Raw genomic sequence first — 55,632 nt, forward strand, 5'->3', positions numbered from 1 at the left:
AGCAATCCACCAGCTGGCATAGTAGCCAACGTCAATTGTGACTCGTTAAACTGAACGAGTCCAGTGGACGCCTGGATCGCACGTACACACGGTTTCATACTCGCCCCCAAGGTGGTAGATGGTGGGCAAGTCGACCCTTCCCAACCACGGTTTGACCCGGGATGGTGCATCTGTCGTCGTACCATATCCCATCGCCGTCCCACACTTAAGGGGCACGGTTCGGGGCAGGCACGTCGTATGGACCCACTGGGATTTGAACCCAGGGCTTCCTCCTTGCAAAGGAGGTGCTCTGCCGCTGAGCTATGGGCCCTGCAGATCCGCAGTTGTCAGCCCTGATAGTTCATAGGTGCCCGGTCGGCGAGATAGTCATCGAACACCCATAGGTGAGCTGGGGCAAAGCCCCAGTCTCGATCAGTAGGAGGTGATCCAGCCACAGATTCCTCTACGGCTACCTTGTTACGACTTAAGCCCCCTTGCGGAGCCCAGATTCGACCGTCGCATGACGGCCTCATCCGGACCCCACTCGGGTGCTTTGACGGGCGGTGTGTGCAAGGAGCAGGGACGTATTCACCGCGCGCTTATGACACGCGATTACTACCGAATCCAGCTTCATGCGGGCGAGTTTCAGCCCGCAATCCGAACTACGACTGCGTTTAGAGATTAGCTTCGCCTCTCGGCGTCGCATCCCTCTGTCACAGCCATTGTAGCCCGCGTGTTGCCCGGTCCATTCGGGGCATACTGACCTACCGTTGCCCGTTCCTTCCTCCGCTTTAGCAGCGGCAGTCCTCCTAGTGTACCCAACTACCTCAAGGGTATTGCTGGCAACTAGAAGTGCGGGTCTCGCTCGTTGCCTGACTTAACAGGACGCCTCACGGTACGAGCTGACGGCGGCCATGCACCTCCTCTCAGCAGCTCGAGTAAGGTCGTCAACCTGACTGTCGTTACTGCTGTCGGGACCGGTGAGATGTCCGGCGTTGAGTCCAATTAAACCGCAGGCTCCTCCGGTTGTGGTGCTCCCCCGCCAATTCCTTTAAGTTTCATCCTTGCGGACGTACTTCCCAGGCGGCTCGCTTCTCGGCTTCCCTAGGGCGCAGCGCAGGCTCGTAGCCTACGGCACACCTAGCGAGCATCGTTTACAGCTAGGACTACCCGGGTATCTAATCCGGTTCGAGACCCTAGCTTTCGTCCCTCACTGTCGGGTCCATCCTCCTGAGGTGGTTTCCCCATTGGTGGTCCGTCCAGGATTACAGGATTTCACTCCTACCCCGGACGTACCCCCCAGGTCTTCTGGCCCCAAGCCAAACAGTTTCCGCCGGACGCCGACGCGTTGAGCGCGTCGATTTCCCAACGGACTTGTCTGGCCAGCTACGGACGCTTTAGGCCCAATAATATCGGTCATCACTCGTGCTGCCGGTATTACCGCGGCGGCTGGCACCGGTCTTGCCCAGCACTTGTTCCTGTACCTCCCTACGGTACAGAAAAGCGAGGACTATATGCCCTCGCACTCGGAGTCCCCTTATCGCACTGTCGTGCAGTGTAAAGGTTTCGCGCCTGCTGCGCCCCGTAGGGCCCGGTATCTTGTCTCAGATACCGTCTCTAGGCTCTTGCTCTCACAACCTATACCGATTATTGGCATGGTGGGCCGTTACCCCACCATCTACCTAATCGGCCGCAGCCACATCCTATGGCGCCGGGGCGTTTCCAGCTCTCGGCACTCCAGCGTGAGAGCTGTATCAGGGATTAGCCTCAGTTTCCCGAGGTTGTCCCTGTCCATAGGGTAGTTTGGCCACGTGTTACTGAGCTATATGCCGCGGGTCTAAACCCGCGCGACTAGCATGGCTAAATCGGACTCCAATAGCAATGACCTCCGGCAGGATCAACCGGAATGTATCCCGGCACAAGGCCGGGGGGTTAGGCGGGTCACACTCCAGATGGAGTGTGGTCGCTATCGAAGGGTGTTCGAGGACACTCGCCGACCGAGTGTCACCGAACTATCAGGGCTAACATCAGATCCCATCTTGACGGCGGACCGCAGGGGTGGAATCCTCATTTCTTCGGACCTGCATGTTGTCCCGAAGCCATCTTAAAGGCTTCGAGTTCCGATGGCGAGTTACCTCGCCGCAGTGTGTTGGCCGGGTCGTCTCGGCCCCGGCCAGGCCTCGTTCGCGTTCAACCCGAGTACCCTGTTACACTTAAGGGCATCGGACCGCGCTTACCTCGAACCGCACGACGCAAGCGACCTTCGCGTTCCATCCGAACGCCCTGTTACACTTAAGGGCGTCGTTTGGGTCGCGGCCTGACCGGGGAGCGTCGCCCCGTGCCATCTTCGCATCTCAGTCGATGGGAGTGTCACACTTAACCCCGTCGGACCGAGCCCGCTTCGTCAGGCGATTACACGGGTTAGTGAGTCCCATGCGCCAGACATCGACACGGCCAGTGGAACGGACACGAAACAGACGGGGGAACAACTGGTCCGTACTCGTGAGTATCGCGCGCTCGCGCGCGGATGGAAGTCCGGCCGTCAATGTCGAACGCGCCGACTCCCCCGAGTCGTGTAGACTCGCGACCTCGCGTGTACCGTAGACTCGGCACCGGGGACATCGACCGACAAAAAGTTCGCGCTGACAGGGGACTAGATGTCGTCTAGGTGTTCGACACCCTCTTTCGAGACGTTCCCTTTCGTGATGTCACCCGGCATCCAGTCCGGTTTGTCGTCGGGAGCTGTTTCGACCCAGGCCCACGCCTCGTAGATGTGGACTTTGTGGGTTCCTTTCTCCCGGAGCCGAATCTCCTGTCGATCGGCCTCGTCTTCGCTGTCGGCTGGGTCGAGCCGCCGTGCGGCCTTCAACGCAGCCTGTCGGGGGGTCCCGCCTGAGAAGACGCTCGATTCGTCACCATCCTCACGAAGCGCAAAGTTGCGCTTGTCGCTGTCGCGTGCCATGGTTTTCTCCGCTCCATGTCAATTCAAAACATGCCACATAATAAATATACCCCCCGATTCGGCCTCCGTACCGCGGTACGTTTATATAATAGGAGGGGGCAGGCACTGTATTCGGCCCGAATCCGGGCGAGACTGCCGCGCTGAGACCGCGCGCGCACCGCCGTCCTGCGACGCGCCGCACGGTAGACTTAAGTGTATCCTACGGCGATGCACGGAATAGGATAGCGCGATGGTGCGAAAGAAGAAGCTCAGCCCGAGTGGCGCCAAAGATGAGGACGGCGAGTACCACAACGTACATATCAACATCCATGAAGACGAGCTGGCCGTTGCGGGCATGGAGATCGGCGATGAGGTGTTCGTTCGGGTACGCGACAACAAAATCATCATACAAAAAGCCGACCCAGACGAGGTCGAACACGATTTCTGACGTGCTGTTGCGAGCCCCCGACGCTTGTCGGGGGACGATTCGAAGGCCCCAATGAGACTATACGATATCGCCAAACCGGTTCTGTTCTCGCTCCCGGCCGAGACGGCCCACGGGGGCATCCACGCGTTGCTCGAGGCCGCTCAGGGGACGCCAGTAGCGAGGGCCATGGCCCGACAGTACACCGTCGACGACGAGCGACTCGCCGTCTCGGCGCTCGGACACTCCTTCGACAACCCCGTCGGCGTCGCCGCGGGGTTCGACAAGAACGCGACCGTCCCGTCGGCGCTGGCCTCGCTCGGCTTCGGCTTCGCCGAGGTCGGCGGCGTCACGGCCGTTCCCCAGACGGGGAACGCACGCCCGAGGATGTTCCGCCTGCGTGAGGACGGCGGCATCATCAACCGGATGGGACTGAACAACGAGGGCGCGGCCGCCGTGGGCGACCGGCTGGCGGCCACCGACGCCCCGTTCCCGCTCGGCGTCAACATCGCCAAGAGCGAGCACGTCGGCACCGAGGGAGCGCCGGCGGACTACCGCGAGACCTACGAGCACGTCGCCGACGGCGGCGACTTCTTCGTCGTCAACGTCTCCTGCCCCAACTCGGAGGGGTTCGAGGAACTCCAGAACCGCGACGCGATGGAAGCCATCCTCACCGAACTCCAGGACGCGGGCGCGGCGCCACTGCTCGTGAAGCTCTCGCCGGACCTCCCCGACCCCGCCGTCGAGGACGCGCTGGACCTCGTCACCGAACTCGACCTCGACGGGGTCGTCGCGACCAACACCACGACCGAGCGACCCGACGGCTTACGCTCGCCCAACGCGAGCGAGACCGGTGGGCTCTCGGGCAACCCTATCGAGAGACAGTCGACCAGTATGGTCCGGTTCGTCGCCGAGCGCGTCGACGTGCCCGTCGTCGGCGTCGGCGGCGTCGCCTCGGCCGACGGTGCCTACCGGAAGATCCGGGCCGGCGCGTCGCTCGTGCAACTGTACACCGGCCTCGTCTACGAGGGACCGTCGCTCGCCCGCGACATCAACGAGGGGCTGCTCGACCTGCTCGAAGCGGACGGGTTCGACAGCGTCGAGGACGCCGTGGGCGCGGACCTGTAGCCGCTATCGGCACTCTTCTATCGGAATCGCGGCCTCGATAGCGACGGATAGCCACTCCGTCCGCGGGCCGTCCGAGACGACTGTGAGACGCGCGGGCGCGTTCGGGTCGTCGACAAGCCAGTCGAGCGTGAACCACGGATACGTCTCACAGGCCGGGTTGCCGTAGTGGTCCGGGTCGCCACAGTCGGAGTGCCTGTCGGTGACAGCCATTGTCCCTCTGTTTGGCACTACGTGACAGTAACCCAAAAACACCCGGTAACGGACCAGTAATCCGGTTACAGGACGGTTACGTGAAAAAGTGCAACCGCGAACGGCCGCCCCGTCCGCGCGCTACTCCAGTGCGTCCAGTCGGAACTCGAACGCCGCCACCGGCAGTTCCAGGTCGTGTTCGACGAGTACCTTCGGGTGAATCTCGCCGACGACGCCGACCGACTCGCCGTCCAGCACGACGTCTGCTGCACGGCCCTCGATGAACGTGGGGTGGCTCGTCGCCGGCGTCTCCAGTTCCTTGCCGAAGGCCTCGGCGATGGCCTGCAGGCGGGCCTTGGCGTCCTCGTAGGAGGCGTCAGTGCGGGCGAGCGCGCCGGCGACGGTCCGGTGCTCGGTGACGCCGGTGTTCCGGCTGTCGTCCAGTCCCGCGGCGAGGCCGATCTCGGCGAGGTCCTGCGGGTAGCGGCGATGGGTATTGTTCTCGAACACCATCATGAGGGACGGGAGCGCCCACGTGCGGAGGATGGTGTAGTCCTCGCTGTAGGGTTCCTGGATGGTCACCGGGTCCGCGAGGCCGACGAACGAGCCGTCGCTCTCGCCGGGCTCGGGGAGGTTCATCCTGCCGAAGTTCTCGTCCTCGTTGGTCATGTGGAAGTTCAACAGGTCCTCGAAACCCAGGCCGACGAGGGTGTCTCGGGCCGCGTCCTCCAGACGGGAGCGCTCGTGGCGCCCGCCGACAGTCGAGACGTCGGGGTAGGTCGGTTCGAGGCTGTTGAACCCGAGCGCGCGGCCGATGTCGTCGACGATGTCCAGCGGGTGGATGACGTCGACGCGGTAGGGCGGAATCTCCACGTCGAAGACGCTGCCCTCGTCGACGGTCCGCTCGGTCGCAGTGAGCCCGGCGCGTTCGGCGTAGTCGACGACGTCGCGCGGGTGGAGGTCCACGCCGAGCAGACGCTCGATGCGGTCCAGCGTAACCGTCTTCGTCCGGGTCTCGAAATCGGGGCGCTCCAGCGTGTTACCGGCGTACTCGCCCGCAGCGTCGTCGGCGTACTCGACGTTCACGCGTTCGATGGTGCCGCCGCGGGCCTCCAGCGCGTAGCAGACGATGTTACACATGTGGTCGATGGTCCACTGGTCGGTGCCGGTCAGCTCGATGAAGAGGTCACGGGAGTCCTCGGCGACCTCGGTCCGGCGGCCGTTGATGACCGGCGGGAACGAGAACAGCCCGATGGCGTCGTAGATGGCGGGCACGCGGTCGAAGTCGGCCACGAGGTCGCCGTAGGCCTGGCCCGTGTCGTGGTTGGCGATAACGTCGTTCGGCGTCATCTCGGCGTCGGATTCCAGCGGGACGAAGGTGGCCTCGTCCGGGTCGGCGCTCGTGTAGGTAATGGCGTTGCCGCCGGCGGGTTCGACGGCCGCGTCGCCGACCATCTCGTCCTGGGGTTCCTCGCTGGCTTCGGTCGGACCCTGTCCGCCCGAGAGGTCCAGACTGCTCGACTGCTCGTCGGTCGGACGGAGGTCCGTCCCTTTCAGCATCGTCAGGTCGTGGACGCCGATGGCGCCCTTGGCGCGCTTGCGACCCATCGTCGCGTGGAGCTTCTCCTGCAGTTGAATCAGGGATTCGAGCGCCCCCTCGCTCATGTCGAGCCCGCGGACGACCGCGCCGGTGACGTAGGGGCGGCCCTCGGGCTGGTCCTCGACTTCGATGGTCCAGTCGGCGCCGTTCGTGTTGGGGACGTAGACGCCCCGGTCGTCGCCGTAGTGGTAGCGCAGCGAGCGGGCCACGCCTTCGACCGAGAGCCGGTCGAGCCGGTCCGGGGCGAACTCCAGCTGGAACTCGTCGTCCTCGGTCCACCCCTCGAACTCCAGCCCGAGGTTGAACAGGTCGGACTTCAGTTCGTCGTCGTCCTTCTCGTCGTGGCCGGTCAGGTAGCGAAGCTCGTCGGGATCGACGTCGACGACAGGCATCAGTGAAGCACCTCCGTGGTCCGCAGCAGCTCCAGGTCACACAGCGTCCCGTGGACGTCGCGGATGTCCTCGAAGCCGTACATCAGCATCAGCAGTCGTTCCAGCGAGAGCCCCCACGCCATCACGTCGCAGTCGACGCCCAGCGGCGAGAGCACCTCCTCGCGGAAGATGCCGGAGTTCCCGACCTCGACGACGTCGCCGGTCTCCGGATGGGTCCCGAACAGCTCGAAACTGGGCTCAGTGTAGGGGTTGTAGTGGGGTTTGAACTCCAGGTCGGTGATACCGAACTGCTCGTAGAACTCCGTGAACGTGCCCATCAGGTCACGCACCGAGAGGTCCTCGGCCATGACCCACCCCTCTATCTGGAAGAACTCCAAGAGGTGTGTCGGGTCCAGCGTGTCGTTCCGATAGACCTTCTCGACGCTGAAGAAGCGCTTTGGCGGTTCGAGTTCGCCGATTTCCTCGCCCGAGAGATATCGCATAGAGAGCGACGTGGTGTGGCCCCGCAGGTCCAGCCCGCGAGCCACATCCTCGGCCCACGGGGAGTGGTACCCTTCGCCGTCGGGACCGACGCCCTCGCGATGGGCGGATTCGACCCGCTCGACGAGGTCCGCCGGGAGCTCCTTGATTTCGTCGGGCCGTTCCAGCGCGAACTGGTCCCAGTGGGTGCGCGCGGGGTGGTCCTGGGGCATGAACAGACAGTCGTTGATCCAGAACTGGGCGTCGACGTGGGGCCCCTGCATCTCCTGGAAGCCCATGCCGACGAGCGTGTCTTTCACGCGATTGGCGGTCTGGCGGAGGATGTGTTCCTTGCCGTGGCTCACGTCCTCGGCGTCGGCCTCGACGTTGTACTCGGTGAACTCCACGTCCGCCCACTCGCCGCTGGTGAGCATCTCGGCGGTGAGCTGGTCGACGGTCTCGGCCGCCTCGACGCCGGCGTCGAGAGCGGCCACGCCCTCGTCGGTCAGCAGGACCGAGCGGACGGTCTCCTCGCTGACCGAGAGCAGGCCGCGCCGTTCGAGCTGGTCGAGTGCGTCAGCGTCGGCCTCGTCGAGGCGGTCGTCGGCGACCGCTTCGAGCGCGTACATCTCCGGGTCCGACCCGGGCTTTGCGTCGGGGTCGGCGGTTATCTCGCCGCTGTCGATAGCGCCGTACCCCTTGCGGGCGTAGTTCGACAGCGCGATGTCCACAGCGGGGCCTTCGAGGCCGGAGGCGCCGATGACCTGCCCCATCTGGACCGGCTCCTCGTCGGCCCCGGAATCGACGGCGGCCTCGTAGAGGTCCTGCTCGGGGAGACTCTCGAAGACGTACTGGGTCCCCTCGTCGGTCAGCGCGTAGTGTTCGACGGTCTCCTCGGTGACGGCGAGCAGCCCGTCCGCTTCGAGTTCGAAGGCGGCTCGCGTCGCCGCCTCTGGCTTGAGGTCGGCCGCCTCGGCCACCTCGTCGATACGTCTCGGTTCGTCGGAGTCGGCGGCCTGCAGGACGGCCACCTGTGCCTGTGGTCGTTTCATAGGGGTGTGTCGGTCGTTGTCGGCATAACCGCGGGTCGCTCAGTTAACGGTTCTTACTTGCTGCGACGGCCTCGCCTCCGAGCGGTTTCGTCCGGGCCACCGCGGCCCCGACTCCACCGCCCGTCAGAACGCGAAAAAGAACCCGAACCCGGAACTGACGGCTGGCTGGCGAGCGACGCCGGCACGGGTGGATTCGGGTGCCATGTGCGAGCGATTGGCGCGGGTGCGCAAAAGGATTACGAAGGGGGGGCCAGGTGAGTCCGGAGAGCTGCACGGTCGCCGGAATCAGCTGTCGAGGCGCTGCCGTGTGGCGGTGACCACGCCAGCCAGCGAGACGACCAGCCCGGCGACCAGCGGCAGGAACGAGTTCGTCCGCCAGTTACAGCCGTCGTACCACTCGACGGTGCCGTCGGCGAGGTCGATACCGGTTATCGCGACGCCGCCGGGGTGAACCCCGAACGTGTCGTAGACTGGACCGCCGAGTTCCGGACAGGCAAGTGCTGTCGAGCCGCCGAACCACGGCGAGAGCAGCGCGATACCGACGCCGGCGGTGACGAGCAGGTGCCCCAGTCGGGTGCGAGAGACCACGTTGGTAAACGTCCCGTGGACGACGCCGAAAACACACCGGTCGGTGAAACCGCGGTTTGAGCCAAAGCGGACCGGATAGTGAGCTGTGGCGGCAGGGTAAAAAAGCGATTCAGGCCCGAAAGGCGACCTCACGCCCGCTTTCGGTGCGAGTCGAGGTCGATGTCGAGTTCGTCCAGCTTGTCCTCCCACTCGGCGCGTTTCTCCTGGTGGTCTTCGAGGAACTCGGCCATCAGCTCCGCCGCTTGCTCCTTGCAGCCGCCACAGAGTCGCTCGCCGCCGACGCACTCGTCGTACACTTCCTCGGCGAACTCGTCGTCGTCGCCCGAGAGGAGGTAGGCGTACAGTTCGTAGACGGGACACTCGTCGGCCCGGCCGCCCTTCTCGCGCTGTTCCTCGGCGGTGGCCCGGCCCCCGGTCGTGGCGGATTTCACCTTGTCGAAGCCGTCGCTGGGGTCGTCGAGCAAGGAGATGTGGGAGGCCGGAATCGAGGATGACATCTTCCCGCCGGTGAGGCCGGTCATGAACCGGTGGTAGATCGAGGACGGCGGCAGGAAGCCGTAGCCGCCGGTGTCGAGTTCGACCTCGCGGGCCAGTTCGTCCGCGTCGGCGCGGTCGAGGTCGAAGGCGTCGACGTGTTCGTCGTAGACGCGCTTCTCGCCGGAGACGGCCTCGATGAGCGCCTCGAAGGCCGCGTCGGTGGCGTTGCGGTCGAAGATGCGGGTCCGCGGCCGAATCGGCTCCTTGCCGGCGTTGTCGAGCTTCTCGGTAACGGACTCGCGAGCGTCCGCGGGCGCTGGCTCGTGCTCGCGAAGATAGTCGGCGGCCTCGACACAGCGGGGCGTCTCCGGGTCCTCGGCGTACGCCTCGCGGGCGTCGTAGGCCTGTCGCAGGAGCGTCCGCTCGACGGGGTCGGCCTCGAAGCTGGCGAACGCTTCGGTGACGCCGAAGTAGCGCATCCGCGCCGCGAGGTCCCGCACCAGCCGCATGTGGGGGTCCTGGTCGGGGCCCACGGGAATCACGGTCGGCTTCGGTTCGTCCAGTTGCGGGGAGAGGATGTCGGCCATCTGGGTGACGACCGACTGCATGTGGGAGACGTCGGTCTCGCCGTCGAAGTCGTAGATGGCCTGCAGCTCCGAGAAGTTCGTCTCGGCGCCCAGCTCGAAGGCGAGGTCCTGGACCTCGCGGTTGTCGGACTGGCGATACAGCGCTCCGTCCTCGGGGTCAAAGCCCAGCGCGAGCAGGGAGAGGATGTAGCTCCTCGCGTGTTCGTCGATCTCGCTCCAGGAGAGCTCGCGGGCGGCGTGGGCTTCGAGGTCGGCGATGAGCGCATAGGCGTCGGCGCCCCGCTGCTGGTGCCAGATTATCTCGTCGAACACCATCTTGTGGCCGATGTGAGGGTCGCCGGTGGGCATGAACCCCGACAGCGCGGCGAACGGCTCGTCGTTGCGCATGGCCTCGGCCACGGGGCCGTAGTCCCGGTGGCCGAAGATGACCCCTCGCCGCATCAGGTAGTGAGGGTCCGGGACGCCCGGGAGCACGTCGTCGAAGCTCTCGATGCCGAACTGCTCGAACAGCTTGCGGTAGTCCTCGACGGTCGAGGAGCCCCACGGGTCGAGCTGGGTCTCGTCGGCGCCGGCGGCGTCAGCACCTCCGTCAGTCCGGAGGTCCGACGAGCCTCGCCTCGCGTCGCTCGGCTCACCGCCGTCCGTTCGCGTCTGCTCGTCTGCCGGTTCGTCGTCGGTGTGTGAATATCGCGTCATGTGTCGTGTGTCGTGTCGGTGTGCGGTCGAGGCCACGGCGGAGAAAGCGGAGGGAGCATCGTCGGCCTCGCCGGCGGGTTACGCCCGCCGGACGGGGACCGCGAAACTGTCCACTCTCCGGACGTGCCAGCGCCAGCCGTCGGCGGGAGTGGACACCATGTGGGGGACATGCGCGAACACGGTCTTATGCCTTCCGGGTCTCGAACCGGTCACGGCGTCAGCCGCTCCACTTGCACCCACTCGATACCGTCGCCGACGAGCGCGAACACCATCGTCTTTCGCACCCCGTGGGCGAGGCGAACGTCCAGTGCGAGGTCCCGCGGCTCGAAGTCGTGGTCGGCGGGCAGCGCCCGGACCAGCAGTTCGGAGTGGCCCAGATTATCGACGCTCTCGACGTCGGCGTAGGTCCGGAAGTCCGCGCCGAACTTGAAGCCGGTCTTGGGGACCACGCCGGAGTCCCGCAACGCGGCGTACACTCCCAATCGGCGGTCGAAGCGCTCGCCCTCCACGTCGCGGCCTCGGTCGACGATAGCGTCCGTGCCCCCGTCGACGTCTAGCAGTCCCTCGCGGGCCAGATAGGCCGCCTCCACGAGCGAGAGTTGGACGGCGTCCTCGTCCAGTTGCTGTCCGTAGAAGGCCTGCTGATAGAGCGCCGCCGGCGGGTCCCAGCACAGTACCCGCTCGGCCAGCAGTTCGCCCCGGACCTCGGGCACGTCGGCCGCGCTCGTCCCCGCGACGGACCGCTCGCTCGTGTCGAGATACGTCAGTTCGCTCTCCTCGTCGACCACGGCGAGCACGCAGTCGCCGAGCGAGCCCGCGGGCACGTCGTCGCGCTCGCCGACGACCCGGACGCGATAGGCGACGGCGTCGTCCCACGGCCCCTTCCCCCGCGGGTAGACCACGAAGTCAGCGCCGACGGGGTCGTCGACCCACCCCTCCCGGGCCGGCGTGAGGTAGAACCCGCGGTCGCGCAGGTCCTTGTACACCAGGAAATCGACGGCCGAGACGGCCCCGGAGGCGAGGAGCTCCCGGACGTCCATCCCGTCGACGGCGTCGATGTCGCCCCGATAGCAGAGATGAGCGGCCTCCACGGGCGCGAGGTCGAGGTCGCCGTCGCGGACGCGGCCGTAGCCACGCGAGTCGTAGAACCGCTCGCGAGCGCGGTTCCCGGCCCGGACCACGTCGCCGTCGAGCGTGAGTTGCATACCGGTCGGTGGGCCACGGAGGGTCAAATCCCCTGCGGGTTGGGGCGAGGAGAATCTATACTAGAGACCGCAATTGAACGCGAGAACTCGATGCTGAACAGCCGGAAAGCCCCCGTGCTCTCAGCTCCCGCGACTCGTTGCGCGCTTTACTCGCTTTGCTCGTTGCAGTGCTTACTTCGCCGGGGTTCGCTGAGAGCACGGCCCCTTTCAGTCCCGCCCGTAGCCGGTTGGGCAGCCGGCATGGGTGGGACTCGAAGGGGCGGCCAGCTACGCTCGGGGCTTTCTGGCTCTTCTCATTGCCATTGGGCGAAATACTGCCGTACAGTTTCACCCGGTTTCCCCACACCCGCTGTCCAGACAGCGCCGGCCGCCCGCCGTCTCGAACACTGGCAGACCACAGCCACAGTCGCCGGTGACGACCCCCGACGGGAGCGCGTAGCCGGTGTCACACTCCGGATAGTTCTCGCAGCCGGCCAGCAGGCCGCCCCGTCGCAGAATCCGGAGGTCGCCCCCGCAGTGCTTGCACTCCCACTCGCGGTCGAACAGCGCTACGACCCGGTCGTCGAGTGACTCACAGTCCCGGTCGATGCAACACTCGATGGCTTCGCCGCGTTCGACCCGCATCGTCGGCAGCGCGCAGTCCCCACAGCGACTGCCGGTGACGGCGGCGTCGGTCGGCAGCCCGTAGCGTTCGCCACAGCCGGTACAGGTCACGGCGCCGCCCGCACGCACCAGCGTCCCCGGGCACCCCGGGCAGTCGCCGACCGGAACGCCGGCCTGTGAGGCCGGGAACCGGGCGCTCCCGTGTTCCTCGTGGGCGACGACCCGGAGGAACTGCTCGCCCTCGCGAGCGGTGACAGTGCCGTCCTCGACCGTGACGCTGTCGGCCCTGGTGAGCCACGCAACCGGCTGATACCCTTCGGCGTCGTGGACCAGCACCGTGTTGTCGGGCTTGACCACGACCAGCACGTCGCCGCGCTGTTCGCGCTCGCGGGACCCCTCGAAGACAGTCGTACACTCACCGGCCATCACGCGCGTTCCGTCGTGCATAGCGGCGGTGGGCCCGTCCCGGTATCTAAACCCTCGGTCGTCACGGCCGGCGACGGGGTTTTCCGCCCACCGGGTGAGAGGTGAGTATGGAACCGACGAGACGGGCGGTACTGGGCACGGTCGGCGGACTCGGTGTCACCGCGGGCTGTACCGGCGGTGGCAGCGAGACGCCGACCGCCCGAGCGGGCATCAGCTACAGCGTCGTGAACCGCGACGCCGGCCCGCACGACGTGTTGCTGGCGGCGACGCCCAACGGGGTCACCGGCTACGAGTTCACGTACGCCGACGGGGAGACACGGCGCGTCGAGGCGACGGACCTCGGGGAACTGCCGGCCGAGGCGTTCGACGGCGCGATCCGGCTCACGCCGGTTGGCGAGGGTGTCGACCGACGGGAGCTGTCGCTCGCTGCAGGTGAGCAACGGCGGGGTTCCTTCGACGGGCTGCCCGCAGACACGCAGGTGTTTACTGCCATCGCCCCCGGCGGCGAGCAGATACGGTCGTACGGGTTCTCGTGGTGTGACGTGGGGCGTATGGAGCTGGACATCCAGCTCAGGACCGGCGAGAGCTACGAGGAGAGCGTCCGCTGTCTGGACGCCGCGTCCTCGGGCTAGACAGAGTGCAACCGGTCGAGCGCAAGGGGCAAACCGTTCGGGCGAGTGAGGGGAACCAATGAGTGACGCACCGACCGCAATCTGTTTCGACATGGACGGCGTCCTCGTCCAGTCCGAGGACCACTGGGTCAGTATCCAGCGCGAGCATATCCTGCCGACGGTCGCGCCCGACGACGACATCCCGCTGTCGGCCATCACCGGCCGGGACTACACCGAGGTGTACCCCGACCTCGACGGCGAGTACGACCTCGCGGTCACGCGCGAGGAGTACGAGCGGCTGTTCGAGGAGGCCGGCAAGGAGATATACGGTGACCACGCCACGATGCTCGACGGCGTCGACGACCTGCTCGCGGACCTCCGGGAGGCCGGCACCCAGCTGGCGCTGACCACCTCGGCGCCGTGGGACTGGATCGACGTCATCGAGGAGCGCTTTGGCCTGTTGCACCACTTCGACGCCGCCGTCAGCGCACAGGACGTCGACGGCCCGGGCAAGCCCGAGCCACACATCTACGAGCGCGGTGCGTCGGAACTCGCCGTCGACCCGGCGAACTGCTGGGCCGTCGAGGACTCCTACGCCGGCGCGAGCGCGGCAGTGGCCGCGGGGATGACGACCGTCGGCTTCCACGGCGACGGCGCGGCGACGGACCTCCCGATGGTCCACTACGAGGCGAGCGACGCGGCGGAGCTTCGCGCGGTGCTACTCGGACAGCGCCGCCAGTAAAGGGGAGTCGAAGACCGCATAGCGCCCGAGGGGGAGTCAGGCGCTGGCACGGTACCCCCGGCCAATGACGAGGCCGAGGACGTTGGCGAAGAACACACCGGTAAGCAGGAGGAGGCGGCTCCGTCCGTCCAGTGAACTCATGAGAAGCACGGCATACGCGAGCGGTGCCACGACGGCAGTCCAGAACCCGAGGAACTGGACCGGCCGAACAGCCAGCCGTCGGAAGTCGATGCTTCCGCTGGTGAGTGCATCAGTCGGCGACCGAAAGGGCGGAGCACTGGACATTGGGTTCCTCCTCACTCCCTCGTAGAACACATACCCCCATATAAACGACAGACGGTTGTATCCAATTCGCACCAGTACGTTTCGTTTGATTGATTTTATCCGGTTTCACAGCGACGGTCGGAACGAGCGAGACGCTTTTAGCGAGCGGGATAAATTTTATTCCGCAATCTGCGGCAGTTATCTGATGACGGGAGATCCGGCGTCTGTCACCGCACCGCGACTGTCCGAGAGACGGTGACGGGGTCGAGCGGTCGGTTCGGGAACGTCACCTCGACGGTGAATGTCAGTTCGTCGGCGTCGGCCCCGAAGACGGCGACGGGGAGCGTCGTCTGGCCGAGATACGACGGTTTGGCCGTCATCTCGCGGCCGTTGACCGTCACCCGGAGGCCGGCCCGTGCGCCGCCGCCGTTGTTCGCGACGGTCACCTCGCGCATATCGTGGTCGCCGGTGGCGATAGTCTCGGGGAACTCGCCCCAGTCGACGACGACCACGGGGAGGTCACGGGCGTTCGAGACGACCTGTTCCGCGACGCCCTCCGAGAGGCCGGCGGCGACGAGTCCCGAGACCCCCGCCCGGACCACGTCGGCCGGGCTGGAGAGCCCCTCGGCGGCGAGTTTGCCGGCCCGACCGGAGCCGACGCCGTCGATGGCGGTCAACCCCACCGCGTCCTCGCTGATACCGTGTTCGACGCGGGCCTCGACGCGGCAGGCGAGGTTCGCGAAGCGGGCGGGCGCGAGGTTGTCGAGGAACTCCCGCAGCGCGGCCAGCAGCCGCAGCGCGTTCTGGCGGATGACCCACGCGTCGCTTTTCAACTCGGTCGGCGTGGTGCCGGTCATCCCCGAGTGCAAGATTGCGAGCACCTTCCGCTGGCCGGCGTCGAGTTCCTCGGGGGCGCCACTACCCACCACCGCGCTCACTGCGTCCTGCTCGTCCGAGCGGGCGCTGACGCTGTCGAACTCCGTCGCGCCGGCGACCGTCGCGAGCAGGTCCTCGGCGTCTATCGACTCGGCCGCGTCCCCGTCGCCGGCCACCGCCGCACAGCGCTCGGCGAGGTCGGCGAAGCGACGCGCGGTGTCGAGCCGGAGGTAGAACTTCGAGGCGAGCTGTCCGAGCCGGGTGGCCTCGATGCGGAGCCCGTCGCGCTCGACGAAGCCGTCGGCGACGAGCTGGGAGAGCTCGTTCGACACCCGCTCGCGGAGGTCGCTGCCCGCGTCGTAGGCGTCGGGCGAGGACTTGGCGCGGGCGTAGTAGAACGTCGTCTCCAGCCAGCTCATCACGTCGTCGATGTCCCGAATCGTGCCCAGCGCGATTTCGGCGTTGAGGTGGGCGTCGAGCTCGCCGGCCAGCCGGGACTCTATCTCCTTGCCGTCCCGCAGCAGGCGGCGGTACTTGTCGGCGTCGGACCGGTCACAGACGACCCAGGCGTACCCCATGTCGTCGTAGCCCGGCCGGCCCGCGCGGCCGAGCATCTGGAGCACGTCGAGTGGACTCATGTCCACCTCGCCCTCCAGGGGGTCGTGGAGCTTCGTGTCGCGGATGACGACACAGCGGGCGGGGAGGTTCACGCCCCAGGCGAGCGTCGAAGTCGAGAAGAGAAGCTGGATTTTCCCCTCCTTGAACCACTGCTCGACGCGGTTCTTGTCCTCGCGGGAGAGCCCGGCGTGGTGAAAGCCCACACCGTCGAGCACCGACTGGCGCAGCGTGTCGTTGCTCAGGTCGGCGGCGTCGTTATGGAAATCGTAATCCCCGCGAGCCCCCATCGGGATGTCCCGCTCGACGAGCTCGTCGCGGGCCTTCTTTGCCGCCTGCACGGTGTCCTGTCGCGAGGAGACGAAGACGAGCGCCTGCCCCTCCTCGCGGATGTGCGGTTCGGCGAGGTCCAGCGCCCGGTAGAGCCGCCGGTACTTGTCGGCGAAGGCGTTCTCGCCGTGGGTGTAGGTCTTCACGTCGGCGTTCAGCGGCACCGGTCGGTAGGCCTCGTCGAAGGCGAAGGTCGTCTCCGAGGGGGCGTCCAGCCAGTCGGCCACGTCGTCGATGTTGGGCATCGTCGCCGAGAGCGCGACGACGCGGGGGTCACAGAGTCTGCGGAGCCGCGAGACAGTGACTTCGAGCACCGCGCCCCGGCGCTCCGAGTCCAGCAGGTGGACCTCGTCGATGACACAGCAGTCCACGTCCATGATAAAGGAGTAGCGGGCCGTCTCGTGTTTCCGTGTGGCCGAATCGGCCTTCTCGGGAGTCATCACGAGGATGTCGGCCCGTTCGGCCCGACGCGGGCTGAGGTCGCGCTCGCCGGTGACGACGTACACCGAGTAGCCCAGGTCCTCGAAGCGCTCCCACTCGCTTTCCTTCTCGTTGGTGAGCGCGCGCAGCGGGGCGAGAAAGAGCGCGGTGCCCCCCTCGGCCAGCGTCTTGCAGATGGCCAGCTCCGCCAGCGCGGTCTTGCCGCTGGCGGTCGGCGCGCTGACGACGACGTTGTCCTCGCGGTCGAGCAGGGCGGGCAGGGCCGCCGACTGCATCTCGTTGAACCGCTCGAAGGGGAAGGCGTCGGCGAACTCCGGCAACACCTCGTCGACTGCCACCGTCGGCTCACTGTCGGCTCGGCGTGACACGTGGGATGGGCGGCACCGCGAGGCCAAAGGCGTTTCTATGGCGCGGAGGCCGGCGGCGGCGCGATGTCTCGACCCGACGCCGGCGAACTGGCGGCGCCCAGCGGGCGCAGTCCAGCGCGAGTCCGGCAGCACCGCCATCGCGGACGGTGGGCTGGCTGGCGGTCGTCCGGAGACCGACGCGACGTTCCGAGGTCAGGGAAACGTTTTATTAACACTCCATCTAATTGATAATATATCATGCGAACGGTACTCGTCACCGGTGCGACCGGCACGCAGGGAGGCGCGGTCGTCGACCACTTGCTCGCGTCCGACCGGCCGTGGGCGGTCCGCGGCCTGACTCGCGACGCCACGAGCGAGGCGGCGCGTGCGCTCGACGAGCGCGGCGTCACGGTGGTCGAGGGGGATATGACCGACGCCGAACGGATGGAGACGCTGCTTGCCGACGTCGACGCCGTCTACTGTGTCACGGCGTACGCGAACGGCGGCCGGGAGGGCGACATCGCCCAGGGCGTGACGGTGGCCGAAGCCGCTGCCGCCGCCGACGTCGACCAGTTCGTCTACAGCTCCGTCGGGAACGCCGGGGACGCCGTGGGGGTCAACATCTTCGAGGCGAAACACGCCGTCGAACAGCGCATCGCCGAGCTCGGACTGCCGGCGACCGTCGTCCGCCCCACGTTCTTCCTGCAGAACTTCGCGGGGCCGGGGATGCGCGAGGACATCCTCGACGGACAGCTCGCGCTCCCGCTCGCGGATGGCGTCTCGCTGGCCGCCGTCGACACGGACGACATCGGGCAGGCGGGCGCGGCGGCGCTCGCCGACCCCGACCGCTTCGTCGGTGAGACCGTCACGCTCGCCGGCGACGAACTGACTCTGGCGGAGTTCGCCGCGGCGTTCAGCGACTACCTCGGGAGAGACGTCGAGCCGGTCTCCGTCGACATGGCGGCGTTCCGCGAGGCGATGGGTGACGACTACGCCGACATGTACGAGTGGTTCAACGAGGGCGGCTACGACGTGGACATCGAGGGGCTCGCCGAACGGCACGGTATCCAGCCGACCTCATTCCGGGAGTATCTGGAGCGAAGTGACGCGTGGCGACCGGCCTCTGCGCCGGCGGAGTGAGCGCGGCGCCCGGCCGGAACGCAACCCCTTTTGAGCGACGGACCGAAGCGCCGGTATGAGTCGTTCGCGCAAGCCCGACTGGCTGAAGATGCGGCCGCCGTCGGGCGAGCGGTTCACGGATATCAAGCAGAGCCTCCGTGAGCGGGACCTCCACACCGTCTGCGAGGAGGCTAACTGCCCGAACATGGGCGAATGCTGGTCAGGGGGCGCGAACGCGTCCCCGAACGAGGAGGCGGCGGATGCCGCCGACAGCGGCCCCGGCACGGCGACGTTCATGCTGCTGGGCGACCGCTGCTCGCGCGGGTGTAACTTCTGTGACGTGGAGACGGGCGGGATGGAGCCGCTCGACCCCGACGAGCCCGCGAACGTCGCCGACGCCGTCGCCGACATCGGCCTCGATTACGTGGTCCTGACGAGCGTCGACCGCGACGACCTCCCCGACCAGGGCGCGGGCCACTTCGCCGAGACCATCCGCGCTATCAAACGGCGCGATTCGTCGATTCTGGTCGAGTGTCTGATTCCGGACTTCCAGGGCGAACCGGACCTCGTCCGGCAGATTATCGACGCCGAACCGGACGTACTGGCCCACAACATCGAGACCGTCGACCGCCTCCAGTGGCCGGTGCGTGACCGCCGGGCAGGCTACGAGCAGTCGCTGTCGGTGCTCCGGCAAGCGAACAGGGAGAGCGACGTCTTCACCAAGACCAGCCTGATGCTGGGCGTCGGCGAGTACGCCCACGAGGTGTACCAGACGCTCTCCGATTTGCGGCAGGTCGGGACCGACATCGTCACCTTCGGGCAGTATCTCCAGCCCTCGCGGTCCCATCTGGAGGTGAGCGACTACGTCCACCCCGACGTCTTCGACACCTGGCAGCGCGTCGCCGAGGAGGAGTTCGAGTTTCAGTACTGCGCCTCGGGGCCGATGGTCCGGTCGTCGTACCGGGCCGGCGAACTGTTCGTCGAGAGCGTGCTCGCTGGCGGCGACGCCGAAACGGCTCGCGAGCGAGCACGTCAGTGAACGGCGCGAGTGAGCGTGCTCCGCGAGGGCGAGAGCGTCGCGGACTCGTCAGCTAGCGGGTGGCTGAGGAGAAGCCGTATATAACAGTTTCTACGGTCTGCAGCCGACTGCCGAGCGCCAGCCCCGTTTAAGCTACGTGCCGAGAACGTACCAGATAGATGTCGCCCCCACCCGACACCCGACTCTCCCGCCGGGCGGCGCTGCGCGCCGGTGCCGCGTCACTGACCGCCGGCGTCACGGCGCTAACCGGCTGTAGCGGCCTGCCACCGCTGGGGTCGAAAGTCAAGTACGGCACCGTGCAGGCCCCCGACGCTGGGGCCCCGAAATACCGCGAGTGGCTCCCCGCGCCGGATGCCTTCCCCGACACCGCGGACGCCGACGGCGGCTACGACGTCCACGCCTACGAGCCCCCGCCCGAAGACGCGCCGGCCTGGACCAGAGGGAGCGTCGCGCGGACCCTCGTCGCCACGCAGTCCGACTACGTCGGCGTCCACGTCGACGACGTCGATACGGCGGTCGGCATCAGCAGCCTCCTCGAATCGAGCAGTGCGGTGGTGCTGGCCGGCGACATCGACCGAGGCGCCGTCACCGAGACGATTCCGGAGACGAGCTACGAGCCCGCGGGTACCGAGAACGGATACGAGATCTACGTGCGGCCGGACGACGACCGCGTGATGGGCGTCTCGGCGGACGGGCTGGTGTTCGGCAGCGGCCCGGGTGCCCGGGATATCGTGGCGACTATCGCGGCCGCCCGTCGCGGCGACGGCGAGCGGTACCACGAGGTCGCGGCGGACTTCGAGGCGCTGTCCGCCGGCGCGGGCAGTCGCCGGTGGACGTGGCTCCTGCCGGGGACGGTACGGAGCGGCGACCAGCAGGCGACCGACACGGTGTTCTGGGATATTGTGGGTCGGGCGTACGCGTTCAGCCACGACGACGACGCAGTCTACAGCGTCCGAACGTGGCTGTTCCCCGAGGGTGACGAGCCGACGGTGGGCGAGGTGAAGACGGCGCTCGAACGCCGCGCCCGCCTGCGGGACGCCGACGCGGTCGAGGTCACCGTCGAGGGGCGGGTCGCGACGATGGAACTCGCCGAGCCCGTAGAGCAGTTCCGCGGCGACACCCGTACGCTGGTGGTCCCCCACGTGTCGTGGCGGGTCACCGACGACGCGGCCGCCGAGACGGTGGAGTTCCGGCACGAGGCCGGCGACACGGTCGAGACCGAACGCCTCGTCGTGAAGGCGACGAACAGCGACGAGGTCACCGACTTCAGCGTGGACGACGACGCCACCGACTTCGACGTGGGCGACACCGTCGAACCGGGCGAGGTGCTGACCGTCTCTACCGCCGACATCGAGTCCGGCGCGACCGTCCGCCTGGTGTACCGGAGCGCGGACCGCAACGCGACCGCGACACTGGCGTTCCGGGAGGCGCCATGAGACACTCCCACCGAACGGGTCGGCTGACCCCGAGCCAAACGACACCGACAACTATGACACCAGCACGCGACGGCCCTGACGTGTCCGGTGACCCGACGCTCGAAGCGGTCGTCGCGCTCCTCGACGACGACCACGCACGGGCCATCCTCACCGCGACGAGCGACGGCGCCCTGAGCGCGAAGGAACTGAGCGAGCGCTGTGACATCTCGCAGGCGACGGTGTACCGCCGCGTCGAGCGACTGACCGACGCGGGACTGCTCGTCGAACGCACGCGCCCGCGGGCAGACGGTCACCACGACACCGTCTACGCGGCCACGCTCGACGAGCTGACCATCCGGCTGCGCGACGGGGAGCTACAGTTCGAACTCGACCGGGTGGGCGACGACGTCGCCGACCGGCTCACGCGGCTCTGGGAGGAGTTCTGAGATGGTGCTGGACCAGTTCACGCCGCTCGGCCTCGTGGAACTGGCCGTGACCGCGGTCACGTCGCTGGTGGGGCTGTACATCGGCTATCAGGCCTACCGCGGGCTCCGGCGCAACGACAGCCCGCCGATGCGATACCTCTCGGTCGGGCTCATCCTCCTCTTTGGCGTGACCTACGTCGCCGCCTTCACCGGCAACGCGCTGTTCCGGACCGGCACGGTGCCGCTGTGGTATCAGGGCTACTTCCGCATCGCCGTCCGACTGATCCAGCTCGCGGGCGTGGGCTGTATCGCCTACTCGCTGTATCTCACCCGTAGCGCGGAGCCGATCGGCACGTAGGACCCGGGAGAGAAGCGGCATCTTTCGCCGCGAAAACCCTAAGCGTGGTGCGTGCCAACGTTTGGCGTATGTATCGCGCAGGGAGCGTCCTCCAGCGGGACCCCAGCGACCGGGTACAGATACTCGACGAAGACGGGCAGGTCGTCGACGGCGCGACTGTCCCCGACCTGAGCGACGACCGACTCGTCGAGATGTACCGCTACCTCAAACTGAGCCGGCAGTTCGACAAGCGGGCGGTGAGCCTGCAACGACAGGGGCGCATGGGCACGTACCCGCCGATGGCCGGACAGGAGGCCTCCCAGGTCGGGAGCGCGATGGCCCTGTCGGAGGGGGACTGGACGTTCCCGAGCTACCGCGAGCATCTCGCGCTCGCGGTTCGGGGCTGGTCGCTCTCGGACGACCTGCTGTACTGGATGGGCAACGAGCGGGGCAACGCCCCGCCCGAGGACGTGCAGGTGTTCTCGATGGCGGTGCCCATCGCCACCCAGATACCCCACGCGACCGGCGCGGCGTGGGCGGCGAAACTCCGCGGTGACGACGCCGTCGTCCTGGCGTACTTCGGCGACGGGGCGACCAGCGAGGGCGACTTCCACGAGGGGCTGAACTTCGCGGGCGTCTTCGACGTGCCCGCCGTCTTCTTCTGTAACAACAACCAGTGGGCCATCTCGCTACCGCGGGAGCGCCAGACCGCCAGCCAGACACTGGCCGGCAAGGCCGCGGCCTACGGCTTCGACGGCGTCCAGGTCGACGGGATGGACCCGCTCGCGGTGTATCAGGTGACAAAGGAGGCCGTCGCGAAGGCCCGCGACCCGTCCGAGGGGGACCTGCGACCGACGCTCATCGAGGCCGTGCAGTACCGCTTTGGCGCCCACACGACCGCGGACGACCCGTCGGTGTACCGGGACGACGACGAGGTCGAGCGCTGGAAGCGCAAGGACCCGATTCCGCGGCTGGAGACGTTCCTGCGCGAGCGGGGGCTGCTCTCCGAGGAGCGCGTCGACGATATCGAAGCGTCGGTGGCCGACGAGGTGGCCGACGCCATCGAGACAGCGGAGGCGACCGAACGGCCGAGCCCCGAGGAGCTGTTCGCCCACGTCTACGCCGAGATGCCCGAACGGCTCGAACAGCAACTCGACTACCTGCGCGACCTGCGCGAACGCCACGGCGACGAGGAGATATTCCAGTGAGCACCACACAGAACCTGACGCTCGTCCAGGCCGTTCGCGACGGCCTCTACGGCGAACTGGAACGTGACGACGACGTGCTCGTCATGGGCGAGGACGTGGGGCGCAACGGCGGCGTCTTCCGGGCGACACAGGGCCTCTACGAGGAGTTCGGCGCGGACCGCGTCGTCGACACGCCGCTGGCCGAGTCGGGCATCGTCGGCTGTGCCATCGGGATGGCGGCCTACGGCCTACGGCCGGTCCCCGAACTGCAGTTCTCCGGGTTCATGTACCCCGGCTTCGACCAGATAGTGAGCCACGCCGCCCGGCTGCGCACGCGGAGCCGCGGGCGATACAGCTGCCCGATGACGATTCGGGCGCCCTACGGCGGCGGCATCCGCGCGCCCGAACACCACTCCGAGTCCAAGGAGGCCTTCTACACCCACGAGCCGGGGCTGAAGGTCGTCGTCCCCTCGACGCCCGCCGACGCGAAGGGGTTGCTCGCGGCCGCTGTCCGCGACCCCGACCCCGTCGTCTTCCTCGAACCGAAGCTCATCTACCGCTCGTTCCGGGAGGCCGTGCCCGAGGACCCGTACACGAGAGAGCTGGGGACCGCGAGCGTCCGCCGCGAGGGCGAGGACGTCTCGGTGTTCACCTGGGGCGCGATGACTCGCCCGACGATAGACGCCGCCGAAGAACTGGCCGACGAGGGCGTCGACGTGGAGGTCGTCGACCTCCGGACGCTCAAGCCGCTCGACACCGAGACCGTCCTCGCGTCCTTCCGGAAGACCGGCCGCGCGGCCGTGGTCCACGAGGCGCCGAAAACGGGCGGGCTGGCGGGCGAGATTATCGCCACCGTTCAGGAGGAGGCGCTGCTGTACCAGGAGGCCCCGATCACGCGAATCACTGGCTTCGACGTGCCGTTCCCGCTGTACGCCCTGGAGGATTACTACCTCCCCGAGACCGGCCGTATCAAAGACGGTATCACCGAGGCCGTCGACTTCTGACCATGTTCGAGTTCGAGCTGCCCGACCTGGGCGAGGGGGTCGCCGAGGGCGAGGTGCTGGCCTGGCACGTCGCCGTCGGCGAGGCAGTCCACGAGGACCAGACGCTCGCCGAGGTCGAGACCGACAAGGCCGCCGTCGACGTGCCGTCACCGGTCGCCGGCGTCGTCCGGGAGTTACACGCCGAGGTGGGCGACATCGTCGCCACGGGCGAGGTGCTGGTCACCATCGAGGAAGGGGCCGACGGTCCGGAGAGCACCGAAAGCGCGGCCCCGCCCGAGAACGGCGCGGCCGTCGACGACCGCGTCTTCGCCCCGCCGAGCGTGCGTCGGCTCGCCCGCGAGCGGGGCGTCGACATCGCGACCGTCGAGGGCACCGGCCCGAGCGGCCGTATCACCGAGGCCGACGTGGCGGCCGCCGCGAGCGAGCGGGAAGACGACGAGGGACCCACCCCGGTCGTCTCGAAAGTGGACGACGACGAGCGCGAGGACGACGGTCCAACCTCGGTTATCTCGAAGGTCAGCGACGACGGGCCGGACACAGAGAGCGACGGGACGGAGCCGGCTGTCAAGTCCGCCGTCCGGAAGGTCGCGTCGACCATGACCGAGCGGCGCGACCGCACGCTTGCGACGCCGGCCACGCGACGGCTCGCCCGCGAGCTGGGCGTCGACATCGACGCCGTCCCGACCGACGAGACCCGCGACGGCGAGCCCTACGTCGACGCGGCGGCGGTGCGAGCCGTCGCGGAACGCGAGTCGGACGCCGGCGAAATCACCGACGAGGACGTGCGCGAGGTCGCCGAGCGAGTGGTCTCGGAGCTCCGCGAGGCAGCCACGGAGACCGGCGTCGAGGCGACGCCGGTCGAGGCGACCGACGCGGACCGCCGGGAGCCGTACCGCGGGGTCCGCCGGACCATCGGCGAGCAGATGGCTCGGTCCCGACGCGAGGTGCCCCACGCGACCCACCACGACAAAGTGGCCGTCCCCGGACTGGTCGAGGCCCGCGAGCGGCTCCAGCCGCTCGCGGAGGAGCGGGGCGTCCACCTGACGTACACGCCGCTGGTGCTGCAGTGCGTCGCCGCCGCGCTGGACGACCACCCGATTCTCGCGACGCAGCTTGACACCGAGCGCGAGGAGATAGTCTACCGGAGCGACCGCGATATCGGCGTGGCGACGGCGACGGACCACGGGCTCGTCGTCCCCGTGGTCGAGGACGTCGACGAGACGGGGCTGCTGGAACTGGCTGCCGACGTGAATCAGCTCGTCGAGCGGGCCCGAAACCGCGACATCGCTCGCGAGGAGCTGCAGGGCGGCGTCTTCACGGTCACGAACTTCGGCGCTATCGGCGGGGAGTACGCCGACCCCATCATCAACGTCCCCGAGACGGCGATTCTGGGCGTCGGCGCGCTGAGAGAGCGACCCGTCGCGGAAGACGGCGAGGTGGTGGCAAAGCCAACCCTGACGCTGTCACTGGCCATCGACCACCGGGTCGTCGACGGGGCCGACGCGGCCCGGTTCGTCGACACCCTCAAATCCTATCTGGCGGACCCGACGCGGCTGCTGCTGGAGTAGGCCGTCGGGCGACGAGGGTCGTCGCGAGCGCCACCGCGACCGATATCGACCCGGCCGCGAGGAGTAGCGGCGTGTAGCCCAGCCCGGCGGTCACGGCGAGACCGGCGAAGGTGACTGGGCCGGCAAAGCGCCCGGAGAACGTGGCGCTGTTGCGCAGACTGAACGTCCCGGCCCGGTGTGCCTCCGTCGTTCGCTCGCTCAGCGACGCGTCGATGCTGGGCAGGAGCAGGCCGATGCCGGCCCCGGCGAAGACGACCCCGGCCACGGTGGTCCCCAGCCAGCCGAACAGGCCGATGAGGAAGAACCCGACGCCGTAGCAGGCGAAGCCGAGGCCGACCAGCTGGACGGAGCTGAACCGGCGGGCGAGGCGGCCGGTCGCCGTCGCGGCGACCATCGAGACGGCCTCCGCCGAGAGGATGACCGCGCCGACGAGCACCGGTGCCAGGACCGGTTCCAGCAGGAACGGGAGCGTCGTGAAGACGACCCCGAAGGCGAGGAACTCTGTCAGGAAGGTCACGCCGAAGAGCGCGAGCACGGCCGGCGTGGCGACGCTGGAGAGCGCCGACCGGAGGTGTGCGACGCCCCGGGTCTGGGCCCCCGTCGCCGGCTCCTCCAGCAGCAGGGCGACCGCGACCGCCAGCGGCACCGCCGCGAAGTAGGTGAGGAACGGTGCGTTCCACGAGATACCCACGAGGTAACCCCCGAGCACGGGAAAGAGGGCGGCCGTCAGGGAGAGGACGGCCACGTTGACCCCGAGGACAGCGGTCCGCTGGGCGTCCTCGAAGGTGTCGCCGATAATCGTGACCGTCGTGATGAAGATGGCGGCGGCGCCGGTGCCCTGCAGCACCCGCAGGAGCAACACCGCCTCGAACGAGGGGGCGAAGGCCATCGCGCCGCCCAGAACCCCGAAGGTCGCGAGGCCGCCGACGAGGACGCGCTTGCGGCCGAGCCGGTCCGCGAGCAGGCCGACGAACGGCGAGAGGAGGATGCCGACGACGAAGTAGCCACTCACGAGGAGGCTCGCCTGGGCCTCCGTCACCCCGAAGGCGTCCCGGAACACCGGCAGCGTGGGGCTGACGAGCGGGACGCCCAGCGGCGCCAGCGCGGTCGAAAGCAGGACGAGCTGGACGGTCCGCGAGCGCCACGGCACGCCCGCCTCGGCCGGGTCAGTACGCGAATCGGCCACGGCGTCGTCAGCCATGCGAGCCGTCCATCAGTCCGTCCCTCGCGGCGCGATGTTCTGGTTCAGCCGAAACAGGTTCTCGGGGTCATACTCGGTCTTGACCTCGACCAGCCGGTCGTAGTTCTCGCCGAACAGCAGGTGCGCGGGGTCCCCGGCAAAGCCCGGGAAGTTACCGTAGCGACCGCCCGAGACAGCCAGTTCCTCGGCGGCGGCAAACCCCTCCCGGACCCACTGGACGTTGTCGTCGTCCCGGTCCGGGTCCTCCCAGTTAGCCTCGAAGTTGAGCATGAACGGCTTGTCCCGGTGCCAGAACGCGGTCGCGTCCTGTGGCACGTCCGCGACCTGTCCACCGAGCCACCAGAGGTCGACCGTCGAGAGGTCGGAGGGAGCGCTGTCGTTGTATCGCACCATCACGTCGACGACCTCGTCGGTCAGCTCCGTCAGGTAGAGCGACTTCCAGTAGTAGCGCAGCCCGTCGGGGTAATCCTCGTCCAGCAGCGCCTGTAGCGCCTCGAAGCGGGTCCGCTCGCTGAGGTCGACGATGGGGTCGCCCGCGGTCAGCGGCCCCACGGTCTCCTCGAACGCCGCAGGGTCACCGCGGACACAGCCGAAGAAGGCGAGCGCCGGTTCGCCCCACGACGCCTCGGGGAACGGCTCTTCTGCGGGGACGTGCGCGAGGAAGGGGAGGACGGCCGCGGTCCGGGGCGCCGACTCGGTCCACTCGCGGAAGGCCGCCAGCCGGTCGGCGGCCTCGTCGGCGTGGTACCAGACGAACAGCTGGGACACCTCGGGGCCGACCTCGTGGAGGTCGTATTCGAGCGACGTGACGACGCCGAAGTTGCCGCCGCCGCCCCGGACGGCCCAGAACAGGTCAGCGTGCCGGTCCTCGCTGGCCGTCCGGACCTGCCCGTCGGCGGTGACGATGTCCACTTCGCGGAGGTTGTCCGCCGCCAGCCCGTACTCCCGCGAGAGGTGCCCGTAGCCGCCGTTGAGCGTGAGCCCGGCGATACCGGTCTCGCTCACGACGCCGAGCGGCGCCGCGAGACCGAACAGCTGGGTCTCGTGGTCGACGTCGCCCAGAAGCGCGCCGCCCCCGGCCCGGACCGTTCCGGCCTCGGGGTCGACGTGGACGCCGTTCATCGGCGAGAGGTCTATCATCAGGCCGCCGTCGGCGACGGCGCTGCCCGAGACGTTGTGGCCGCCGCCGTGTATCGACACCTCGCTGCCCGTCTCCCGGGCGAACTCGACGGCCGCGACGACGTCGGCCGTTCCGGTACACTGGACGACGAGCGCGGGGTGGCGGTCTATCATCCCGTTCCAGACCGTCCGGGCCTCGTCGTAGCCGTCGTCGTCCGGTTCGAGGAGGTCGCCGCGCAGACCGGACCGGAGGTCGTCTATCGCCTGCTGTGAGAGGTCGGAGACCCGCCGGTCACCGGCCGATGTACCTGACGCTGTCATACCGGAGCTGTTGGCGCCGCGCGAGCAAAGCTATAGAGAGCCATCCGGCGGATAGGGTGGCGCTGCCGGCGACACACGCACGTTACCGACTGAGAAATAGGCGTCTTATGGCGGTCGACGGGCACGCATCCGGCCGGTACCGGGTTCATACCGGCCGTTGGCACGCATCCGGCCGGTACCGGGCCTGCACCGGTCTCCGGGTCACTCCGTCAGGTCCGAAATCCAGCTCCGGGCGGCCATCGCCTGCGGGAATCCCAGCGTCGGAATCGACAGCACCGCGACGTGCTGGAGCTGTTCGGCGGTCAGCCCCTCGTCGAGGCCGCGCCGGACGTGGGAGTGGACCGCGCCCTCCGACTCGGCGCCGATGGCCAGCGCGAGTTTGACGAGTCGCCGGGTCTCGTCGTCGAGCGGTCCGGCCGCCGAGCAGGCCCGCCCCAGGTCGCTGTAGGCCGCCCAGACGTCGGGTTCGGTCTCGGCGAAGGTGCCGGCGGTCGCTGGCAGGTCGTCGGTGTCGTCGATGTCGTCGGACATACCGTCACCTTCGGCGGCGCCGGTACAATAGTTTGGGAGCGAACGGTTCGTTTATGCCGGGCCCGCGCTACCCCAGACACATGAGTGAGGCCGACGCCGAGTCGCGGGCGGGACGGGAGGAAGTGTGGATAGAGAAGTACCGCCCCGAATCGCTCGACGACGTGATGGGTCACGAGGACATCGTCGGGCGACTGCAGAGCTACGTCGACCGCAACGACCTGAGCCACATGCTGTTCTCCGGGCCGGCCGGTACCGGGAAGACGACCAGCGCCTGCGCCATCGCCCGCGAGCTGTACGGCGAGGACTGGCAGGAGAACTTCCTCGAACTGAACGCCTCCGACGAGCGCGGTATCGACGTGGTCCGGGACCGCATCAAGAACTTCGCGCGCACGAGCTTCGGCGGCCACGAGTACCGCATCATCTTCCTCGACGAGGCGGACGCTCTCACGAGCGACGCCCAGTCGGCGCTCCGCCGAACGATGGAGCAGTTCTCGAACAACGTCCGCTTCATCCTCTCGTGTAACTACTCCAGTCAGATTATCGACCCCATCCAGTCCCGGTGTGCGGTCTTTCGCTTCTCGCCGCTGTCGGACGACGCCGTCGAGGCCGAAATCCGCCACATCGCGGCCGAGGAGGACATCGAACTCACCGACGACGGGCTGGCGGCGTTGGTGTACGCCGCCGGGGGCGACATGCGCAAGGCTATCAACGGGCTGCAGGCCGCCTCGGTCAGCGGCGACGTGGTCGACGAGTCGGCGGTGTACGCCATCACCTCCACGGCCCGTCCCGAGGAGATACACGGGATGGTCCAGTCGGCGCTCGACGGCGACTTCACCGCGGCGCGCGCGACACTCGACCGCCTGCTCACAGAGGAGGGTATCGCCGGCGGCGACATCATCGACCAGCTCCACCGCTCCATCTGGGAGTTCGAGGTCGACGACCGGGCGGCGGTCCGCATCCTCGAACGGGTGGGCGAGACCGACTATCGAATCACACAGGGGGCCAACGAGCGCGTGCAACTCGAAGCGATGCTCGCCTCGCTGGCGAACCCCGAATAGGCCGTATTACCCCGCTGTAGCTCGTTTTCACCGTCGATAATTGCTCACGCAGCTTTATACAGGAGCAGTAGAGAAACTATCAGTAACTGAAATGTACAGCTTGAACGACCAAGCTCCAGACGACCGCGGGCAGGTCGGTATCGGCACGCTCATCGTGTTCATCGCGATGGTGCTCGTGGCCGCCATCGCCGCGGGCGTGCTCATCAACACGGCCGGGTTCCTGCAGAGCTCCTCGCAGGCGACCGGCGAGGGCGCGAGCGACGCGACCTCGAACCGACTGCAGGTAGTCAGCGCGACGGGGACCGACCTCGACGACAACTCGGTCGGCGTCGTGAGCCTCATCGTAAAGCGGGGACCGGGCGCGGGCAACGTCGACCTCGCCACGACGACGATTCAGTGGGTCGGCCCGACCGGGTCGTTCTACCAGCTCGCCGCCGACCAGACCTCCGGCAACCCCGACGGCCGCTTCACCGTCTCGACCGTCCAGGACGAGGACGGCTCGAACCCCGTCCTGAACGACCAGCAGGACCGACTGAAGATACAGCTCGAACTCGGAGAGGGCGACGGGGAGAACATCCTCAGCGGCGGGGATTCGTTCGGCAGCGAGCTCGGCGAGGGCGAGACCGCGACCATCCGCATCACGACCGCCTCGGGCGCGTCGACGAGCCAGCGTATCATCGTCCCGAAGACGATATCGGGCACCTCCGCGGTGCAGCTGTGACCCCCGTCGGCTGCTGACCCCTTCGGAACTGTTTTACCCGCTGCTGGGCCAACACTACGCCAATGAGCGACCTCGACGAGGCCTACCAACTCGACTATTTCGACGAGGCGGGATTCCACCGTCAGGAGTGTGCGGAGTGTGGCGATATGTTCTGGTCGCGGGCCGACCGGGACACCTGCGGCGAGCCCCCGTGTGCGGAGTACGGGTTCATCGACAGTCCGGGGTTCGACGAGGAGTACGCCCTCGCGGAGATGCGCGAGGCGTTCCTCTCCTTCTTCGAGGCGCGCGACCACGAACGCGTCGACCCCTACCCGGTCGCGGCCAACCGCTGGCGCGACGACGTGTTGCTGACACAGGCGTCTATCTACGACTTCCAGCCGCTCGTGACGAGCGGGACGACGCCGCCGCCGGCGAACCCGCTCTGTATCAGCCAGCCGTGTATCCGCATGCAGGACATCGACAACGTGGGCAAGACCGGCCGGCACACGATGGCATTCGAGATGATGGCCCACCACGCGTTCAACGCGAAGACTGACATCGAGGACCCCGAGGAGTACGCCTACGAGGGCGAGGTGTACTGGAAGGAAGAGACCGTCGAGTACTGCGTCGAGCTGTTCGAGGAACTGGGCGCGGACGTCGACGAGCTCACCCTCATCGAGGACCCGTGGGTCGGGGGCGGCAACGCCGGCCCCGCCTTCGAGGTCATCTACCAGGGCGCCGAGCTGGCGACGCTCGTGTTCATGTCGCTGGAACAGGACCCCGACGGCGAGTACGAGATGAAAGACGGGAACCGCTACTCCGAGATGGACACCTACGTCGTCGACACCGGATACGGGCTCGAACGCTGGACGTGGGTCTCCCAGGGCACGCCGACGGTGTACGAGGCCGTCTACCCCGAGATGATAGCCTTCCTGAAGGACAACGCCGGCATCGAGCTCTCCGACGAGGAGGCCGCCATCGTCCACAACGCCGCCAAGCTCGCGGGCCGGATGGACATCGACGAGGCCGAGGACATCGAGGCCGAACGGGACACCATCGCCGAGCAGGTCGGCGTCGAGGTCGACGAGCTTCGGGCCCTCGTGGCGCCGCTGGAGGAGATTTACGCCATCGCCGACCACTCGCGCACGCTGGCGTACATGCTCGGCGACGGCATCGTCCCGTCGAACGTCGGGACGGGCTATCTCGCCCGGATGGTCCTGCGGCGCACCAAACGGCTGGTCGACAGCGTCGGCGTGGACGCGCCGCTGGACGAACTGGTCGACATGCAGGCCGACCGGCTGGGCTACGAGAACCGCGACACCATCAGGGATATCGTCCGCACCGAGGTCGAGAAGTACCGCGAGACCCTCGACAGGGGCGGCCGCCGCGTGCGCCAGCTCGCCGACGACTACGCCGAGTCGGGCGACCCCATCCCGACCGACGAGCTGGTCGAGCTGTACGACTCCCACGGCATCCAGCCCGACATGGTCGAGGAGATAGCCGACGAGCGGGGCGTCGCGGTCGACGTGCCCGACGACTTCTACGCCGTCGTCGCGGACCGCCACGGCGGGGAGACGGCCGCCGGGGACGGCGACGAGGGGGTCCCCTACGCCGACCGGCTCGCCGAACTGCCCGACACCGACCGGCTCTACTACGAGGACCAGCAGCGCATGGAGTTCGAGGCGGTCGTGCTGGAGGTGTTCGAGCGCGACGACGACGGCTTCGACGTGGTGCTCGACCAGACGATGTTCTACCCCGAGGGCGGTGGCCAGCCGCCGGACCACGGCCATCTAGCGACCGACGACGTCACCGTCGAGGTCGAGGACGTCCAGCGCTACGACGGCGTCATCCTCCACACCGTCGACGAGGACCCGGGCAAGGGCGAGTTCGTCCGCGGTCAGGTCGACGCGACCCGTCGCAAGCGGCTGATGCAACACCACACCGCGACCCACATCGTCGTCCACGCGGCCCGGCAAGTGCTGGGCGAACACGTCCGCCAGGCCGGCGCTCAGAAGGGCGTCGACTCCTCGCGCATCGACGTGCGCCACTACGACTCCGTCTCCCGCGAGCAGGTCAAGGAAATCGAGTCCATGGCCAACGACCTCGTCCAGGACAACGTCCCCGTGACACAGGAGTGGCCCGACCGCAACGAGGCCGAGGCGAAACACGGCTTCGACCTCTACCAGGGCGGCATCCCCGCCGGCGAGCAGATCCGGCTCATTCAGGTCGCCGACGACATCCAGGCCTGCGGTGGCACCCACGTCGCCCGCACCGGTGACATCGGGACCATCAAACTGCTCGGCACGGAGCGCGTTCAGGACGGCGTCATCCGGCTCACCTTCGCGGCGGGCGACGCGGCCATCGAGGCCACCCACCGCACCGAGGACGCCCTCTACGAGGCCGCGGAGATACTCGACGTGGCCCCCGACGCCGTCCCCGAGACGGCCGAGCGGTTCTTCCACGAGTGGAAGGGCCGCGGCAAGGAGATAGAGGACCTCAAAGAACAGCTCGCACAGGCCCGCGCGGCCGGCGGCGCCGACACCGAGGAGTTCGAGGTGGCCGGCACCACGGCCGTCGTCCAGCGCATCGACGCCGACATGGACGAGCTCCGGGCGCAGGCCAACGCGGTCGTCGAGCAGGGGAAGATCGCGGTGCTTGGCTCCGGACAGGAGGGCGCCCAGTTCGTCGTCGCTGTCCCCGGGGACGTCGACGTGGACGCCGGCGACGTGGTCGGCGAACTCGCCGGCCGCGTGGGCGGCGGCGGTGGCGGCCCCTCGGACTTCGCTCAGGGCGGCGGCCCCGACGGGGACGCGCTGGACGACGCGCTCGGCGACGCCGAGGAGATTCTGCAGTCCGTCGCGAACGTCTAGCAAAGACGGCGACTGTTTTCTTGCCGTCAGCTGAACGCTGACAACCAGAGAGTCCACCCGTAGCCGGTGTATCGGCCGTCTGGGTGGGCTCTCTGGCTGTGTTCGAGTCAGTTGGCAGCAACCGCGAATCCATCGGCTAGTCCGCGAACCGAAACACCCACCGGTACACCAGCAGTAGCGAGTATAGATGCCGATCACGACCAACGACGGCGTCAGCCTGCACTACGAGACCACTGGCGACGGCCCCACGGTCGTCTTCGTCGGCGACGTCGGCTACGGCGCGTGGCAGTGGGGCTGGCACCACGACGCCGTCGCCGGCCCCTACGAGGCGGTCGTCTGGGACCTGCGGGGGACCGGTGACTCCGACGCGCCGGCGGGCCCCTACGACGTGGCGACCCTCGCCGCGGACCTCGACGCCGTCCTCGGCGACCACGGCGTCCGGAGCGCCCACCTCGTCGGCGCGGGGCTCGGTGGCATGATAGCCCTGCAGTACGCCCACGAGTACAGCAGAGCGCGGACGCTGACACTGTACAACACGGCCTCGTCGGGCGACGCTGTCGACGCCGAGGCGCTCGACGCGCTCGGACTCGACCGCGGACCGAAGCAGTCGCTTTCGGGCGCGTTCTCCCCGCGGTTCCGCGAGGACGCCACCGACCTCGTCGAACGCATCACCGGGTGGCGCGAGGCCGAGGACGCCACCGGCGACGCGTTCGCCGCGCAGGCGACGGCGATGACGGCCTTTTCCGCCCCGCCGCTGTACGAGGTGACCCAGCCCGCCGAACTGTACTACGGCGTCGACGACCCCGTCGTGCCGAGCGACGCGGCCGAGTCGCTGGCGGCGGACCTGCCGCGGGGGACGAGCGAGGCCGTCGAGGGTCGGCACTGCTCGTTCGTCGAGCACGCACAACCGGTGACCGACCGCCTGACCGCGTTCCTCGACCAGCACACCGAAGACCAGCACTGAGACGACGGCACCCGTGGCAGTTCCTGCCGCGGAAAGGTGGTCTTTTACTCCTCGAACTGCTGGATACACCCAATGAGTCTGCGTATCGCCCTGCTGAACGCGGCCCACGACGGCGAGGACAACCGCCGGAACTTCCGGCGGGAGGTCGACGCCGACCTCGTGGAGTACGACGTCACCGAGCGCGAACTGCCCGACTCCTTCGCGTTCGACGGCTGTCTCGTCACCGGCTCGCGGGCCTCCGTCTACTGGGACGAGCCGTGGATAGCCGACCTCGAGTCGTGGGTCGGCGACGCCATCGACGAGGGGCTGCCGTTCCTCGGGGTGTGTTTCGGCCACCAGCTGCTCGCCCACGCGCTGGGTGGCTCGGTCGAGCCGATGGACGACTACGAAATCGGCTACCGGACCGTCGAACACGACGGCGCGAACCCGCTGCTCTCGGGCGTCGACGACACCTTCACCGTCTTTACCACCCACTCCGACCACGTCGCGGAACTGCCGCCGGGCGCGACCCAGTTCGCACAGAACGACTACGGCGTCCACGGCTTCCGGAAGGAGGACGTCTTCGCGGTCCAGTTCCACCCCGAGTACGACCCCGAGACCGCGGCGGACGTCGCCTCGGGCAAGGACCTCCCGGACGAGCGCATCGAGCGCGTCCTCGACGGCATCACCGAGGAGAACTACCGGGCGGCCTGTGAGGCCAAACAGCTGTTCGACAACTTCACCGACTACGTGCGGGCCCGGCAGCCGGCCGCCGGCGACCCCGAGCAGGTCGCCAGCGACGACTAGCCGAGCCGGGTCAGGAGCGCCTGTTCTACGACCAGCACCAGCACGGCAAGCAGCATAATCACGCCCTGCAGCGGCGCCGAGAGGATGCCCAGCCCGACGATGAGCGTCGTCGCACAGGCGGGGGCGTGGCCGGTGTCGGTGAGTGACATCCCCGCGGTCGTCAGCGCGACGGCGACGACGCCGCTCGCGGCCAGTCGGAGCCCGGCCATCGAGGCGGCGCCCATCGAGGCCGTGATGACGATGTCGCCGGCGACGGCGTGGTAGGCGACCAGTCCCGCGACGACGCCGATGGCGTGCCCGCCGAGCACCCGGCGGGCCGAGGACTGCCGGGCCGACGGCTGTGTCGCGAAGAGATACGCCGTGGGGCCCAGACTCGGGAAGAGGAAGGGGAGGCCACTGAGCCAGACGACAGCGCCGAGCGCCGCCAGTAACGCGCCGGCGTGGCTCGCCTGCCGCGGCCAGGAACTATCGGACACTGTGGCCGACCGTTCACCTCGGGCGGTAAAATCCTGCTGTTCGACGCCGGACAGTTCGAGGGGGATAGAGTGGGCGTATGGACCGAATTCGAGGTATATGTGGACGCGCGTTCGCTATTCTCGCCGGTCGATGTCGAGTTCTTCGTCGAGGTCCTCGAGCCAGTCGGCGTTTTCCAGTTCGGCCATCTGCTCGCGGAAGTGTGTCTTGCAAACGCCGACCTTGACCCCGTCGCTGTCGACAGCGATGTCCGCGTCACGGTCGCAGTAGTGACACTGCATAGCCGTGGGTTGTACCCGTGGGGCATTGAACCCTCGGATTCCGTCTGCCGTTCGTCAGACGGGGTGGTAGCTGTGACCCGTCGATAGGCGGACCGACTGCCGGTGGTCCGCCTCAGACGAGGGCGTTCCCGACCCGGTCCCAGGCGGACCCGTCGAGCCCCGCGACGCCGAGTCGGTCGTCGTGGGCGTCGCTGCCGCCCGTCGGGACCAGCCCGTACTGGTCGATAGCGGCGTCGAGCGCCTCGGTGTCGACGGGGCGGCCGTACGGGTACCACCGTTCGACGGCGTCGAGGTCGGCACAGCGGGCCAGCGCCGCCGTCGTGTCCCGGTAGCGAAACGGGTGTGCCAGCCCGACGAGCCCGCAGGCGTCGGCCAGTAGGGCTCGGCCGCGGTCGAAATCGGGAACCTCACGGGCCACGAAGCACGGGCAGTCGTCGCCGATGAGATGGTCGAACGCCCCCTGCACGCTGTAGTCGGTCACCTCGGCGATGGCCCGGGCAATGTGGGGCCGGCCCAGCCCGGCGCGGGGTTCGACCGGCAGCGAGACGCCGAGGCGGTCCTCGACGCAGTCGATGATCTGGCGCCCTCGCTCGCTGCGGTCACGCTGGATGCGGGCACACTCGGCGCGGAGCGCGTCGGTCGGCTCGACGCCGTAGCCGAGCAGGTCCAGACGCTGCTCGCCCGCGTCGACGCGCAGTTCGATGCCGTGGACCAGCGTGGTCCCCTCGCGGGTCGTCACCGGCCCCTCGAGGTCGGGCTGGACCCGGTCGTGGTCGGTGATAGCGACCACGTCGACTTCACAGCTCGCGGCCGCGGCCGGGACCGACGAGAGCGGGAGCGAGCCGTCCGAGCGCGTCGTGTGTACGTGGAGGTCCGCGACGACCATACAGGAGAGCGAGTGGCCAGCGACAAGCCAGTTTCCCGTCGACGTGTCACCGGTTGACGCATGCCCCTTAATGCAATTAAGGAATATTATCATTATAAAACATGAGGTTTATTACCGGTCGTTCGCTCTCACGCGATATGGGAATGCTAACAGAGGCGGAGGCGGCGTTCGACGCACAGCAGTATCCGATCACGACCGAGGAGCTCATCGAGGCGGAGGGCGACCTCACCCTCGAACTCCCCAACGGCACGGAGACGCTGGCCGACGCGCTGAGTCGGTCGGCACCGGAGACGTTCGAGACGGCCGAGGACGCACGCCTGACGGCGTATGCGGGCGTCTCCGGCAAGGCCATCGGCCGGAAGGGCTACTCGGACCGGGACCCGGTCTGCATGGGCGAGGACGGCCCCGAAGAAGTCTCGTTCTGAACTCCGGCGGCCCCAGCTACACTTTTATCGACGCGACCGACGAGCGGTAGTTAGAACCCGTAGTCGTCGTCCATCTGTGCCGGGTCCTGCTGCTCGGCCGCGGTCTGACCGAACATATCGTCGTCGACCGGCGACTCCGTCTCGTCGGTGGTGACGTTGTACGCGGAGATGCCGCGTTTCAGCAGGTCCTCGACGGCCTGGTCGCGGTTGAGGAACTCCCCCTGTTCGACGAGACGCTGGATGTCGGAATCGACCTGGTCGGGCAGCGACAGTTTGATTCGGCTCATATGGGCCGGCTTATCTTGTCGAGTATATAGACCTGTTGCCGACGGGGTGAGTCACGACGGGATAAAAGGCGTATCGGTCACGCGGGCGTCTCGACAGCCCCCGCGTCGAGGTGCTCGGCGTCGCGCTTGTACCGGTGGTAGAGGTCGGTTGCCCACTCGCGGGCGTCGGGGTCGTCGGTCGTCACAGAGGCGGTCGGGAGCGCCGTCTCGGCGTCGAACCCGCCGATGATGACCAGTTCGTCGATGAGGCCCATCGTGAAAGGGAGGTCGGGGTTGGTGTACAGCGACGGTCCCTCGGCGCCCGCGATGGTGTCGAACGCCTCCTCGGAAGCGTTCTGGTCGGCTTCGAGCGCCAGGGGCGTACAGATGGCCTCGAAGTCGACGCCGTTGCGGGCATGTTCGAGCCCCTGCCGAGTGACCGCGGGCGGACAGCCGGCGACGACCAGCGTCCGGCAGCGGTCGAACGACTCGAAGTGGTCGAGCCACGGCTCGATGGGCGCGCTGGGGTGCTGTGGCGTGGCGGTGTGGAGGTCCGCGTCGGCGAAGAGGTCGATGTTCCGCGTGAGTTCCGGCGCCGAGAGCTCCGCGAGCAGGGGTTGCAGTCGGTCGATGGCCGCGAGCGACCGCTCGAACCGCTCGGCGACGTCGACGACGGCGGCGCCGGCCCCGGTCGCCCGATAGCCCGCCGGCCTCCGTTCGAGCAGGCCGTCGTCGGTGAGTGCGGAGGTCCGCCGGTAGGCCGTCGCCCGCGAGATGTCGAGTTCGTCCTGCAGGGTCGCCCGGTCTACCTGCCGGTCGCGGGTCGCGTCGAGCAACGGCACCCGAGGCAGCACGCGCTGTGGGTCGTAGCCGTCTTGCATACGATTCACTGGCGAGCCTGAACTGTAAGCATTTCGTCAACAGTCTCACAGGCTGAAACATCGTCTCAGACGGTGACTATAATCGAATCTGTTCGTGAGGAGTAGTATGGATACGACGACGATAGCGGCCCGTTTGGGGCGACAGCGGAAACTGGGGAAGAGGGTTGGCGCGTGACGGGGACGAGCGCGACGCGACTGCGTGCGGTCACACTCTCGGTAGTGCTGGCGACGTCGCTGTTCGCGGCCGCGAACCTCGGGTTCGTCGGCGTCGCGGCGGCCGCGAACGCACCGGACTGTGCCACGGTCAGCTATAGCGGGGCCGGCAACGCTGCCGACCCGTACCAGGTCGGCACGGTGGACCAACTGCAGTGTGTCGAGAAGCAGGGGCTCGACGGCGACTACGAACTCACGGGCGACATCGACGCGAGCGAGACCGCGGAGTGGAACGACGGTGACGGGTTCGACCCGATCGGTGGCGAGTTCACGGGCACCTTCGACGGCGACAACCACACGATTTCGGGACTGACCATCGACCGAGGGGGGACGAACGATGTCGGCCTGTTCAGCGTGGTCGGGCCGGCGGGAACGATTCGGAACGTCGGACTCGAAGGCGGCTCTGTCACCGGAGGGGAGCGGGTCGGACAGCTAGTCGGCAGAAACGGCGGGACGGTCGAGGATTCCCACGCCACTGGTGAAGTCATCGGGAGCTATCGGGCCGGCGGACTGGTCGGACAGAACGACGGGACCGTCCGTCGCGCCTACGCCAGCGGGGAACGCAGTCGTGCGAACGATTGGGTTGGCGGACTGGTCGGGTACAACCGAGGGACGGTTAATCACTCCTTCGCTGCGAGGGCCGTCGTCGGGGAGGGAGGCGGTTTCGATGGCACGTCTGCCGGCGGGCTCGTCGGGGTCTCGACGGGGACGATAGCGGATTCCTACGCCACTGGAACAGTCACTGCGAGCTGGTTCGTCGGTGGGCTGGTCGGGTCCTACCAAGCAGATGACGGCGGAACGACTCTGCGTTCCTACGCCACGGGTGCCCTCAGTATCGACGACGAGACCCAAGGTATCGGTGGCCTTGTCGCTGGCACTGCTGTTTCTGATACGACCGTGGAACAGGCCTACTGGGACGTGGGAACGACGAACGAGGCGAGTGCGACTGGAGATGACTCGATAGCCGTGACCGAAGTCAGCGGTTTCGGCGCGACGACTGATACCGCCCCCGCCCCCGAGATGCAAGGTGAGAGCGCAGAGACGAACATGCCCGGCCTCGATTTCACGACCACGTGGGAGACGGTCGAGAGCGATGACCCGGACGCGGCGAAGGACGGCTATCCGATTCTGCGGGCGCTCGACCGGACCGTGCAGTTGCGAGCGCAGGGAATCACGACGGAGACTGCACCGACGGCAGCGGACTGTGCCAGCCTCTCCTGGTCGACACGGGAGATTGACGGCGAGACGTACTACGAGGTCGATAGCCTCTACAAACTCCAGTGTGTCGAGAATCGGGGACTCGGGAACAACTACGTGCTGACCGAGGATATCGACGCGAGCGAGACGGCCGAGTGGAACGACGGCGACGGGTTCGACCCTATCGGTGACTTCGATACCACGCTCACGGGTACCTTCGACGGCGACACCCACGCGATTTCTGGATTGACTATCGACCGACCGGGAACCTCCCCGGTCGGCCTGTTCGGTGCTGTCGGTTCGGACGGGACGGTCACGAACGTCCAACTCGACGGCGGGACGGTCGCAGGTGGCGGTGCCGTCGGCGCGGTCGCCGGGAAAAACGAGGGCACTGTCAGTGGGGCCACTGTGACCACCGACGTGACCGGGAACGGCAGAAACGTCGGTGGAGTCGTGGGTTTCAACCAGGGGACGATCAAACGGTCCGGGACCACGGGCGACGTTTCCAATCCGACCGCTGTCAATGTCGGCGGGGTAGCCGGTACCAATATCGGGACGGTCAGGGAGTCCTACGCGACCGGCGACGTGACCGGTTCGACGGGGTCCTACGCCTACGCCGGCGGGCTGGTCGGTGGCGAGGGAGGCGGGACGGTCGTAGATTCCTACGCGACCGGCAACGTGACGGCGGGTGGGAGAATCGTTGGCGGGCTGGTCGCCGCGACCTCCAGCGGAACGGTCAGACGGTCGTACGCGACCGGTGCTGTCGGTGGCACCGACGGCACCGTCGGCGGGCTGCTCGGCGAAAGCAGCAGCAGCGCGACCGTCGAAAACGCCTACTGGGACAGGGGAACGACGGACCAAGGAACTGCGATCGGGGCGGCTTTTGGCGCGACGAACGGCCTCGTGGGCTTCGGGTCGACGGGCGATAGCGCCCCGGCGGCAAACGCCACGGGCGACACCGTCTACGACACCATGCCCGGGCTGGACTTCGACTCGACGTGGACCGCCACCAGCAGCTATCCTCGTCTCCAGTGGGAGGGTGTCGACGCACTCACGGTCGATTCACTCGACGCCACAGCGCCGACAGTCGGCGAGAACGAGAGCGGGACCATCACCGTGGCAGCGACGGATAGCGAGGACAGTCCCGCCGAAGGGGTGAGCATCGAGGTTATAAACGCCGACGGGCTCGCGGGACTCTCCGGCGAGGCGGTCACCGACGCGAGCGGCCAGGCGACGTTCTCGTTTACCGGAGACACGACGGGCGATTACGCCCCGGCGTTCGCCTGGAAGTACGACGACGAAGTCGGAGAGACCGTCACGATTTCGTCGGCCGTTACCGTCGTCGACCCACCGGAAGTCGACGCCATCACGCGGGCAGGTACGAGTCCGACCAGCGCAGACAGCATCGACTTCGACGTGACCTTCTCCGAGAGCGTCACCGGCGTCGGCACCGGTGATTTCACCGTGACACAGGCCAGTGGCGACGTGACAGGGGCCGTCTCCGGGGTCAGCGGCTCCGGGAGCAGTTACACCGTCACCGTCGACGCCATCACCGGCGGGGGCGACCTCCGACTCGACCTCGTCGACGACGACGGCATCACTGCCGCGGACAGCGGCGTCTCGCTCGGCGGTGTCGGCACCAGCGGCGAGAGCGACGGGAGTGTGAACGGCGATAGCTACACCATCGACAACGAAGCGCCGATAGCCGACGCCGGCACCGACCGGACGGTAGCGGATAGCAGGCCGGTCGCGTTCGACGCGAGCGGTTCGAGCGGCGACATCGCCGCCTACGAATGGGACGTCGACGGCGACGGTACGACGGAGGCCACCGGCATCGCGCCGTCGTACACCTTCCGGGCGCCCGGGACCTACGACGTCGCACTCACCGTCACCGACCCGGCGGGTAACACCGACACGGACACCCTCACGGTCACCGTCACGGACCTGACCGGACCCACCGCCGATGCGAGCAACAGCGACACCGCCGGCGAGGAGGACACCGCGTTCACCCTCGACGGGACCGCATCGACCGACAACGTCGACGTCACCGCCTACGAGTGGGACGTCGACGGCGACGGCAGCTACGACGCCACCGGCGCGAACGTCACCCACACTTATGCCGACCCCGGCACGTACACCGCTGTCCTTCGGGTCACCGACGAGGCCGACAACACTGCGACCGATACGGTCTCTATCAGCGTCGCCGACACGACCAACCCGACCGCCGACGCCGGACCGAACCAGACCGTCGACGAGGATATCCCGGTCGCGCTCGATGCCGGTAACTCGACCGACAACGGCCGAATAGCGAGCTACGCGTGGGACATCGAAGGCAACAGCACGACCGATGTCACCGGCCGGAACGTCACCCACACCTACGCCGACCCCGGGACCGACACGGTCACGCTGACCGTGACCGACACGAGCGGCAACACCGACACGGACACGCTGACCGTGACGGTCGAAAACACCGGCGGTGGCGGCGGTGGCGGCGCCCCGAGCAGTCCGGCCGACGCGCCGACGGCAGAGACCGACACGTATCGCCTCTCGCCGGGGTCGAGCCTGGACGCGTCCGCGAGCACCGGCGTGCTTGGCAACGACGTCCTCGCCGAGGAACTGCGGTTCTACTCCGTATCGGTCGTCGAGGGACCGGCGAACGGCTCGCTCGACCTCCAGCCGGACGGCTCGTTCGCTTACACGCCCACCGACGGCTTCACCGGGACGGACGCGTTCACCTACGAGGTGACCCACGGCGGCCAGACCGACCGCGCGACGGTCACGCTCACCGTCTCCTCGGCCGCCAGCGTCGAACGTACCGTCTTCGAGAGCGCCTCGGCGATTCGCCAGGCCGTCGACCTGCCGGCGGACGCGACGCCGACCTACGCCGAGCGGCTGACCGTCCGGACGAACCAGTCCGGCCCCGTCACGGTCCGGTTCAGCGAGAACGCGACCGTGTCGTCGCTTCGGGTCGGCCCCGAGACCGAACTGCGTGGCACCGTCACCGTGACCGAGTTCGCCGGTAGCGACTCGGTGCCCTCGGGCGTTCCGGGCCAGCCCCTCGCTGCGCTCCAGCTCACCGGCTCGCCGTCGATGACGAACGCCACGGTAACCGCCCGGATGCGGCTTTCGCGGGCCGACCTGCGGGCGTCCGGGACGGACGCGGGCGCGGTCCGCGTCGCACACTACGTCGACGGGTCGTGGGAAGTGCTGGAGACGAGCGTCGTGAACCGGACGGGCGAGCGAGTGACGGTCGAGGCCGTGACCAGCGGCTTCTCGCCGTTCGCGCTGACGGCCGTCGAGTCACCGCAAGCGACTGGGTCGGAGACGCCGTCGACCGACACCGCCGGTGGGAGTACGGCAGGCGGCTCCGGTGGCCGGACTCCGACCGCGACCGGCGCGGGCGGGCCCGGCTTCGGTCCCGTCGTCGCCATCATGGCGATACTGGCAGTCGCCCTCGTCGCCCGACTGCGGCGGTGAACGGGCGGCTACGTCTCACCCATGCCGTCACTGACTGATTGTCCGCCGTCGTATCGCTCCCGGCACCGGTGGGAACAGTCCGGTCATCATCTGGCCCGCAGTGGACGGGACGGCCGCAAGCAGGATGCCAAGCGGTAGCACCATCCCCGTGGCCGTGGACAGCTTCTCGGCCAGCTGCTTGCCGTACTCCATCGGACCCATGTCGCCCACCGTCGGGCGGACATGTCCGTCACCGGTCCAGAAAGTCGGGCCGGTCGACCGCTTCGGTGCTGTCGACGTCCTGTTTGTCGAGCAACTCGCCCGAATCGAGCGCCTCGGGGAGGCTGTCCCGGCCGCGGCTGGGCACGTCGTCCCCGTCGATGACCGTCTTCTCGCCCTCGACCAGTTCGGCCCAGACGGCGTCGGCGTCGTCGCTGTCGGCGTCAGTGGCCGCCTTCGCCTCGTTGCGGCCCTCCTCGTAGGCCAGTTCGACCATGCTCCGGTGGTACGCCGAGTCCATCTCGGTGTAGATGGCTTCGAGCTCCTCGCGATTGAACTCCCCGAGGCGCTCGGCGACGCCGATGGCGTAGGCGCGGTTCGTGGCGTCGTCCTTCCCCAGCGAGTCCCATCCGGTGTCGAACTCGCCCTCGTAGCGGCTCATGTGTCGATTTTCTCGTCGGCGTGGACCTGCAGGCCGCGGTCGGTAAAGGAGATTCTGCGGATGTCACAGTCGATAGCGGTGCCACGCATCTTGATGACCTGGACGCCACGGGTCATGCTCCCGCCCTCCAGGAAGTTGTGGAAGAAGATGACGCCGTGTGCGAGATAGTGCTCGTCGCTGTAGGAGGAGGGGTCGGTCATCTCCGAGATGAGCAGCGTCGTCGTGTCGGTCTGTTTCAGCGCCGAGAGAAAGCCCGTAATCTCGCTGTCGACGTCGTTCATGAAGTGCTGGAGGAGCATGGTCGAGTCGATGACCACCCGCTGGATGTCGTTCTGTTCGATGTAGGAGACTAGCCGGTTGGTCAGTCCGCCCTCTGTGCCGAACTGGGTGATAGTCCGCTTGCCGCTCTCGGTGACGAGGTTGAGAAACTGGACGGCGTCGGACTGCATCGCCCGGTCGAAACCGAAGTCGTAGCCCGCCATGTCCTGCATCAGCTCCTCTTTGGTCTCGTGCATCGTCACGTAGAGGCAGGTCTCGCCTTCCTTGGCGCCCTGTGTCATGAACTGCGAGCAGAAGGTGGTCTTCCCGCTGCCGGGCGGGCCGCTGACGACGTACAGCCGGTCGGGCAGCAACCCCCCCTGGATGAGCTCGTCGAATCCGGGGACCCCGCTGGAGATGCGCATATTGCCAGCATGCGCGCGTCCGGACATATGTGTTCGTGTCTGGTTTTCACCAGTGATAACTCTCCCGGCCCGAGTCACGCGACGACGGCGCGTGGATGCTCGTCGACGAGGTCGAGCAGCGTCGTCGTCCCGGCCTCGTCGAACCGCATCGGCCGGCGCCACCACGGCCCCTTCCCCGAGTCCGAGGAGCGGTCGGTGACCAGCCAGTTGGCGTCGGTGCCGCCAGTTGGCGAAGACAGCGGGACGACCGTCTCGTACAGCCGCGACACCTCGGGGTCCCCCAGCAGGAGCACGCGGGCGTCGAAGTCGGCCCGTTTGACGTGGGCGTTCGAGTCGAAGACGGCCCGTTCCTCGGGGGGGAGCGCCCGGTAGCCCGCACCCGTCACTGGGTCGCGCGCCAGTCGGAAGTGGCCGATGACGTGGGCGCCCCACGTCGGTGGCGCCCAGTCGGGCCGGTCGCCGGTCGTGGACAGGGTCGCGTAGAAAAACAGGTAGTCACCGGCCGACAGCTCCGAGAGCGGCCCGGCCTTGACCCCGTGTTCGTCCCCGTACGTGTACCGCTCCCCACCGGCCTCGGGGAACTCGGGGTCGAGGTGGACCGGCCGGTCGGCCACGCTCCGCACGTCGGTCGCGAGGTCGAGGTCGGCGTAGGTCGACACCGGCTCGCCGGTCGGTTTGGCCTCGGGAATCGGGATATACTCGAAGGACCCGTCGGGGTACAGCGGGCCGCGAAAGCCCGGTTCGTTTGTGTTCGCACCGATGTTGATGGCGACGCTCCGCATGGTCGACGGTCGCGGCGTCCGGACAAAGGGCTACCGGAGGGACTCGGCACAGGCGCTACAGTACCGAATCATCCGATGGGACTCGTTTTCGGTGCCACAGTGTTGGCACGTCACGGTGGCGGCAGCTTCGGCGGCGACCGTTCGGCCGCCGTCCGCCCGCGTGACACGCCCCTCGGTCGTCTCCGGGGACGGGCTCTGTCGGCTGAAATGCCGGTAGAGCACGACCTGCAACAGCCCGAACCCGAGGACGTACGCTGTGAGCCAAACCCACGGTTGCATACACGGGTGTGGGCGGGAACACTACTTTGCTGTTCTGGCCGTGTTATCAGCGCTGATACTCACGCGGCCGACGAGCGGCCTCAGCGGTCCGGCGGCGAGAGGTCCCGCTGGAACTCGTCGAAGACGGTGATGTCGTCGGGGACCTCGTAGTCGAGTTCGCGCTCGGCGCGACGGTCGACGTTCGCGTCCGCGAGCGGTTCGGCGACCGACTCCCAGCCGTCCTTGATGGCGATGGATTTGGCGGGCGTGCCGGCGGCGATGTGGTGGGCGGGGATGTCTTTGCCGGCGATGGACTTCGCCGCGAGGACGGCGTTCTCGCCGACGCGAACGCCGGCCCGGACCATCGAGTCGTAGGTCAGGCGCACGTCGTCCTCGACGATGGTGTGGAAGTTGTCGATGTGGGTCTGGTCGACGGCGTCGTGGTCGTGGCTGTAGATGTGGGTGTCGTCGGAGATAGAGACGCGGTCCCCGATGGTGAGTTTGCCCCGGTCGTCCAGGTGGACGTCGTCGTGGACGACGACGTTGTCGCCGACCTCGATGTTGTGGCCGTAGGTAAAGGAGATGTTCTTGAAAAAGCGGCAGTTGTCGCCACACGACTCGAAGAGGTGGTCGGCGAGCATCCGGCGAAAGCGCAGCGCGAACTCGACGTTGTCGGCCATCGGCGTCGCGTCGAACTGCCGCCAGAGCCACTGGAGGTGTTTCGAGCGCTTGAACTTCGCTTCGTCTTTCTCGGCGTAGTACTCGCTCTCCAGGGTCGTGTTACAGGGGTCGTACCCCTGAAGGCGGACGCGTTCGGCGGGCGAGACGTCCTCGCCGGACTGCCAGCGCTCGTAGGCCTGCCGGTCGCCGTGGAGGTCGATGAGCACGTCCGTGACCACGTCACAGGTGTCCTCCTCGCCGGAGAGTCGCTCGTCTACCTCGCGGATAAAACTCCGGAGCCCCTCCTCGGCGAGCGGCGGTAACGACACGTGGCGCTTCGTCATGTCACAACCGTGGCCTCCGGGGCAAATAGTGGTTTCCGTTACGTCGCCACCAGCGGGTGGCGCCGATGTTACCACTCGGCCGTCGACGAGTCCGGGATCGTTCCCGGCCGTCGGGCCGACAATATAAATCGCCGCCGTCCCTCCCACCGCCATGAGCAGGTCGGACCTCATCACGGAGGTGCGTGGCTACCTCGTCAACCCCGCCGAGAAACGGCTCCGGGCGCCGTGGCGAATCTCCCTCTGGGTCTTCCTCTTTGCCTTCGCGGGGGTCCTCATCACCGCGGTGAATCTGACTTTGCCGATGGCGTCACGGAGCGGTCCGCTGGCCGCGCTGTACGCCATGGCCCGCCAAGTCGGCCTCATCCTCGCGGCGGTGGCGGCCGGCGTCGGAATCGGCTATCTACTCGACCGGCGCTCCCTCGCCGACTACGGGCTCTCTGTCGACGGCCAATGGTGGCGCGACGCCGGGTTCGGCGTCGCGCTGGGGTTCGCCCTCCCGACGGCCGTCCTGCTCGCCCAGCTCGCGGTCGGGTTCACGACGATCACCGGCGCCCTCCCGACAGGCCCCAGCGACACGTTCTACTTCGCCGGAACGGGCGCCGTGCTCCGCCTGGCGTTGCTGGTTCCGTTCTTCGTCGTCCAGGCCAGCACCGAGGAGATTATCGTCCGCGGCTATCTCCTGACGAACCTCGCGGAGGGGGCGGCCGGCCTCATCGGAAAGGCGGCCTCGACCGTCGCCGCGACCGTCCTGACCGGCGCGCTGTTTGGCGTCCTCCACTGGACCAACCCCAACGCCACGCTGCTTTCCGTCGGGAACATTACGCTCTACGGCCTCCTACTCGGGGCCTGCTACGTCCTCACCGGCCGGCTCGGTATCGCCTGTGGCTTCCACGTCGCGTGGAACTACACCCTCGCGCTGTGGGACTTCCCGGTCAGCGGACTCGACGTCGGCGTCGCGCTCGTCGGGACCCGGACGACGGGCCCCGAACTGGTGACCGGCGGCGGGTTCGGCCCGGAGGGCGGGCTCGTCGCGCTGCCGATACTGGCCCTCGGGTCGGGCGCGCTCTACTGGTGGGTCCGCCGGGAGTACGGCCGCGTCGAGATTCTGGACGCCATCGCCGTCCCCGACCTGCGGATTCCGACGCGCGGCGGGGAGTGACGAACCCCGGAGCGGCTGTGTGAGACGGGCGAACCACGACCGATAAGTGCGCACCGTCCTAACACGCCCCCATGAAGTACGATACGCTCGGGTCGACCGGAATCGAGGTCTCGGAAGTCGGCTTCGGCGCCTGGGTCGTCGGGACGGACTGGTGGGGCGACCGGACGCGGGACCAGGCCATCGAGATGGTGCAACACGCCGTCGACCGGGACGTGACCTTCTTCGACACCGGCGACGTCTACGGCCACGGCGACAGCGAGGAACTCGTCGGCGAGGCGCTGGCCGAGGTGCGAGACGAGGTCACCGTCTCGACCAAGGTGGGCTACGACTTCTACAACAACCCACAGGCCGGCCACGGCGAACTGCCGAAGAAGGTCACGCCCGAGTGGATTCGGACGGCGCTCGACCGCTCGCTCGACCGACTGGACATGGACCACGTCGAACTGTTGATGCTCCACAACGCCAACGTCGACGAAGTCACCCCCGACGTGCTGGAGACGCTCGACGAGCTCCGCGAGGAAGGCAAGGTCGAGGCCATCGGCTGGGCGCTCGGCCCCTCCATCGGCTGGCTGGCCGACGGCGACGCCGCCGTCGCCAACGAGTTCGACGCGCTCCAGACCGTCTTCAACCTCTTCGAGCAGACCCCCGGCCAGCACTTCATCGACACGATCCGCGAGCGGAACGCCGACACGTCGGTGCTCGCGCGGGTCCCCCACTCCTCGGGGCTTCTGAACGAGCAGGTCACGCCCGAGACGGAGTTCGAGGCCGACGACCACCGCGCTCACCGGCCGACCGAGTGGTACGAGACCGGCTTCGAGAAGCTGGAGACGCTGCGGTTCCTCGAACGCGCGGAACGCAGTTCCGCGGACGGTTCGAGCGGTGACGAGCCGCGAGAACGAGACGGCGAGCGCACGATGGGCCAGGCCGCCATCCAGTGGCTGCTGGCCCACGACGAGGTCGCCTCCGTCACTCCCACCTTCCGCACCAACGCCGACATCGACGAGTGGGCCGGCGCGCCCGACACGCCGCCACTCTCCGAGGCGGAGTACGACCGCGTCCAGTCGCTCTACGCCGACAACTTCGGTGTCGACCGCGACGACGGGATGGACGCGCTGCGCTCCTCGGTCGGCGGCGAGGACCTGGACGGGACTGGGATGAAGTCTGCCGGGGACTAGTCACGGAGGCGTTTATCGCCGACGCGTAGTCCACGGCAGACCGGGCGGGGACTAGTCACGGAGGCGTTTATCGCCGACGCGTAGTCCACGGCAGACCGGACGGGTGACCGACCGACGGCCGGCGGACCACCCGAATCTGCAGTCGAGAACATACCCCTCGACGACCAGTCGAATCAGTTCGCCGTCGTATGGTTTTTGCTCACAACCCCCCTATTTCGACAGGAGATGTATCGCCGTCCGGCGATTCGCCCGCGTGAGAATCACTTTCACTCCGGTGTGTCAGACGGACGAAAGACGCCAGACGGCGGCGGGTTCGACACGAAACGAAGGGGTTCGGGGCGTGGGGACACGACACAGGATGTGCCGGCGATGCCGTCGCTCGTCGGCAGCGAAACGCCGAAAAACGGGACCGCTCGTCCGGGGTTACTCGTTTTTGAGGCCGGCACCCTCGACGCGCATGACGCCCTCGCCGTCGGGGAGGTTCGGCGCGTCGACGAGTTTGACGATGCGCTTGTTCCCCTTGGACTTCCGGAGGTAGATACGGAAGGTGGAGGTGTGGCCCAGGATGTTGCCACCGATGGGCTGGGTCGGGTCGCCGAAGAACGAATCGGGGTTCGAGGCGACCTGGTTGGTGACCAGCACAGCGGTGTTGTTGAGGTCGCCCACGCGCATCAGGTCGTGGAGGTGCTTGTTGAGCTTCTGCTGTCGGTCGGCGAGCTGGCCGCGACCGACGTACTCGGCACGGAAGTGAGCCGTCAGCGAGTCCACCGCGAGCAGTCGAACGGGGAACTCGTCGTCCTGCGTGCCGCTCGCGATTTCCTGAGCCTTCTCGGCCAGCAGAATCTGGTGGTTGGAGTTGAACGCCTTCGCGACGTGAATCTTGTCGAGGACGGATTCGACGAGGTCGGCCATCAGCGCGTCGTCGGTCGCGTCGGCGGCCTCGTCCTCGCCGACGATGCCGTGGAGCTGCATCATGTCTTCGAGCGCCTCGTCGTCCTGTCCCTCGACCATCTGCTCGATACGCTCGGGGCGGAACGTGTCCTCGGAGTCGATGAAGATGGCGCTGCCCTCCAGCCCGCCGTGTTCGGCCGGGAGCTGGACGTTGACGGCCAGCTGGTGGGTCACCTGTGACTTACCCGCACCGAACTCGCCGTACACCTCGGTGATGGACTGGGTCTCGACGCCGCCGCCGAGTAGCTCGTCGACCTCGTCGACGCCCCACGAGAGCTTCCCGATCTGTTCGCGCCGCTCCAGTACTGTCGCACCGGTCTCGAAGCCGCCGATGTCGGCGGCGTCGCGGGCGGCGTTGATGATGTCGGAGGCGGAGGACTCGCCGATGTCGGCGGTGTTCGACAGCTCGCTTGGGGAGGCGACCGCGATTCCCTGATAGGAGTCGAAGCCGTTGTCTTTGAGCTTCTCTGCTGTGGCCGGACCGACACCTGGCAGGTCTTCGAGGTCTGCTGCTTCGGACATGAACGTGACTTACGTCCGATGGGATATAAACCCCCGTTAACAGTATGGTGAAAGTGAAATCGCCGGACAGAATCGGGGTGAGCGGCGACGGAATCGGGACGTTTAGAAGGGAAGGGGGGAGTCAGTCGAGGACGATAGCGAGGACGATGCAACCGAAGCCGGCAAAGAGGAGACCGTTGCCGGCAAGCGGCGGTAGCGCCACCAGTCCCACGTTGCCGAGGGTTCCGACCACGGCGAGGAGCACGCCGGCGATTATGAGCGGGCCGCTCGTCCGGAACGCCCAGTAGGCGGCATCTGCCACCGAGCGGAGACGAGTGCCGACCGAGCGGTTCCCGTCGGGATTCTCGGCCGGCTCGAACGAATCCAGCGTCTCGCGGGTGACGACCTCGCCCGTGTGCGCCCGCCGGCCGTCGTCGTCGGAGACACGCAGGAGCGTGACGGTCCCAGTGTCGGTGCCGACGACGCGGTAGACGGCGTCGTCGTCGGGGTCGGTCGAGCGCAGGTGGTCGTAGACGGCGATGTCACGGACTGACATCGGTCACTCCCACGGGTGGTCGCCCGCGCGGTCGGGCCACAGCGGGTACCAGTACGCCTTGTCGTCTTCGAGGCTGAGTTCGCCGCCGAGCTTGCTCTCCAGCTTGAACTCCGCCGCCTGGTCGCGCTCGTGGTCGGTGTCGGGGTCCGGTGCGAACGGGTAGTAGGCCCCCCGGCGGAAGGAGTACACCCAGTAGACGCGGTCGCCAGTCCGCTCGTCCTCGAAGGCAAAGAGCGCCGCCAGCAGCCGCGAGCCATAGCGGCGCTCGATGAGGGTGTCCGCGGCGAAGTGGATAGAGGTGACGAGGTCGTCGAAGTCGTCGTCGTGGAGGACGACCCAGCGATAGCCGTGGCTGTCGCCGGTGAACTCCGCCTCGGTACCGGTCTCGGCCTCGCCCGCGTCGAGGATGGCCTCGACCTCGTCGGTAGCAGCCTGAAAGTCCGTGCTGTCCACGTCGCCGAAACAGAGCGCGGCGTCACCGGTCGGCGCGTAGCCCAGGTCGGCCTCCATCGTCACGTAGGCCGTCGACATGCCAAAGAGGTCGTCCGGGTCGGCGTCCCGCGTCGCGTCGGCCTCCGCGCGCATGCCGAGGACGCTCTTGAGTCCGGAAAGCAGTCCCATAGCGGTGTATCGAGCGCGACGGGTAAGGTGGTTGTCGTTCCAGCAACGTGGCGTCTGCGGGTGGCGCTCGATGAAAACAGCGATACTGGTGGCGGCGGACAGCGCAGCGGTCGCGAGTCGGGCTCAGAGTTCTCGCTCTAGCTGTCGAAGCCGCTCGATGCGCTTCTCGGTCGACGGGTGCGTGCTGAACAGGCGGCCGACGAAGCCCGAGCGGATGGGGATGATGAAGAAGGCGTTCATCTCCGACTGACCCCGAAGGTCGTCCTTGGGGACCTTCTCCATCCCGCTGTCGATTTTCGTCAGCGCCGTCGCGAGCGCCGCGGGGCGACCAGTGATGGAGGCCCCGCCGCGGTCGGCGGCGAACTCGCGGTAGCGCGAGAGCGCACGGATGAGCAGGAACGACAGTATCCACACCACCAGCGACAGCAGGATGGCGACGAAGACGGGCGCCTGCTGCTGGCCGCCACGAGACCGCCCGCCGGAGAACAGCCACCCCCAGCGGACGACGAGAAAAGCGATGGTCGAGAGGAAGGAGGCGATAGTCATCACCATCACGTCGCGGTTCTTGATGTGGGCGAGCTCGTGGGCGAGCACGCCCTCCAGTTCCTCCTCGTCGAGCAGGTCCATGATGCCCGTCGTCACGGCGACGGCGGCGCTGTCCTGCGAGCGCCCCGTCGCGAAGGCGTTCGGCGTCCGTGAGTCGGCGACGGCCACCGTGGGTTTGGGCAGGTCGGCCTGCTGGGCGAGGCGTTCGACGCTGCGGTGTAGTTCCGGGTACTCGTCGGGGTCGACCTTGCGAGCGCCCATCGAGTACAGCGCGAGCTTGTCGCTGAAGAAGAACTGCGCGCCCATGAACAGCGCCATCACGAGGACGACGACTGCGATGCTATCGAAGGACACCGCGAGGACGCCGATGAAGACGATGTACAGCCCGAAGAGGAGGAACATCGTCAGAGCCATCCGCCCTCGGAGGCCCCAGTCGGTTTGCCACTGCATATGTTGCCTAGGTGACCAAGCGGCTAAAACCCCGCTATCGTGTGCCCACACCACACGACCTACGTCGCCCGGCTGTCACGTCGCCCGCACGCATTTGTGGCCGTGGACACAACGCCATCTCATGACCGAGACAGTCGTCGTCACCGGTGGCCTGGGTCGCTCCGGGCGCTGGCTCTGTGACCGCCTCGCCGAGCAGTACCGCGTCGTCTGCGTCGACCTCGACCACCCCGGCTGGGAGGTCCCCGAACGCGAGCGCATCGACTTCCGGGCCGTCGACGTGACCGACGGCGGCGAGGTGCGTGACCTCGTCAGCGAGTGCGACCCCGCGGGCGTCGTCCACTGGGCCGCGCTCCCGTCGCCCGAGCGCCACGCCGGGAGCCGGGTGTTCGAGACCAATATCGAGGCGACGTACACCGTCCTCGACGCCGCCGGCCGCGCCGGCGCCGATGTCGTCTGGGCGTCCTCCGAGAGCGCGTACGGTATGGCCTTCGCCGAGGAGACGCCGCCGCCGGCGTATCTCCCGATGGACGAGGACCATCCGATGGCCCCCGAGGACCCCTACGGCACCTCGAAGGTGGCCGGCGAGGAAGTCGCGAAGATGGTCGCCCGCCGGGACGGCGTCAGCGTCGCCTCGATTCGCCCGTCGTGGATTCAGTACCCCGGCGAGTACAACTGCCGGGACGTGGCCGAGAGCGAGCTGTCGGGCGGCGCGGGCAACTGCTGGTCGTACGTCGACGTGCGGGACGTGGCGGGTATCGTCGCCGCGGCGCTGGACGCCGAGTTCGACGGCCACGAGGCGTTCCACGCCGCCGCGGCCGAGAACTACGTCGGGCGTCCGACCGCCGACCTGGTCGAGGAGTTCTGGGGCGACCTGCCCGCCCGCTGTGCGCTCGACGGCGAGCAGTCGGCGCTCTCGACGGCGAAAGCCGACGGACTGCTGGACTGGTCGCCCGAGTACGGGTGGCGGGAGGCGGCCGCGGAGGAGATCGACGGGCCGAATTTGCTCGCGGAGTGACGCCCGCTGGACAGTCGTCCCAAGCCGGTCAGAGTCTGTAGGCGACCGCCCTCGTATCGTACGTGACGACGGTCCGGTCCGTCCCGGTGCTCGAAGGAATCGCTCGACCGAGTTGCTCCCCGGTGGTGGGTTCGCGCGCCTCCGCGCCGAGGCCATCGGTGATGGCGACTACCAAATCCAGCACGACCGGTGGGAAGGTGGTCGAACCGACGCCCTCCTGCGTCCATCGCACGTCCCCAGTTTCGGCATCGAGCGCGCAGAACGCGTCTGCCAGCCATTGCGGGTAGACGAACACTGCGTCGTCGGTCCCAGTGGTCGAGGGCTCAGTTCGCTCGGCGTTCGCATCGCTCGTCCAGCTCTGTGAACCGCTGTCGAGGTCGGCAGCCGACGGAACGCAATACGTAACCCACTGAACCCAGTACACTCCCCCAATGAGCCGGTCTGGAGCCTTCTGTCCGAAGTGTGGCGACGAGTTCGAGCCACCCGAGGACCGCCCCGAGCTCCCGGGCACACAGCGGGACTCCGAGCGGGTCCTCTGTGACGCCTGTTACTTCGAGGAGTTCGACCTCGTGGACGCCCCCGAGACCATCGAGGTCCGAGTGTGTGCACAGTGTGGGGCGGTCCACAAGGGGAACCGCTGGGTCGACGTGGGCGCCGAAGATTACACCGACATCGCCGTCGAACAGGTCAGCGAGGCGCTGGGCGTCCACGTCGACGCCGAGGCCGTCGAGTGGCAGGTCGCGCCCGAGCAGCTCGACCAGAACAACATCCGGATGCACACGGAGTTCTCGGGCGTCGTCCGGGGCATCCCAATCACCGAGCAGGTCAGCGTCCCCGTGCGCATCGCTCGCGAGACCTGCAAGCGTTGCGGGAAGATCGCCGGAGGGTCGTTCGCCAGCGTCGTGCAGGTCAGAGCCGACGAGCGGGACCCGACCGACGACGAGGTCGACCGGGCGAAGACCATCGCCGAGGAGTACGTCGCCGAGCGCGAGGCCACCGGCGACCGCAACGCCTTCATCACCGAGACCAACGAGGTCGACGACGGGCTGAACATGAAGATATCGACCAACCAGATGGGCCACGGCATCGCCAAGCGCATCACGGCCCAGCTGGGCGGGGGCTACTCCGACTCGAAGCGCCTCATCACCGAGGACGAGGACGGCCAGAAGCTCTACCGGATGACCTACGCGGTCCGCTTGCCGCGGTACCGACAGGGCGAGCTCATCGACCCCGAGGACGGCGACGGCCCCGTCCTCGTCCGCTCGGTCCAGGGGAACCTCAAGGGCGTGCGGCTGGCGACCGGTGAGAAGTACGAGGCCCAGTTCGAGGAGGGCGAGGCCCCCGACGCCGACCGGCTCGGCTTCCGCGACGACGGCGAGCCGACGACGCTCGTCGCCGTCGAGGACGAAAACGCCGTGCAGGTGCTCGACCCGGAGACGTTCGAGAGCAAGACCGTGCCGCGGCCGGACTATCTCGACACCGACGCCGACGAGGTGCCGGTGGTCAAGAGCCGCGCCGGCCTGCACGTGCTGCCGGCGGCCGACGACGCTACCGACGGGGAGTGACGTCCGAGTCGGGGGCAGGGCGCTCGGCGAGGTCGCGTTCGACCCTCGCTACGAGTGTCTCAAGTGCGTCCAGCGAGCGCGGCCGGGTGAGCCGACAGACGTCGACGGCATCGGCCAGCGTCCCGCAGGCGTCGAGGTGTGCCTGCTGTGCCGTCCGGTCCGTGGCCCGATAGATGGCGTAGCTCGCTTTGAGGAGCCCGAAGACCCCCCGCTGGGCCGACAGTCGCTCGATATCGACGTCGGCCCCGTCGGTCAGGAGATACACCGCCGCCAGTGGGTACGTGCCCGCTGCGAAGCGGTCCTCGACCGCCACTTCGGCCGTCGCCTCGCTCGACTGGCCGAGCCCCAGCGCCGCGCTCGCGCGGGCGTCGACGCTGAGAGACGGTGCGCCCGAGGGGACGACTGGCCTCCCGGCCGGGTCACACGGGAGCACGTCGTCCGTCAGCAGGTCGTGCCCGGCGGCGAGGAACGCACCGGCAGTGGTCGACTTCCCGCGTCCGGACGGACCCGCGAAGGCCACGGCGCGGCCGTCGATAACCACTGCGCTCGCGTGCAAGACGACGGCCCCCTGCTGGACGAGTGCCGACCGCAGACCCGGCCCCCGGACGAACCGCCGTCGAGCAGCCGCGGTGCTCTCGGGTACCGGTGACAGCGTCAGCTCCCTGCCGTCACGAATCCGCAGCGTCCCGACGCCGTCGTAGAACCAGTAGAACGTCCCGGAGGCCGTCTCGTGGACGGTGAACTCCCCTTCGGGGTCGGCGTAGACACGAGTCGAGGGGTCGGGAATCTCGGTCGGGTCCGCGGGGAGGGACCCGCGGTCGATGCGTATTTCGGGGCCGACGTGTCCGCTGTCGCCCGGCTCCCGAAGCGACGGGAGCCGTATCGAGGACCGAACCCGCCGGTCGAAAACAGTGTATTCGCGGGGCTGAGCGTCCGTCGGTACCGTGGGTGTCACGCCGCCCGGCAGTTAGTTGCCCAGGCCGCGGCCGTTGTTGCCGGTCGTACCCGAG

The 55,632-nt window shown here is 67.8% G+C and carries 54 protein-coding genes, 1 tRNA gene and 1 rRNA gene (1 of these 56 only partly in view); 23 read left to right on the forward strand and 33 right to left on the reverse strand.

All coding sequences use genetic code 11. From position 1 onward, the window contains the following. Window positions 1–238: 238 nt before the first annotated feature. The 3 genes from NDI56_RS11295 to NDI56_RS11305 all read right to left on the reverse strand — a co-directional run bounded on the left by NDI56_RS11295 (window position 239) and on the right by NDI56_RS11305 (window position 2,941). Window positions 239–310, reverse strand: a tRNA-Ala gene (locus tag NDI56_RS11295). Between the two features lie 106 nt (window positions 311–416). Further along, window positions 417–1,887: ribosomal RNA gene (locus NDI56_RS11300) — 16S ribosomal RNA — on the reverse strand. Between the two features lie 745 nt (window positions 1,888–2,632). Continuing rightward, window positions 2,633–2,941 (reverse strand): non-histone chromosomal MC1 family protein, encoded by a 309-nt coding sequence (locus NDI56_RS11305; RefSeq protein WP_220588064.1) that lies wholly within the window; start codon window positions 2,939–2,941, stop codon window positions 2,633–2,635. Window positions 2,942–3,170: 229 nt separating this feature from the next. On the opposite strand from NDI56_RS11305, the gene NDI56_RS11310 reads away from it, so the two are divergent. Further along, window positions 3,171–3,368, forward strand: coding sequence for a hypothetical protein (locus NDI56_RS11310; protein WP_135303304.1), 198 nt, complete (start codon window positions 3,171–3,173; stop codon window positions 3,366–3,368). 51 nt (window positions 3,369–3,419) lie between these two features. Continuing rightward, complete coding sequence (locus tag NDI56_RS11315; RefSeq protein WP_310919640.1) at window positions 3,420–4,472, forward strand: quinone-dependent dihydroorotate dehydrogenase; 1,053 nt, start codon at window positions 3,420–3,422, stop codon at window positions 4,470–4,472. A gap of 3 nt (window positions 4,473–4,475) precedes the next feature. Here NDI56_RS11315 and NDI56_RS11320 read toward each other — a convergent pair whose 3' ends face one another. The 7 genes from NDI56_RS11320 to NDI56_RS11350 form a co-directional block, all read right to left on the reverse strand. After that, window positions 4,476–4,682, reverse strand: a complete 207-nt coding sequence (locus NDI56_RS11320) for a hypothetical protein (RefSeq protein WP_310919641.1) — start codon at window positions 4,680–4,682, stop codon at window positions 4,476–4,478. Between the two features lie 120 nt (window positions 4,683–4,802). Continuing rightward, on the reverse strand, window positions 4,803–6,653 hold the full coding sequence (gene pheT / locus NDI56_RS11325) for a phenylalanine--tRNA ligase subunit beta (protein ID WP_310919642.1): 1,851 nt from the start codon (window positions 6,651–6,653) through the stop codon (window positions 4,803–4,805). After that, on the reverse strand, window positions 6,653–8,164 hold the full coding sequence (pheS, locus tag NDI56_RS11330) for a phenylalanine--tRNA ligase subunit alpha (RefSeq protein ID WP_310919643.1): 1,512 nt from the start codon (window positions 8,162–8,164) through the stop codon (window positions 6,653–6,655). Before pheS ends, pheT begins: the two co-directional genes overlap by 1 nt. Before the next feature lie 285 nt (window positions 8,165–8,449). Further along, window positions 8,450–8,752: a hypothetical protein gene (locus NDI56_RS11335; protein ID WP_310919644.1), complete on the reverse strand. Its 303-nt coding sequence runs from the start codon at window positions 8,750–8,752 to the stop codon at window positions 8,450–8,452. Window positions 8,753–8,880: 128 nt separating this feature from the next. After that, entirely contained in the window at window positions 8,881–10,512 is a 1,632-nt protein-coding gene (locus NDI56_RS11340) for a tryptophan--tRNA ligase (protein WP_310919645.1), read from the reverse strand. A 209-nt stretch (window positions 10,513–10,721) separates the two neighbouring features. Then, the gene (gene endA, locus NDI56_RS11345) at window positions 10,722–11,717 is read right to left on the reverse strand and encodes a tRNA-intron lyase (protein WP_310919646.1); all 996 of its coding nucleotides are present in this window, start codon (window positions 11,715–11,717) and stop codon (window positions 10,722–10,724) included. A gap of 327 nt (window positions 11,718–12,044) precedes the next feature. After that, on the reverse strand, window positions 12,045–12,767 hold the full coding sequence (locus tag NDI56_RS11350; protein WP_310919647.1) for an endonuclease NucS domain-containing protein: 723 nt from the start codon (window positions 12,765–12,767) through the stop codon (window positions 12,045–12,047). Between the two features lie 86 nt (window positions 12,768–12,853). Here NDI56_RS11350 and NDI56_RS11355 point away from each other — a divergent pair, with 86 nt between their 5' ends. Together NDI56_RS11355 and NDI56_RS11360 are read left to right on the forward strand one after the other, a co-directional pair. Continuing rightward, window positions 12,854–13,378: a hypothetical protein gene (locus NDI56_RS11355; protein WP_310919648.1), complete on the forward strand. Its 525-nt coding sequence runs from the start codon at window positions 12,854–12,856 to the stop codon at window positions 13,376–13,378. 58 nt (window positions 13,379–13,436) lie between these two features. After that, window positions 13,437–14,099 carry an HAD family hydrolase gene (locus NDI56_RS11360; protein ID WP_310919649.1) on the forward strand — a complete coding sequence of 221 codons (663 nt, stop codon included), beginning with the start codon at window positions 13,437–13,439 and terminating at the stop codon, window positions 14,097–14,099. 36 nt (window positions 14,100–14,135) lie between these two features. Here the strand turns inward: NDI56_RS11360 and NDI56_RS11365 are convergent, their stop codons facing one another. Together NDI56_RS11365 and NDI56_RS11370 are read right to left on the reverse strand one after the other, a co-directional pair. Then, entirely contained in the window at window positions 14,136–14,384 is a 249-nt protein-coding gene (locus NDI56_RS11365) for a DUF8028 family protein (RefSeq protein WP_310919650.1), read from the reverse strand. A gap of 206 nt (window positions 14,385–14,590) precedes the next feature. Next, entirely contained in the window at window positions 14,591–16,963 is a 2,373-nt protein-coding gene (locus tag NDI56_RS11370) for a DEAD/DEAH box helicase (protein ID WP_310920129.1), read from the reverse strand. A 267-nt stretch (window positions 16,964–17,230) separates the two neighbouring features. Here NDI56_RS11370 and NDI56_RS11375 point away from each other — a divergent pair, with 267 nt between their 5' ends. From NDI56_RS11375 to NDI56_RS11410, 8 genes are all read left to right on the forward strand, one after another. Continuing rightward, entirely contained in the window at window positions 17,231–18,112 is an 882-nt protein-coding gene (locus NDI56_RS11375; protein WP_310919651.1) for an NmrA/HSCARG family protein, read from the forward strand. Between the two features lie 55 nt (window positions 18,113–18,167). Then, window positions 18,168–19,130, forward strand: coding sequence for a lipoyl synthase (gene lipA, locus NDI56_RS11380; RefSeq protein WP_310919652.1), 963 nt, complete (start codon window positions 18,168–18,170; stop codon window positions 19,128–19,130). Between the two features lie 158 nt (window positions 19,131–19,288). Continuing rightward, window positions 19,289–20,566, forward strand: a complete 1,278-nt coding sequence (locus NDI56_RS11385; RefSeq protein ID WP_310919653.1) for a hypothetical protein — start codon at window positions 19,289–19,291, stop codon at window positions 20,564–20,566. Window positions 20,567–20,619: 53 nt separating this feature from the next. After that, window positions 20,620–20,991 (forward strand): helix-turn-helix domain-containing protein, encoded by a 372-nt coding sequence (locus NDI56_RS11390; RefSeq protein WP_310919654.1) that lies wholly within the window; start codon window positions 20,620–20,622, stop codon window positions 20,989–20,991. 1 nt (window position 20,992) lies between these two features. Further along, window positions 20,993–21,328: a DUF7521 family protein gene (locus NDI56_RS11395; protein WP_310919655.1), complete on the forward strand. Its 336-nt coding sequence runs from the start codon at window positions 20,993–20,995 to the stop codon at window positions 21,326–21,328. A 68-nt stretch (window positions 21,329–21,396) separates the two neighbouring features. Further along, window positions 21,397–22,515, forward strand: coding sequence for a pyruvate dehydrogenase (acetyl-transferring) E1 component subunit alpha (pdhA, locus tag NDI56_RS11400; RefSeq protein ID WP_310919656.1), 1,119 nt, complete (start codon window positions 21,397–21,399; stop codon window positions 22,513–22,515). Next, a complete protein-coding gene (locus NDI56_RS11405; protein ID WP_310919657.1) occupies window positions 22,512–23,498 on the forward strand; it encodes an alpha-ketoacid dehydrogenase subunit beta in 987 nt (328 codons plus the stop codon). Before pdhA ends, NDI56_RS11405 begins: the two co-directional genes overlap by 4 nt. Window positions 23,499–23,500: 2 nt before the next feature. After that, a complete protein-coding gene (locus NDI56_RS11410; RefSeq protein ID WP_310919658.1) occupies window positions 23,501–25,066 on the forward strand; it encodes a 2-oxo acid dehydrogenase subunit E2 in 1,566 nt (521 codons plus the stop codon). Here the strand turns inward: NDI56_RS11410 and NDI56_RS11415 are convergent. From NDI56_RS11415 to NDI56_RS11425, 3 genes are all read right to left on the reverse strand, one after another. Continuing rightward, the gene (locus NDI56_RS11415; RefSeq protein ID WP_310919659.1) at window positions 25,023–26,267 is read right to left on the reverse strand and encodes an MFS transporter; all 1,245 of its coding nucleotides are present in this window, start codon (window positions 26,265–26,267) and stop codon (window positions 25,023–25,025) included. The genes NDI56_RS11410 and NDI56_RS11415 overlap by 44 nt on opposite strands. 12 nt (window positions 26,268–26,279) lie before the next feature. Next, window positions 26,280–27,707, reverse strand: a complete 1,428-nt coding sequence (locus tag NDI56_RS11420; protein WP_310919660.1) for an FAD-binding oxidoreductase — start codon at window positions 27,705–27,707, stop codon at window positions 26,280–26,282. 201 nt (window positions 27,708–27,908) lie between these two features. Beyond that, the gene (locus tag NDI56_RS11425; protein WP_310919661.1) at window positions 27,909–28,238 is read right to left on the reverse strand and encodes a carboxymuconolactone decarboxylase family protein; all 330 of its coding nucleotides are present in this window, start codon (window positions 28,236–28,238) and stop codon (window positions 27,909–27,911) included. A gap of 80 nt (window positions 28,239–28,318) precedes the next feature. Between NDI56_RS11425 and NDI56_RS11430 the strand changes: the two genes are divergently transcribed. The 5 genes from NDI56_RS11430 to NDI56_RS11450 all read left to right on the forward strand — a co-directional run bounded on the left by NDI56_RS11430 (window position 28,319) and on the right by NDI56_RS11450 (window position 34,616). Next, the gene (locus NDI56_RS11430) at window positions 28,319–29,296 is read left to right on the forward strand and encodes a replication factor C small subunit (protein WP_310919662.1); all 978 of its coding nucleotides are present in this window, start codon (window positions 28,319–28,321) and stop codon (window positions 29,294–29,296) included. A 91-nt stretch (window positions 29,297–29,387) separates the two neighbouring features. Continuing rightward, window positions 29,388–30,017 carry an archaellin/type IV pilin N-terminal domain-containing protein gene (locus NDI56_RS11435; protein ID WP_310919663.1) on the forward strand — a complete coding sequence of 210 codons (630 nt, stop codon included), beginning with the start codon at window positions 29,388–29,390 and terminating at the stop codon, window positions 30,015–30,017. A gap of 62 nt (window positions 30,018–30,079) precedes the next feature. After that, entirely contained in the window at window positions 30,080–32,866 is a 2,787-nt protein-coding gene (gene alaS, locus NDI56_RS11440) for an alanine--tRNA ligase (protein WP_310919664.1), read from the forward strand. Between the two features lie 187 nt (window positions 32,867–33,053). Then, a complete protein-coding gene (locus NDI56_RS11445; protein WP_310919665.1) occupies window positions 33,054–33,830 on the forward strand; it encodes an alpha/beta fold hydrolase in 777 nt (258 codons plus the stop codon). Window positions 33,831–33,902: 72 nt separating this feature from the next. Next, a complete protein-coding gene (locus NDI56_RS11450) occupies window positions 33,903–34,616 on the forward strand; it encodes a type 1 glutamine amidotransferase (RefSeq protein WP_310919666.1) in 714 nt (237 codons plus the stop codon). Here NDI56_RS11450 and NDI56_RS11455 read toward each other — a convergent pair. The 3 genes from NDI56_RS11455 to NDI56_RS11465 all read right to left on the reverse strand — a co-directional run bounded on the left by NDI56_RS11455 (window position 34,613) and on the right by NDI56_RS11465 (window position 36,257). Then, window positions 34,613–35,092, reverse strand: coding sequence for an HPP family protein (locus tag NDI56_RS11455; RefSeq protein WP_310919667.1), 480 nt, complete (start codon window positions 35,090–35,092; stop codon window positions 34,613–34,615). The genes NDI56_RS11450 and NDI56_RS11455 overlap by 4 nt on opposite strands. A 114-nt stretch (window positions 35,093–35,206) precedes the next feature. After that, complete coding sequence (locus NDI56_RS11460; protein ID WP_220588098.1) at window positions 35,207–35,371, reverse strand: DUF6757 family protein; 165 nt, start codon at window positions 35,369–35,371, stop codon at window positions 35,207–35,209. Between the two features lie 112 nt (window positions 35,372–35,483). Next, the gene (locus tag NDI56_RS11465; RefSeq protein ID WP_310919668.1) at window positions 35,484–36,257 is read right to left on the reverse strand and encodes a PHP domain-containing protein; all 774 of its coding nucleotides are present in this window, start codon (window positions 36,255–36,257) and stop codon (window positions 35,484–35,486) included. Window positions 36,258–36,394: 137 nt separating this feature from the next. On the opposite strand from NDI56_RS11465, the gene NDI56_RS11470 reads away from it, so the two are divergent. Continuing rightward, the gene (locus NDI56_RS11470) at window positions 36,395–36,682 is read left to right on the forward strand and encodes a DUF5789 family protein (RefSeq protein ID WP_310919669.1); all 288 of its coding nucleotides are present in this window, start codon (window positions 36,395–36,397) and stop codon (window positions 36,680–36,682) included. 50 nt (window positions 36,683–36,732) lie between these two features. On the opposite strand, the gene NDI56_RS11475 is transcribed toward NDI56_RS11470, so the two are convergent. Continuing rightward, window positions 36,733–36,969, reverse strand: a complete 237-nt coding sequence (locus NDI56_RS11475; protein WP_310919670.1) for a ribbon-helix-helix domain-containing protein — start codon at window positions 36,967–36,969, stop codon at window positions 36,733–36,735. A gap of 77 nt (window positions 36,970–37,046) precedes the next feature. After that, a complete protein-coding gene (locus tag NDI56_RS11480; protein WP_310919671.1) occupies window positions 37,047–37,829 on the reverse strand; it encodes a helix-turn-helix transcriptional regulator in 783 nt (260 codons plus the stop codon). 171 nt (window positions 37,830–38,000) lie between these two features. Here NDI56_RS11480 and NDI56_RS11485 point away from each other — a divergent pair, with 171 nt between their 5' ends. Next, window positions 38,001–42,716: a PKD domain-containing protein gene (locus tag NDI56_RS11485; RefSeq protein WP_310919672.1), complete on the forward strand. Its 4,716-nt coding sequence runs from the start codon at window positions 38,001–38,003 to the stop codon at window positions 42,714–42,716. Window positions 42,717–42,743: 27 nt separating this feature from the next. On the opposite strand, the gene NDI56_RS11490 is transcribed toward NDI56_RS11485, so the two are convergent. From NDI56_RS11490 to NDI56_RS11515, 6 genes are all read right to left on the reverse strand, one after another. Further along, a complete protein-coding gene (locus NDI56_RS11490) occupies window positions 42,744–42,926 on the reverse strand; it encodes a hypothetical protein (protein ID WP_310919673.1) in 183 nt (60 codons plus the stop codon). 19 nt (window positions 42,927–42,945) lie between these two features. Next, window positions 42,946–43,356 (reverse strand): DUF8057 family protein, encoded by a 411-nt coding sequence (locus NDI56_RS11495; protein ID WP_310919674.1) that lies wholly within the window; start codon window positions 43,354–43,356, stop codon window positions 42,946–42,948. After that, window positions 43,353–44,039 carry an RAD55 family ATPase gene (locus NDI56_RS11500; RefSeq protein WP_310919675.1) on the reverse strand — a complete coding sequence of 229 codons (687 nt, stop codon included), beginning with the start codon at window positions 44,037–44,039 and terminating at the stop codon, window positions 43,353–43,355. Before NDI56_RS11500 ends, NDI56_RS11495 begins: the two co-directional genes overlap by 4 nt. Before the next feature lie 74 nt (window positions 44,040–44,113). Then, the gene (locus NDI56_RS11505; protein ID WP_310919676.1) at window positions 44,114–44,821 is read right to left on the reverse strand and encodes an Nmad3 family putative nucleotide modification protein; all 708 of its coding nucleotides are present in this window, start codon (window positions 44,819–44,821) and stop codon (window positions 44,114–44,116) included. A 30-nt stretch (window positions 44,822–44,851) separates the two neighbouring features. Then, window positions 44,852–45,100, reverse strand: a complete 249-nt coding sequence (locus NDI56_RS11510; RefSeq protein ID WP_310919677.1) for a DUF7577 domain-containing protein — start codon at window positions 45,098–45,100, stop codon at window positions 44,852–44,854. 80 nt (window positions 45,101–45,180) lie between these two features. Next, on the reverse strand, window positions 45,181–46,083 hold the full coding sequence (locus tag NDI56_RS11515; protein WP_310919678.1) for an acyltransferase: 903 nt from the start codon (window positions 46,081–46,083) through the stop codon (window positions 45,181–45,183). A 151-nt stretch (window positions 46,084–46,234) separates the two neighbouring features. Between NDI56_RS11515 and NDI56_RS11520 the strand changes: the two genes are divergently transcribed. Next, window positions 46,235–47,242: a CPBP family intramembrane glutamic endopeptidase gene (locus NDI56_RS11520; protein WP_310919679.1), complete on the forward strand. Its 1,008-nt coding sequence runs from the start codon at window positions 46,235–46,237 to the stop codon at window positions 47,240–47,242. Window positions 47,243–47,313: 71 nt separating this feature from the next. Further along, window positions 47,314–48,417, forward strand: coding sequence for an aldo/keto reductase (locus NDI56_RS11525; RefSeq protein WP_310919680.1), 1,104 nt, complete (start codon window positions 47,314–47,316; stop codon window positions 48,415–48,417). A 423-nt stretch (window positions 48,418–48,840) separates the two neighbouring features. On the opposite strand, the gene radA is transcribed toward NDI56_RS11525, so the two are convergent. The 4 genes from radA to htpX form a co-directional block, all read right to left on the reverse strand. Beyond that, window positions 48,841–49,890: a DNA repair and recombination protein RadA gene (gene radA / locus NDI56_RS11530; RefSeq protein ID WP_310919681.1), complete on the reverse strand. Its 1,050-nt coding sequence runs from the start codon at window positions 49,888–49,890 to the stop codon at window positions 48,841–48,843. A gap of 121 nt (window positions 49,891–50,011) precedes the next feature. Beyond that, on the reverse strand, window positions 50,012–50,425 hold the full coding sequence (locus NDI56_RS11535; protein ID WP_310919682.1) for a hypothetical protein: 414 nt from the start codon (window positions 50,423–50,425) through the stop codon (window positions 50,012–50,014). Between the two features lie 3 nt (window positions 50,426–50,428). Beyond that, window positions 50,429–51,046, reverse strand: coding sequence for a PspA-associated protein PspAB (gene pspAB / locus NDI56_RS11540; RefSeq protein WP_310919683.1), 618 nt, complete (start codon window positions 51,044–51,046; stop codon window positions 50,429–50,431). A 123-nt stretch (window positions 51,047–51,169) separates the two neighbouring features. After that, window positions 51,170–52,042 carry a zinc metalloprotease HtpX gene (gene htpX / locus NDI56_RS11545; protein WP_310919684.1) on the reverse strand — a complete coding sequence of 291 codons (873 nt, stop codon included), beginning with the start codon at window positions 52,040–52,042 and terminating at the stop codon, window positions 51,170–51,172. A 121-nt stretch (window positions 52,043–52,163) separates the two neighbouring features. On the opposite strand from htpX, the gene NDI56_RS11550 reads away from it, so the two are divergent. Next, window positions 52,164–53,057, forward strand: coding sequence for an NAD-dependent epimerase/dehydratase family protein (locus tag NDI56_RS11550; RefSeq protein WP_310919685.1), 894 nt, complete (start codon window positions 52,164–52,166; stop codon window positions 53,055–53,057). Window positions 53,058–53,085: 28 nt separating this feature from the next. Here NDI56_RS11550 and NDI56_RS11555 read toward each other — a convergent pair whose 3' ends face one another. Next, entirely contained in the window at window positions 53,086–53,481 is a 396-nt protein-coding gene (locus tag NDI56_RS11555; protein WP_310919687.1) for an outer membrane protein assembly factor BamB family protein, read from the reverse strand. 7 nt (window positions 53,482–53,488) lie between these two features. Between NDI56_RS11555 and NDI56_RS11560 the strand changes: the two genes are divergently transcribed. Continuing rightward, window positions 53,489–54,622, forward strand: a complete 1,134-nt coding sequence (locus NDI56_RS11560; protein ID WP_310919688.1) for a 60S ribosomal export protein NMD3 — start codon at window positions 53,489–53,491, stop codon at window positions 54,620–54,622. Here NDI56_RS11560 and NDI56_RS11565 read toward each other — a convergent pair. Further along, window positions 54,606–55,577: a hypothetical protein gene (locus NDI56_RS11565; protein WP_310919689.1), complete on the reverse strand. Its 972-nt coding sequence runs from the start codon at window positions 55,575–55,577 to the stop codon at window positions 54,606–54,608. The genes NDI56_RS11560 and NDI56_RS11565 overlap by 17 nt on opposite strands. A gap of 12 nt (window positions 55,578–55,589) precedes the next feature. After that, window positions 55,590–55,632, reverse strand: the 3' portion of a protein-coding gene (locus NDI56_RS11570) for a hypothetical protein (protein ID WP_310919690.1). Its footprint extends 89 nt past the window's final position; the window shows 43 of its 132 coding nt (coding positions 90–132); the start codon falls outside the window, past its right edge; it ends in the stop codon at window positions 55,590–55,592.

The organism is Halomicroarcula saliterrae, from assembly GCF_031624395.1.
GTDB classification, from domain to species: Archaea; Halobacteriota; Halobacteria; order Halobacteriales; family Haloarculaceae; genus Haloarcula; species Haloarcula saliterrae.

Excerpts from the sequence above, each read along its gene's own strand:
- NDI56_RS11510 (WP_310919677.1), bottom strand. The coding sequence starts at position 45,100 with ATGCAACCGTGGGTTTGGCTCACAGCGTACGTCCTCGGGTTCGGGCTG.
- NDI56_RS11425 (WP_310919661.1), bottom strand. The coding sequence starts at position 28,238 with ATGTCCGACGACATCGACGACACCGACGACCTGCCAGCGACCGCCGGC.
- NDI56_RS11445 (WP_310919665.1), top strand. The coding sequence starts at position 33,054 with ATGCCGATCACGACCAACGACGGCGTCAGCCTGCACTACGAGACCACT.
- NDI56_RS11470 (WP_310919669.1), top strand. The coding sequence starts at position 36,395 with ATGGGAATGCTAACAGAGGCGGAGGCGGCGTTCGACGCACAGCAGTAT.
- NDI56_RS11355 (WP_310919648.1), top strand. The coding sequence starts at position 12,854 with ATGGAACCGACGAGACGGGCGGTACTGGGCACGGTCGGCGGACTCGGT.
- NDI56_RS11550 (WP_310919685.1), top strand. The coding sequence starts at position 52,164 with ATGACCGAGACAGTCGTCGTCACCGGTGGCCTGGGTCGCTCCGGGCGC.
- NDI56_RS11310 (WP_135303304.1), top strand. The coding sequence starts at position 3,171 with ATGGTGCGAAAGAAGAAGCTCAGCCCGAGTGGCGCCAAAGATGAGGAC.
- NDI56_RS11390 (WP_310919654.1), top strand. The coding sequence starts at position 20,620 with ATGACACCAGCACGCGACGGCCCTGACGTGTCCGGTGACCCGACGCTC.
- NDI56_RS11410 (WP_310919658.1), top strand. The coding sequence starts at position 23,501 with ATGTTCGAGTTCGAGCTGCCCGACCTGGGCGAGGGGGTCGCCGAGGGC.
- NDI56_RS11360 (WP_310919649.1), top strand. The coding sequence starts at position 13,437 with ATGAGTGACGCACCGACCGCAATCTGTTTCGACATGGACGGCGTCCTC.
- NDI56_RS11560 (WP_310919688.1), top strand. The coding sequence starts at position 53,489 with ATGAGCCGGTCTGGAGCCTTCTGTCCGAAGTGTGGCGACGAGTTCGAG.
- lipA (WP_310919652.1), top strand. The coding sequence starts at position 18,168 with ATGAGTCGTTCGCGCAAGCCCGACTGGCTGAAGATGCGGCCGCCGTCG.
- pheS (WP_310919643.1), bottom strand. The coding sequence starts at position 8,164 with ATGAAACGACCACAGGCACAGGTGGCCGTCCTGCAGGCCGCCGACTCC.
- NDI56_RS11520 (WP_310919679.1), top strand. The coding sequence starts at position 46,235 with ATGAGCAGGTCGGACCTCATCACGGAGGTGCGTGGCTACCTCGTCAAC.
- NDI56_RS11340 (WP_310919645.1), bottom strand. The coding sequence starts at position 10,512 with ATGACGCGATATTCACACACCGACGACGAACCGGCAGACGAGCAGACG.
- pspAB (WP_310919683.1), bottom strand. The coding sequence starts at position 51,046 with ATGGGACTGCTTTCCGGACTCAAGAGCGTCCTCGGCATGCGCGCGGAG.
- NDI56_RS11395 (WP_310919655.1), top strand. The coding sequence starts at position 20,993 with ATGGTGCTGGACCAGTTCACGCCGCTCGGCCTCGTGGAACTGGCCGTG.
- NDI56_RS11315 (WP_310919640.1), top strand. The coding sequence starts at position 3,420 with ATGAGACTATACGATATCGCCAAACCGGTTCTGTTCTCGCTCCCGGCC.
- NDI56_RS11475 (WP_310919670.1), bottom strand. The coding sequence starts at position 36,969 with ATGAGCCGAATCAAACTGTCGCTGCCCGACCAGGTCGATTCCGACATC.
- NDI56_RS11480 (WP_310919671.1), bottom strand. The coding sequence starts at position 37,829 with ATGCAAGACGGCTACGACCCACAGCGCGTGCTGCCTCGGGTGCCGTTG.
- NDI56_RS11320 (WP_310919641.1), bottom strand. The coding sequence starts at position 4,682 with ATGGCTGTCACCGACAGGCACTCCGACTGTGGCGACCCGGACCACTAC.
- NDI56_RS11535 (WP_310919682.1), bottom strand. The coding sequence starts at position 50,425 with ATGTCAGTCCGTGACATCGCCGTCTACGACCACCTGCGCTCGACCGAC.
- NDI56_RS11415 (WP_310919659.1), bottom strand. The coding sequence starts at position 26,267 with ATGGCTGACGACGCCGTGGCCGATTCGCGTACTGACCCGGCCGAGGCG.
- NDI56_RS11420 (WP_310919660.1), bottom strand. The coding sequence starts at position 27,707 with ATGACAGCGTCAGGTACATCGGCCGGTGACCGGCGGGTCTCCGACCTC.
- NDI56_RS11460 (WP_220588098.1), bottom strand. The coding sequence starts at position 35,371 with ATGCAGTGTCACTACTGCGACCGTGACGCGGACATCGCTGTCGACAGC.
- NDI56_RS11365 (WP_310919650.1), bottom strand. The coding sequence starts at position 14,384 with ATGTCCAGTGCTCCGCCCTTTCGGTCGCCGACTGATGCACTCACCAGC.
- NDI56_RS11525 (WP_310919680.1), top strand. The coding sequence starts at position 47,314 with ATGAAGTACGATACGCTCGGGTCGACCGGAATCGAGGTCTCGGAAGTC.
- htpX (WP_310919684.1), bottom strand. The coding sequence starts at position 52,042 with ATGCAGTGGCAAACCGACTGGGGCCTCCGAGGGCGGATGGCTCTGACG.
- pheT (WP_310919642.1), bottom strand. The coding sequence starts at position 6,653 with ATGCCTGTCGTCGACGTCGATCCCGACGAGCTTCGCTACCTGACCGGC.
- NDI56_RS11450 (WP_310919666.1), top strand. The coding sequence starts at position 33,903 with ATGAGTCTGCGTATCGCCCTGCTGAACGCGGCCCACGACGGCGAGGAC.
- radA (WP_310919681.1), bottom strand. The coding sequence starts at position 49,890 with ATGTCCGAAGCAGCAGACCTCGAAGACCTGCCAGGTGTCGGTCCGGCC.
- NDI56_RS11465 (WP_310919668.1), bottom strand. The coding sequence starts at position 36,257 with ATGGTCGTCGCGGACCTCCACGTACACACGACGCGCTCGGACGGCTCG.
- NDI56_RS11515 (WP_310919678.1), bottom strand. The coding sequence starts at position 46,083 with ATGACGAAGCGCCACGTGTCGTTACCGCCGCTCGCCGAGGAGGGGCTC.
- NDI56_RS11435 (WP_310919663.1), top strand. The coding sequence starts at position 29,388 with ATGTACAGCTTGAACGACCAAGCTCCAGACGACCGCGGGCAGGTCGGT.
- NDI56_RS11500 (WP_310919675.1), bottom strand. The coding sequence starts at position 44,039 with ATGCGCATCTCCAGCGGGGTCCCCGGATTCGACGAGCTCATCCAGGGG.
- NDI56_RS11350 (WP_310919647.1), bottom strand. The coding sequence starts at position 12,767 with ATGCACGACGGAACGCGCGTGATGGCCGGTGAGTGTACGACTGTCTTC.
- NDI56_RS11495 (WP_310919674.1), bottom strand. The coding sequence starts at position 43,356 with ATGAGCCGCTACGAGGGCGAGTTCGACACCGGATGGGACTCGCTGGGG.
- pdhA (WP_310919656.1), top strand. The coding sequence starts at position 21,397 with ATGTATCGCGCAGGGAGCGTCCTCCAGCGGGACCCCAGCGACCGGGTA.
- NDI56_RS11385 (WP_310919653.1), top strand. The coding sequence starts at position 19,289 with ATGTCGCCCCCACCCGACACCCGACTCTCCCGCCGGGCGGCGCTGCGC.
- NDI56_RS11305 (WP_220588064.1), bottom strand. The coding sequence starts at position 2,941 with ATGGCACGCGACAGCGACAAGCGCAACTTTGCGCTTCGTGAGGATGGT.
- NDI56_RS11430 (WP_310919662.1), top strand. The coding sequence starts at position 28,319 with ATGAGTGAGGCCGACGCCGAGTCGCGGGCGGGACGGGAGGAAGTGTGG.
- NDI56_RS11375 (WP_310919651.1), top strand. The coding sequence starts at position 17,231 with ATGCGAACGGTACTCGTCACCGGTGCGACCGGCACGCAGGGAGGCGCG.
- NDI56_RS11505 (WP_310919676.1), bottom strand. The coding sequence starts at position 44,821 with ATGCGGAGCGTCGCCATCAACATCGGTGCGAACACAAACGAACCGGGC.
- alaS (WP_310919664.1), top strand. The coding sequence starts at position 30,080 with ATGAGCGACCTCGACGAGGCCTACCAACTCGACTATTTCGACGAGGCG.
- endA (WP_310919646.1), bottom strand. The coding sequence starts at position 11,717 with ATGCAACTCACGCTCGACGGCGACGTGGTCCGGGCCGGGAACCGCGCT.